Source organism: Rhizobium aouanii, assembly GCF_037002925.1.
Taxonomy (GTDB): domain Bacteria; phylum Pseudomonadota; class Alphaproteobacteria; order Rhizobiales; family Rhizobiaceae; genus Rhizobium; species Rhizobium aouanii.
The window spans coordinates 1-57,028 of sequence record NZ_JBAMYD010000029.1 but is presented as its reverse complement, the minus strand read 5'-3'; the positions used below and the strand labels follow the sequence as shown (position 1 = coordinate 57,028).

Annotated in this window: 53 protein-coding genes, 1 tRNA gene and 1 pseudogene (1 of these 55 cut by a window edge); 14 read left to right on the top strand and 41 right to left on the bottom strand. The window is 59.0% G+C overall.

Translation table 11 applies throughout. The features are described 5' to 3' along the window. Both V8P77_RS32965 and V8P77_RS32960 read left to right on the top strand, forming a co-directional pair. Window positions 1–443, top strand: the 3' portion of a protein-coding gene (locus V8P77_RS32965) for a L,D-transpeptidase (protein WP_017959135.1). 250 nt of this gene lie to the left of the window's left edge; the window shows 443 of its 693 coding nt (coding positions 251–693); its start codon lies beyond the left edge, outside the window; it ends in the stop codon at window positions 441–443. Between the two features lie 119 nt (window positions 444–562). Next, complete coding sequence (locus V8P77_RS32960) at window positions 563–1,237, top strand: outer membrane protein (protein WP_335916515.1); 675 nt, start codon at window positions 563–565, stop codon at window positions 1,235–1,237. 18 nt (window positions 1,238–1,255) lie between these two features. Here the strand turns inward: V8P77_RS32960 and V8P77_RS32955 are convergent, their stop codons facing one another. From V8P77_RS32955 to V8P77_RS32940, 4 genes are all read right to left on the bottom strand, one after another. Next, entirely contained in the window at window positions 1,256–1,696 is a 441-nt protein-coding gene (locus V8P77_RS32955; protein ID WP_335916514.1) for a hypothetical protein, read from the bottom strand. Window positions 1,697–1,760: 64 nt separating this feature from the next. Continuing rightward, window positions 1,761–3,071, bottom strand: coding sequence for a glycolate oxidase subunit GlcF (glcF, locus tag V8P77_RS32950; protein ID WP_335916513.1), 1,311 nt, complete (start codon window positions 3,069–3,071; stop codon window positions 1,761–1,763). Window positions 3,072–3,316: 245 nt separating this feature from the next. Beyond that, window positions 3,317–4,516, bottom strand: coding sequence for a glycolate oxidase subunit GlcE (gene glcE, locus V8P77_RS32945; protein ID WP_335916512.1), 1,200 nt, complete (start codon window positions 4,514–4,516; stop codon window positions 3,317–3,319). After that, complete coding sequence (locus V8P77_RS32940; RefSeq protein WP_335916511.1) at window positions 4,513–5,952, bottom strand: FAD-linked oxidase C-terminal domain-containing protein; 1,440 nt, start codon at window positions 5,950–5,952, stop codon at window positions 4,513–4,515. The genes glcE and V8P77_RS32940 overlap by 4 nt, the downstream gene beginning before the upstream one ends. Window positions 5,953–6,114: 162 nt before the next feature. Here V8P77_RS32940 and V8P77_RS32935 point away from each other — a divergent pair, with 162 nt between their 5' ends. Further along, window positions 6,115–7,011, top strand: coding sequence for a LysR family transcriptional regulator (locus V8P77_RS32935; protein ID WP_335916510.1), 897 nt, complete (start codon window positions 6,115–6,117; stop codon window positions 7,009–7,011). Window positions 7,012–7,075: 64 nt separating this feature from the next. Here the strand turns inward: V8P77_RS32935 and V8P77_RS32930 are convergent, their stop codons facing one another. Both V8P77_RS32930 and V8P77_RS32925 read right to left on the bottom strand, forming a co-directional pair. Beyond that, window positions 7,076–8,233, bottom strand: coding sequence for an adenosylhomocysteinase (locus V8P77_RS32930; RefSeq protein ID WP_335916509.1), 1,158 nt, complete (start codon window positions 8,231–8,233; stop codon window positions 7,076–7,078). 287 nt (window positions 8,234–8,520) lie between these two features. Next, window positions 8,521–9,396, bottom strand: coding sequence for a LysR substrate-binding domain-containing protein (locus V8P77_RS32925; protein WP_335916508.1), 876 nt, complete (start codon window positions 9,394–9,396; stop codon window positions 8,521–8,523). A gap of 266 nt (window positions 9,397–9,662) precedes the next feature. On the opposite strand from V8P77_RS32925, the gene V8P77_RS32920 reads away from it, so the two are divergent. The 4 genes from V8P77_RS32920 (at window position 9,663) to V8P77_RS32905 (ending at window position 14,013) form a co-directional block, all read left to right on the top strand. Further along, the gene (locus V8P77_RS32920) at window positions 9,663–10,175 is read left to right on the top strand and encodes an NUDIX hydrolase (RefSeq protein WP_335916507.1); all 513 of its coding nucleotides are present in this window, start codon (window positions 9,663–9,665) and stop codon (window positions 10,173–10,175) included. Window positions 10,176–10,237: 62 nt separating this feature from the next. Then, window positions 10,238–11,737 carry an inorganic phosphate transporter gene (locus V8P77_RS32915; protein WP_335916506.1) on the top strand — a complete coding sequence of 500 codons (1,500 nt, stop codon included), beginning with the start codon at window positions 10,238–10,240 and terminating at the stop codon, window positions 11,735–11,737. Between the two features lie 17 nt (window positions 11,738–11,754). Continuing rightward, window positions 11,755–12,492 carry a 16S rRNA (uracil(1498)-N(3))-methyltransferase gene (locus V8P77_RS32910; RefSeq protein WP_335916505.1) on the top strand — a complete coding sequence of 246 codons (738 nt, stop codon included), beginning with the start codon at window positions 11,755–11,757 and terminating at the stop codon, window positions 12,490–12,492. A 147-nt stretch (window positions 12,493–12,639) separates the two neighbouring features. Continuing rightward, window positions 12,640–14,013: a glutamate--cysteine ligase gene (locus V8P77_RS32905; protein ID WP_335916503.1), complete on the top strand. Its 1,374-nt coding sequence runs from the start codon at window positions 12,640–12,642 to the stop codon at window positions 14,011–14,013. A gap of 62 nt (window positions 14,014–14,075) precedes the next feature. Here the strand turns inward: V8P77_RS32905 and V8P77_RS32900 are convergent, their stop codons facing one another. Beyond that, a complete protein-coding gene (locus V8P77_RS32900; protein ID WP_335916502.1) occupies window positions 14,076–14,960 on the bottom strand; it encodes a hypothetical protein in 885 nt (294 codons plus the stop codon). 195 nt (window positions 14,961–15,155) lie between these two features. Here V8P77_RS32900 and V8P77_RS32895 point away from each other — a divergent pair, with 195 nt between their 5' ends. Beyond that, window positions 15,156–16,016: a DUF937 domain-containing protein gene (locus tag V8P77_RS32895; protein ID WP_335916501.1), complete on the top strand. Its 861-nt coding sequence runs from the start codon at window positions 15,156–15,158 to the stop codon at window positions 16,014–16,016. Window positions 16,017–16,220: 204 nt separating this feature from the next. Here the strand turns inward: V8P77_RS32895 and V8P77_RS32890 are convergent, their stop codons facing one another. Further along, a complete protein-coding gene (locus V8P77_RS32890; RefSeq protein WP_335916499.1) occupies window positions 16,221–16,520 on the bottom strand; it encodes a DUF1127 domain-containing protein in 300 nt (99 codons plus the stop codon). A gap of 213 nt (window positions 16,521–16,733) precedes the next feature. Between V8P77_RS32890 and V8P77_RS32885 the strand changes: the two genes are divergently transcribed. After that, the gene (locus V8P77_RS32885) at window positions 16,734–17,690 is read left to right on the top strand and encodes a LysR substrate-binding domain-containing protein (protein ID WP_038614725.1); all 957 of its coding nucleotides are present in this window, start codon (window positions 16,734–16,736) and stop codon (window positions 17,688–17,690) included. A 6-nt stretch (window positions 17,691–17,696) separates the two neighbouring features. Here the strand turns inward: V8P77_RS32885 and V8P77_RS32880 are convergent, their stop codons facing one another. The 6 genes from V8P77_RS32880 to V8P77_RS32855 form a co-directional block, all read right to left on the bottom strand. Beyond that, on the bottom strand, window positions 17,697–18,338 hold the full coding sequence (locus V8P77_RS32880) for a TetR family transcriptional regulator (RefSeq protein ID WP_335916494.1): 642 nt from the start codon (window positions 18,336–18,338) through the stop codon (window positions 17,697–17,699). Between the two features lie 213 nt (window positions 18,339–18,551). Further along, on the bottom strand, window positions 18,552–21,599 hold the full coding sequence (locus V8P77_RS32875; protein WP_335916493.1) for an autotransporter outer membrane beta-barrel domain-containing protein: 3,048 nt from the start codon (window positions 21,597–21,599) through the stop codon (window positions 18,552–18,554). 378 nt (window positions 21,600–21,977) lie between these two features. Then, entirely contained in the window at window positions 21,978–22,394 is a 417-nt protein-coding gene (locus tag V8P77_RS32870) for an MAPEG family protein (RefSeq protein WP_335916492.1), read from the bottom strand. A gap of 190 nt (window positions 22,395–22,584) precedes the next feature. Next, complete coding sequence (locus V8P77_RS32865; protein ID WP_335916491.1) at window positions 22,585–23,139, bottom strand: hypothetical protein; 555 nt, start codon at window positions 23,137–23,139, stop codon at window positions 22,585–22,587. Window positions 23,140–23,141: 2 nt separating this feature from the next. Then, on the bottom strand, window positions 23,142–24,626 hold the full coding sequence (gene guaB / locus V8P77_RS32860; protein WP_335916489.1) for an IMP dehydrogenase: 1,485 nt from the start codon (window positions 24,624–24,626) through the stop codon (window positions 23,142–23,144). A gap of 178 nt (window positions 24,627–24,804) precedes the next feature. Then, the gene (locus V8P77_RS32855; protein WP_335916488.1) at window positions 24,805–25,797 is read right to left on the bottom strand and encodes an MBL fold metallo-hydrolase; all 993 of its coding nucleotides are present in this window, start codon (window positions 25,795–25,797) and stop codon (window positions 24,805–24,807) included. A gap of 260 nt (window positions 25,798–26,057) precedes the next feature. Here V8P77_RS32855 and V8P77_RS32850 point away from each other — a divergent pair, with 260 nt between their 5' ends. Then, on the top strand, window positions 26,058–27,482 hold the full coding sequence (locus V8P77_RS32850) for a DHA2 family efflux MFS transporter permease subunit (RefSeq protein ID WP_335916487.1): 1,425 nt from the start codon (window positions 26,058–26,060) through the stop codon (window positions 27,480–27,482). A 110-nt stretch (window positions 27,483–27,592) separates the two neighbouring features. Here the strand turns inward: V8P77_RS32850 and V8P77_RS32845 are convergent, their stop codons facing one another. From V8P77_RS32845 to V8P77_RS32835, 3 genes are all read right to left on the bottom strand, one after another. After that, window positions 27,593–27,976 carry a VOC family protein gene (locus V8P77_RS32845; protein WP_335916486.1) on the bottom strand — a complete coding sequence of 128 codons (384 nt, stop codon included), beginning with the start codon at window positions 27,974–27,976 and terminating at the stop codon, window positions 27,593–27,595. A gap of 158 nt (window positions 27,977–28,134) precedes the next feature. After that, on the bottom strand, window positions 28,135–28,854 hold the full coding sequence (locus tag V8P77_RS32840; RefSeq protein WP_003545710.1) for an RlmE family RNA methyltransferase: 720 nt from the start codon (window positions 28,852–28,854) through the stop codon (window positions 28,135–28,137). A 14-nt stretch (window positions 28,855–28,868) separates the two neighbouring features. Continuing rightward, window positions 28,869–30,437 (bottom strand): Ppx/GppA phosphatase family protein, encoded by a 1,569-nt coding sequence (locus V8P77_RS32835; protein ID WP_335916485.1) that lies wholly within the window; start codon window positions 30,435–30,437, stop codon window positions 28,869–28,871. A gap of 243 nt (window positions 30,438–30,680) precedes the next feature. On the opposite strand from V8P77_RS32835, the gene V8P77_RS32830 reads away from it, so the two are divergent. Beyond that, window positions 30,681–30,754, top strand: a tRNA-Gln gene (locus V8P77_RS32830). Window positions 30,755–31,243: 489 nt separating this feature from the next. Continuing rightward, window positions 31,244–33,220: an acyltransferase family protein gene (locus V8P77_RS32825; protein WP_335916483.1), complete on the top strand. Its 1,977-nt coding sequence runs from the start codon at window positions 31,244–31,246 to the stop codon at window positions 33,218–33,220. A 163-nt stretch (window positions 33,221–33,383) separates the two neighbouring features. On the opposite strand, the gene fcl is transcribed toward V8P77_RS32825, so the two are convergent. After that, window positions 33,384–34,337: a GDP-L-fucose synthase gene (gene fcl / locus V8P77_RS32820; protein ID WP_335916482.1), complete on the bottom strand. Its 954-nt coding sequence runs from the start codon at window positions 34,335–34,337 to the stop codon at window positions 33,384–33,386. Beyond that, the gene (gene gmd / locus V8P77_RS32815; RefSeq protein WP_335916480.1) at window positions 34,338–35,399 is read right to left on the bottom strand and encodes a GDP-mannose 4,6-dehydratase; all 1,062 of its coding nucleotides are present in this window, start codon (window positions 35,397–35,399) and stop codon (window positions 34,338–34,340) included. Window positions 35,400–35,580: 181 nt separating this feature from the next. Between gmd and rfbB the strand changes: the two genes are divergently transcribed. After that, window positions 35,581–36,636, top strand: a complete 1,056-nt coding sequence (rfbB, locus tag V8P77_RS32810) for a dTDP-glucose 4,6-dehydratase (protein WP_335916478.1) — start codon at window positions 35,581–35,583, stop codon at window positions 36,634–36,636. A gap of 40 nt (window positions 36,637–36,676) precedes the next feature. Here rfbB and V8P77_RS32805 read toward each other — a convergent pair whose 3' ends face one another. From V8P77_RS32805 to rfbA, 21 genes are all read right to left on the bottom strand, one after another. After that, the gene (locus V8P77_RS32805; RefSeq protein WP_335916477.1) at window positions 36,677–37,648 is read right to left on the bottom strand and encodes a hypothetical protein; all 972 of its coding nucleotides are present in this window, start codon (window positions 37,646–37,648) and stop codon (window positions 36,677–36,679) included. Then, window positions 37,645–38,457 (bottom strand): class I SAM-dependent methyltransferase, encoded by an 813-nt coding sequence (locus V8P77_RS32800; RefSeq protein WP_335916475.1) that lies wholly within the window; start codon window positions 38,455–38,457, stop codon window positions 37,645–37,647. The genes V8P77_RS32805 and V8P77_RS32800 overlap by 4 nt, the downstream gene beginning before the upstream one ends. After that, on the bottom strand, window positions 38,457–39,590 hold the full coding sequence (locus V8P77_RS32795; protein ID WP_335916473.1) for a CgeB family protein: 1,134 nt from the start codon (window positions 39,588–39,590) through the stop codon (window positions 38,457–38,459). The genes V8P77_RS32800 and V8P77_RS32795 overlap by 1 nt, the downstream gene beginning before the upstream one ends. 11 nt (window positions 39,591–39,601) lie before the next feature. Continuing rightward, the gene (locus tag V8P77_RS32790; protein ID WP_335916472.1) at window positions 39,602–40,609 is read right to left on the bottom strand and encodes a class I SAM-dependent methyltransferase; all 1,008 of its coding nucleotides are present in this window, start codon (window positions 40,607–40,609) and stop codon (window positions 39,602–39,604) included. Next, entirely contained in the window at window positions 40,606–41,484 is an 879-nt protein-coding gene (locus V8P77_RS32785; RefSeq protein ID WP_335916471.1) for a glycosyltransferase family 2 protein, read from the bottom strand. The genes V8P77_RS32790 and V8P77_RS32785 overlap by 4 nt, the downstream gene beginning before the upstream one ends. A gap of 3 nt (window positions 41,485–41,487) precedes the next feature. Further along, complete coding sequence (locus V8P77_RS32780; protein ID WP_335916469.1) at window positions 41,488–42,402, bottom strand: TIGR04325 family methyltransferase; 915 nt, start codon at window positions 42,400–42,402, stop codon at window positions 41,488–41,490. Continuing rightward, window positions 42,399–43,268 carry a hypothetical protein gene (locus V8P77_RS32775; RefSeq protein ID WP_335916467.1) on the bottom strand — a complete coding sequence of 290 codons (870 nt, stop codon included), beginning with the start codon at window positions 43,266–43,268 and terminating at the stop codon, window positions 42,399–42,401. The genes V8P77_RS32780 and V8P77_RS32775 overlap by 4 nt, the downstream gene beginning before the upstream one ends. Next, entirely contained in the window at window positions 43,253–43,885 is a 633-nt protein-coding gene (locus tag V8P77_RS32770) for a PIG-L deacetylase family protein (RefSeq protein ID WP_025393236.1), read from the bottom strand. Before V8P77_RS32770 ends, V8P77_RS32775 begins: the two co-directional genes overlap by 16 nt. Then, window positions 43,882–44,583: a WbqC family protein gene (locus V8P77_RS32765; RefSeq protein WP_335916465.1), complete on the bottom strand. Its 702-nt coding sequence runs from the start codon at window positions 44,581–44,583 to the stop codon at window positions 43,882–43,884. The genes V8P77_RS32770 and V8P77_RS32765 overlap by 4 nt, the downstream gene beginning before the upstream one ends. Further along, entirely contained in the window at window positions 44,580–45,545 is a 966-nt protein-coding gene (locus V8P77_RS32760; RefSeq protein ID WP_335916463.1) for a PseG/SpsG family protein, read from the bottom strand. The genes V8P77_RS32765 and V8P77_RS32760 overlap by 4 nt, the downstream gene beginning before the upstream one ends. After that, a complete protein-coding gene (locus V8P77_RS32755) occupies window positions 45,527–46,204 on the bottom strand; it encodes a cytidylyltransferase domain-containing protein (protein ID WP_335916462.1) in 678 nt (225 codons plus the stop codon). Before V8P77_RS32755 ends, V8P77_RS32760 begins: the two co-directional genes overlap by 19 nt. Next, window positions 46,201–47,217, bottom strand: a complete 1,017-nt coding sequence (locus tag V8P77_RS32750) for an N-acetylneuraminate synthase family protein (RefSeq protein ID WP_335916461.1) — start codon at window positions 47,215–47,217, stop codon at window positions 46,201–46,203. Before V8P77_RS32750 ends, V8P77_RS32755 begins: the two co-directional genes overlap by 4 nt. Window positions 47,218–47,315: 98 nt before the next feature. Then, entirely contained in the window at window positions 47,316–48,386 is a 1,071-nt protein-coding gene (locus V8P77_RS32745) for a radical SAM/SPASM domain-containing protein (protein ID WP_335916460.1), read from the bottom strand. Between the two features lies 1 nt (window position 48,387). Further along, a complete protein-coding gene (locus V8P77_RS32740) occupies window positions 48,388–49,233 on the bottom strand; it encodes an NAD-dependent epimerase/dehydratase family protein (RefSeq protein ID WP_335916458.1) in 846 nt (281 codons plus the stop codon). Next, on the bottom strand, window positions 49,226–49,939 hold the full coding sequence (locus V8P77_RS32735; protein ID WP_335916456.1) for a nucleotidyltransferase family protein: 714 nt from the start codon (window positions 49,937–49,939) through the stop codon (window positions 49,226–49,228). Before V8P77_RS32735 ends, V8P77_RS32740 begins: the two co-directional genes overlap by 8 nt. Next, entirely contained in the window at window positions 49,932–50,912 is a 981-nt protein-coding gene (locus V8P77_RS32730) for an NAD-dependent 4,6-dehydratase LegB (protein WP_335916455.1), read from the bottom strand. Before V8P77_RS32730 ends, V8P77_RS32735 begins: the two co-directional genes overlap by 8 nt. Continuing rightward, window positions 50,909–52,228 carry an ABC transporter ATP-binding protein gene (locus tag V8P77_RS32725; RefSeq protein ID WP_335916454.1) on the bottom strand — a complete coding sequence of 440 codons (1,320 nt, stop codon included), beginning with the start codon at window positions 52,226–52,228 and terminating at the stop codon, window positions 50,909–50,911. The genes V8P77_RS32730 and V8P77_RS32725 overlap by 4 nt, the downstream gene beginning before the upstream one ends. Then, a complete protein-coding gene (locus V8P77_RS32720; RefSeq protein WP_335916453.1) occupies window positions 52,228–53,103 on the bottom strand; it encodes an ABC transporter permease in 876 nt (291 codons plus the stop codon). The genes V8P77_RS32725 and V8P77_RS32720 overlap by 1 nt, the downstream gene beginning before the upstream one ends. Next, window positions 53,100–54,206, bottom strand: a complete 1,107-nt coding sequence (locus V8P77_RS32715) for a DegT/DnrJ/EryC1/StrS family aminotransferase (protein ID WP_335916522.1) — start codon at window positions 54,204–54,206, stop codon at window positions 53,100–53,102. The genes V8P77_RS32720 and V8P77_RS32715 overlap by 4 nt, the downstream gene beginning before the upstream one ends. A gap of 1 nt (window position 54,207) precedes the next feature. Continuing rightward, complete coding sequence (locus V8P77_RS32710) at window positions 54,208–54,582, bottom strand: sugar 3,4-ketoisomerase (RefSeq protein WP_131619296.1); 375 nt, start codon at window positions 54,580–54,582, stop codon at window positions 54,208–54,210. A gap of 23 nt (window positions 54,583–54,605) precedes the next feature. Beyond that, complete coding sequence (gene rfbA / locus V8P77_RS32705) at window positions 54,606–55,517, bottom strand: glucose-1-phosphate thymidylyltransferase RfbA (protein ID WP_335916451.1); 912 nt, start codon at window positions 55,515–55,517, stop codon at window positions 54,606–54,608. Between the two features lie 248 nt (window positions 55,518–55,765). On the opposite strand from rfbA, the gene V8P77_RS32700 reads away from it, so the two are divergent. Continuing rightward, complete coding sequence (locus tag V8P77_RS32700) at window positions 55,766–56,572, top strand: glycosyltransferase family 2 protein (protein ID WP_335916450.1); 807 nt, start codon at window positions 55,766–55,768, stop codon at window positions 56,570–56,572. Window positions 56,573–56,698: 126 nt separating this feature from the next. Here the strand turns inward: V8P77_RS32700 and V8P77_RS32695 are convergent. After that, window positions 56,699–57,028, bottom strand: a pseudogene (locus V8P77_RS32695) (hypothetical protein); the annotation flags it as partial.

Sequence of the window (57,028 nt, the reverse complement as noted above, 5' to 3'; positions counted from 1 at the left end):
GCAACAATCGCGCCACCCGCTACGGCATCGGCGTCGGCCGCGACGGCTTCGGCTGGTCGGGGGTCGTCAAGATCGGCCGCAAGGCCGAATGGCCGAGCTGGACGCCGCCGGCCGAGATGCGCCGCCGCGAGGCCGCCAAGGGCCATATCATTCCTGCCTTCCAGGAAGGCGGTGAGGACAATCCGCTCGGCGCCCGCGCCATGTATCTCTACCAGGGCGGCCGCGACACGATCTTCCGCATCCACGGCACCAACCAGCCCTGGACGATCGGCCTCAACATGTCTTCCGGCTGCATCCGCATGATGAACGCCGACGTCATGCATCTTTACGATCGCGCCTCCGTCGGCACCAAGGTGATCGTCATCGGTCCCGGCAACAGGCAGGGCAAGGTGGCGTTCGAGGATAGGGGCATCGACGTGCTGCGCACGATGTTCGGCGGCTGAGCAACACTTGCCAAAAAACGAAAGGCGCAATTTGACGCGCCTTTTGTTTTGCTTAGACTTTGCGGCCGAAAGCTGGCAAATCTGCCTAAGAGTCGACATATTTATATCGGGGCTATTCAATGACATTTGCGCTGCGTTCCTCAGCTTCCTTGCTTGCGGGCATCGCTTTTTTGACCATCTGTTCGGCAGTTTCCGCCTCGGCGGAAGACCTGCAATTCTCCATCTACGGCGGCTACCAGACCGCGCCGCACAGCGGCGTCGATCTTTCCGACGGCACAAGTTTCACCGCCGGATGGGAAGGCAAATCCTTCGGCAGCCCGCCCTATTACGGTGCCCGCGTCACCTGGTGGCTCGAGGACTTCAACAAGCCGAACTGGGGTATCTCGCTCGATTTTACCCATGACAAGGTCTATGCCGACGACGATACGCTCGCCAAGGCCGGCTGGTCGCATTTCGAATTCACCGACGGCCTGAACCTGATCACGGTGAACGGTCTCTATCGCTTCCAGGATCCGACCCGCCGCTGGACGCCCTATCTCGGCGCCGGTATCGGCGTGAACATTCCGCATGTCGAAGTGATTCGCCCTGAGGGCAAGACCTGGGCCTATGAATTCGGCGGCGTGACGCTGCAGGCCCAGGCCGGCGTCGACTTCAAGGTGACCGAACGCTGGTCGACCTTCGTCGAGTACAAGGGAACCTATTCGCGCATCGATGTTCCGATCGACAGCGGCGTGGACCTGAAGACCAACATCTTCACGAATGCCGTCAACGTCGGCGTATCGTTCCACTGGTAACAAATTTCAGCTGCGGTGCTATTTGGTGCCGCAGCTGACCTTGCCCTCGACGGCATAGGGTTTTTCACCGCCTTCGATCGTCAGGGAATAGCTGCCGCTGAAATTTGCTGCCGGCTTGCCGCGTTCGCCGGCAACGACCACCAGATCCAGCGTTGCGCCGCCGGTGTCATCTTCGCCTCCGTCGAAGACTTCCATGAACAGTTCACCGTCACGCGACCAATGGTTGGTCAGGTGCTGCGATTCGAAAACACGCTTTCCGAACACCGCCTCCTGAGCCGGATCCTTGACGATCAGCGCGCCGCGGAAATGATTGAGCTTGTGGCCGGCAGCGCTTTCGAAACCGCTTTCCAGCGTGAAGCGTGCTTCCTTGTCATCGGCGGAACAGAAAAAACGACTGTCGGCATGGGCAGTACCTGCCGCACCGAGCAGTCCCGCAAATACGATCATTCCACGCCACATTGCCCAACCTCCCGAGACAGCGTCCTTTGCGGCTCTCGAAAGATGCGCGGCGCTCTAATAAGGCTCAGCCTAACGGCAAACCTGTTAATTTTTCCGGCACAGCGCCGCCATAGGCCCAATCGAGAAGCTCGACCGTATGCAGGATCGGCATGCCGGTGCCGGTGGCGATCTGGGTGATGCAGCCGATATTGCCGGTGGCGATGATATCGGCCTTGGTGGCCTCGATGTTCTTGACCTTGCGCGCCTTCAGCGCAGCCGAGATCTCCGGCTGCATGATGTTGTAGGTGCCGGCGGAGCCGCAGCAGAGATGGCCTTCCGCCGGATCGCGCACCGTAAAGCCCGCCGCTTTCAGCAATTGCTTCGGCGCGAGCGTGATGCGCTGGCCGTGCTGCATGGAACAGGCGGAATGATAGGCGACGGTGATGCCTTTCGGCATATGCGCCGGCAGGTCGAGGGTTGCCAGATATTCGGTGACGTCCTTGGCCAGCGCCGAGACCCTGGCCGCCTTTGCGGCATAGGCGGGATCGAGGCGCAGCATATGGCCGTAATCCTTGATCGTCGTGCCGCAGCCCGAAGCGGTGATGATGATCGCGTCGAGGCCCTGCCCGTCGATCTCGCGCGTCCAGATATCGACATTGGCACGCGCGCTTTCGAGCGCTTGTTCGGCGCGGCCCATGTGATGGACCAGCGAGCCGCAGCAGACCTCGCCTTCCGGCATCACCACCTCGACGCCAAACCGCGTCAGCAAGCGGATCGCCGCCGCGTTGATGCCGGGATCAAGCACCGGCTGGGCGCAGCCGGAAAGGATCGCCACCCGGCCGCGCCGTTCCGTCTCGGGCCGATACGTGCCGGGCTTTGCAAAATCCGAAGCGGCGGGGATGCGGCGCGGCGCAAGCGCCAGCATGGCGGCAAAGGGTTTCAGCGCGCGCCCCCGCATCAGGCCGGCGAAGGGCCGCCCGAGGCGGGCGAGATTGAGCGCCAGGCGGAAACGGCCGGGATAGGGCAGCACGGCGGCAAGGATGGCGCGCGTCAGCCTATTCATGAAGGGGCGTTTATAGGTCTTTTCGATATGGGCGCGGGCATGGTCGACCAGATGCATGTAATCGACGCCGGAGGGACAAGTGGTGACGCAGGCAAGGCAGGAGAGACAGCGGTCGATATGGGTGACCACTTCGGCATCGGCTGGCCGGCCGTTTTCCAGCATGTCCTTGATCAGGTAGATGCGGCCGCGCGGGCTGTCGAGCTCGTTGCCGAGCGTCACATAGGTGGGACAGGTGGCGGTGCAGAAGCCGCAATGGACACATTTGCGCAGGATCTGCTCGGATTCGGCGACGTCGGGGTCGAGGAGCTGGGTCGCGGTAAAATTGGTTTGCATCTAGCGGAGCCTCCGCTTTGGGAGGATGTCGGGGGTTGTGTCTGGAATACCCCCCTCTGTCCTGCCGGACATCTCCCCCACAAGGGGGGAGATCAACATGGACCATCGCTTCCTATCTGCTGTGTCGGAGTCGCACTGCCCGAATTGTTTGGCGAAGTCATAGCCCCCAGCCAATCTCCCCCCTTGTGGGGGAGATGTCCGGCAGGACAGAGGGGGGTATCTCAGACGCAGACCCATCTTGTTCCTCACCCCATCTTCCCCGGATTGAATATGCCGGCCGGATCGAATTTTTCCTTCACCCGCCGAGACAACATCGCCACCGCCTCGGGCTCCGGGTGGAAGGCTGATGTAACCGCCCTCGCCTCACCCGATGCACGGATCAGCGTCGCGTGGCCGCCGCCGAGCGCCTTGATGTAGCGGCGGACCAGTTCGGCTTCGGGGCCGGCCTCCATGCGCATCCAGACGAGGCCGCCCTGCCAGTCGTAGAAGGCGTCGATGCCGGCCTCGAGGCGAAGGGCTGCGACCAGCTGATGGCCGGTGCCGGGGGCGACCGAGACGCGCCAGACCGGTCGTGCGGTGTCATCGGCATAGGGCAGCACGTCGCGGATTTCCTGCCAGAGCCTGGAGCTTTCCGGCTGTTCCAGCCGCGTGACCGTGGCGAAGGCCGACATGGCCGCCACGAGCTTTTCGACGCGCACGTCGACCGAGCCGGCCAAGCCTTCGATGCGCAGAACCGTCGCCTCACCCTCGGGCAATGTGCCGGCGAGGAATTTCCACGTCACCGTCAGCGGCAGGTGGGCGGCGCCTGAGACTTCCACCGGCAGGGCCATCGCCGCCGCCATGGCGTTTGCCGCCTCGGCGTCGTTCAGACCTGATAGCACCACCGTCCGCTCCGTCTTCGGGCGCGGCGGCACACGGAAGGTGACTTCGGTGAGGAAACCCAACGTGCCGTGCGAGCCGGCAATCAGCTTGGCGAGGTCGAGGCCGGTGACATTCTTCATCACCCGACCACCGGCCTTGATGATCTCGCCCCTGCCATTGACGAAGCGCACGCCGAGCAGGCTGTCGCGGGCGGCACCTGCGATCAGCCGGCGCGGGCCGGAGACATTGGCGGCGAAGACGCCGCCGATGGTCGGCTCGCCCGACGTCCCCATCACAGGGCGATGATCCATCGGCTCGAAGGCGAGCATCTGGCCACTCTCCGATAGGGCGGCCTCGACCTCGGCAAGCGGCGTGCCGGATCGGACGGTCATGACCATTTCGCCGGGGTTGTAGGCGACGATGCCGGAGATTTCGTTCGAGCGCAGCCGGTCTTCGGCGGCAATTGCATTGCCGAAGCCCGAGCGGCTATCGCCGCCGCAGATTGCGAGTGGCCGGCCGGCTTCCGCATGGGCGCGGACGATCACTGATGCCTCTTCCTCGGTCTTCGGCATCAGATCGATCATGCGGCGGGACGCCCTTCGAGCGGGAAGACCTTCGACGGATTGAGGATCCAGCCGGGATCGAAGGCAGCACGCGCCCCCATTTGCTGGGCGAGATCCACCTCGGAATATTGGTGCCGCATCAGGTCGCGCTTCTCGATACCGACGCCATGTTCGCCGGTGAGGCAGCCGCCGGCATCGACACAGAGCCTCAGGATATCGTTGCCGGCCGCCTCGGCGCGGGCGGCATCCTCCGGATCATTGGCGTTGAAGAGAATCAGCGGATGCATATTGCCGTCGCCGGCATGGAAGACGTTGGCGACGCGCAGGCCGTAGTGATCGACGATCTCGGCGGTCCGCTTCAGCACGTAGGAGAGCTGGCTGAGCGGCACGGTGCCATCCATGCAGATATAGTCGGCGATGCGGCCGGTGGCGCCGAAGGCGGATTTTCGGCCCTTCCAGATCAATGCCGCCTCGGTCGCCGACTGGCATTCGCGCACGGTCTTGACAGCGTGCCGGCGGGCGATCTCGACGATGTCCTTCAGCGCGGCATCCATCTCCGCTTCCGATCCCTCGACCTCGACAATCAGCAGCGCACCAACATCGAGCGGATATCCGGCATGGGCGAAGGCCTCGCAGATCTCGATTGCCGGCTTGTCCATGAATTCGATCGCGACCGGGATGATGCCGGCAGCGATGACATCGGCAACGCAGGCGCCGGCCTCCTCCGAGCTTTCGAAGCCGAAGAGCACCGGGCGCGCGCCTTCCGGCTTGGCGATCAAGCGCACCGTCGCCTCGGTAACGATGCCGAGCTGGCCTTCATGGCCGCAGACGAGGCCGAGCAGGTCGTAGCCTGCCGCATCCAGCGCCTTGCCGCCAAGCTCAATCACCGTGCCGTCGACCAGCACCATCCTGACGCCGAGTAGATTATTGGTGGTGACGCCGTATTTCAGGCAATGGGCGCCGCCGGAATTCATGCCGATATTGCCGCCGATGGTGCAGGCGAGCTGGGAACTCGGATCGGGCGCATAAAAAAAGCCGTCCGCGGAGACGGATTCGGAAATATTGAGATTGGTGACGCCGGCCTGGACCACGGCGACGCGGTTCGGCAGATCGATTTCGAGGATGCTGCTCATCTTCGACAGGCCAAGCACGACGGCATCCTCCTGCGGAATGGCGCCGCCGGAGAGCGAGGTGCCGGCGCCGCGCGGCACGACGGGAATGCCGTAGCGATTGCAATAACGCATGACGGCGGAAACCTCGGCCGTGGTGCGCGGCAGGGCGACGGCGAGCGGCAGGCGGCGGTAGGACACGAAAGCGTCGGTCTCGAACGGCACCAGCTCGCGCGCCTCATGCACCAGGCATTCCGGCGGCAGAAGATCGGTCAGATCGGCGACGATCTGGGCGCGGCGCGCCAGCACGTCAGCGCGCGGCTCGATAAACGAAATGGCGTCGGACATGGCGTTCTCCCTGGCCCTGACGACGGGGAATGACAGCGGGAAGATGACAGCGGAAACCGGCTGCAAACCTCCCTCCCGCCGATAGATCGGCTTAGCACTTTCCCGAAAGTGGCGCAAATGCTAAGCACTTATGCCAAAAGGGGAAAAAGTCACGAAAACCTTATGACCAATTTGGGTGATCTCGAAATCTTTGCCAAGGTCGTTTCGACCGGAAGCATGTCGCTCGCCGGGCGGGCGCTCGGCTTTTCGCCGGCCGTGGTCTCCAAGCGGATCAAGCGGCTGGAGGACCGACTGGGCACCCGGCTTCTGCAGCGCACGACGCGGCAGATCTCGCTGACGGAAGTCGGACAGGGCTTCTACGACCGCGTTCTCGGCATTCTCGCCGGGCTGGAGGAGGCGGAATTCTATATTTCCGGCCGCTCGGCGCAGATGCACGGCACGCTGAAGATCTCGGCCCCGACCTCCTTCGGCCGCATGCATATCGCGCCGCACCTGAAGGATTTCATGGAGGCGCATCCGGAGCTTGCGATCAACCTGGTGCTGACCGACGAATTCAGCGACATTGTCGGCGGCGGCTTCGATCTGGCGATCCGCATCGCCGAACTCACCGATTCGAGCCTCGTTGCCCGAAGGCTGGCGCCGGTGCGCCGGCTGCTCTGCGCTTCGCCGGATTACCTTGCGGCGCATGGCGAGCCGAAGCACATCGACGAGCTGAAACACCATCGCTGCCTGCCGGCCCACAATAACGACACCTGGCGGCTGAAGGGGCCGGATGGGGCGCTGAGTCTCAGGCCGGAAGGCTTGCTCATCACCAATTCCAGCGAGGTGATCCGCGAGGCTGTCATCGCGGGTCTCGGAATCGCGCTGCGCTCCACCTGGGATATCGGCGAAGAGCTCAAGAGTGGCCGCCTGGTGCAGGTGCTGCCGGCCTATGAAGGCTCACACAATGTCGCGCTGTCGGCCGTCTATCCCAGCCGGCAGTTCCTGCCGGCCAAGGTGCGGTTGTTCATCGACTATCTGGCAGAGCTTTATGGACCTGTCCCCTACTGGGAGCGTTGACGCCACTTCAAAGTGTTACAGCTCCTTTGCGCGTCTGAAAGACCGCGGCGCTGTAATCGCCGCTTCAGCGCGCCAGATCGAGGTAAGCGTCCGCCACCATCGCATCGATATCGGAGGGCACAGGCACGATGCAGGATTGGGCGTCGGCTTCGCCCTTGGCGATGCGTTCCAAGCAGCGGGCCTGAAGGGTGAAGCCGAGATCCATCGATTCGACAGTATTGCCGAGCGGCCGCGGGCCGGCGAGATTGGCCATGTGGCCGCCGCCGAGCACATGGAAGGAGCGGCCGTTGCTGAGATGGAAGGTCTCGATGTTATCGGCCTCGTAGCGGTCGATGCCGGTGACATCGGGATGGCGGCGGAAGGCGTCGACATCGATCTCATGCGGGAAATGGCCGCCATTCATCAGGATCGCGCCATCCTTGACGAGCGGCAGGTCGGCCGCCGTCACGATAGTGGCAAGACCCGTGACGGTGACGATGATGTCGGCCGAGCGGATCGCCGCGTCGCGCAGCGGCGTGACGAAGCCGTCGAGATGAGCCTCGAGCGTCGTCACCGGATCGATATCGACGACGCTGACGGTGGAAAAGGCATTGCGGAAACAGGCAGCCGTGCCCTTGCCGCAGGCGCCGTAGCCGAAGACCGTCACGCGCTTGCCGTTGGTGGAGCGGTTGGTGAAGCGCAGGTAGCTTTCGAACAGGCTCTGGCCGACGGCATGCCTGTTTTCGGCGAACTGCTTGATCGGGCTGTCGTTGATGACGAGGATCGGCATGTTCAGGCGCTCGCGCAGCGGCAGCAGCCGGGTGCGGCCGGAGGTGGTTTCCTCGGTGCCGCCGCGGAGATTGGCGTAGGGTTTTTCCGCCGCGATGGCGAAAAGATCGCCGCCATTGTCGAGCAGTAGATCCGGCTTTTCGGCGATCACTGCTTCGAGGCTCTGATGATGAGCGGCAGGATCGGTCGTCTGCGTGGCAAAAACCGTGATGCTTTGGGAACGTAGGAACTCGACGGTCGAAGGCTGGGTGCTGTTGAGATTGCCGGTGCAGACGAGGCGCGCGCCGCCGGCGCGAAGCGTCATCAGCAGCGCCACCGTCTTCGGCTCCAGATGGATGCCGGTGCCGATCGACAGGCCCTCGAACGGACGCGTCCGCTCGAATTCGGCCGCCGTCGCCTTGAGCAGCCGACAGCCGTTGCCGATCCAGTCGATGCGGGTTGCGCTCTTTTCCATCATCTCTTTCCTATTTGCGTGTTGGTGCTGATTTAGCGGAACAACAGGGCTGCGAATATGGAAGTAATTCTGGCGAAGGGGCAGAAAATCTGCCCTTTCAGGCCGGTGTCCGGTGCCCCTCATCCGGCTGCCGCCACCTTCTCCCCGTAAACGGGGCGAAGGGACATGCCGCGCCCTCTCCGTTCCCCGCTCACCTCTCGCAGGGCACGTCCCCTCTCCCCGTTTTTTACGGGGAGAGGGTTAGGGTGAGGGGCAGCCTTCGGCGCGAACCGAACAGCCGTATTCTGTCAGGCCGGTGTCCCACAACGTAGCAACCAGCCGGACAGGGCCGCAAAGGCCGGCCGTTTCGCATCCGGCGTGCGGCAGCAGAGGCTGTAGCCCGATGGCCGGGAGATGAAGCCATAGGGCGCGACCAGATGCCCGCGCTGAAGATCGTCCTCGATCGAAGCGCGTGGCGCAAGCGCGATGCCTAGGCCGGAGCGGGCAGCACCCAGTGCCAGCAGCAGATCTTCGAATTCTTGGGCGCGGGAAAAGACGATCGGCGGCGTGCCGCTTTCGGCGAACCATTCGTCCCAGAGCTTCGGCACGCTGCGGCTGGCGAGCATCGTCAGCGTGCCCATCGCCGCCGGGTCGCGCGACAGTGTCGCGGCAAGCGAAGGCGTCGCGACCGGGCCGAATTCGTCCTCCATGAACCGCAGGGCGGCAATGCCCGCAGCTGGACGGTATTCGCCGCCCATGATCATAGCGTCCAATTCGGGGTGCATCTGCAGCGATTCGACCATGGTCATCGGTACGATGTCGATGGTATCGCCGAGGCTCGCTTGCATGTCTGCCACGCGCGGCATCAGCCACCAGATTGCAAAGGCGGAGGGCACCCCGACCCGAATGCGGCCCGGCACGACGCCTTCGAACTCCGAAGCGGCGCGCTGCAGAATGTCGAAAGCCGCGCTCGCGGCGGCGGCAAAAGCGCTTGCCTGCAAGGTCGGAACCAGCCGGCGGCCGTCACGCAGGAAGAGCTTGCGGCCGAAATGATTCTCCAGCGTGACGATCTGCTGGCGTACGGCGCCGCGCACCACATTCAGCTCTTCGGCAGCCTTCAGAATGCTGCCGTGTCGGCAGACGGCCTCGAAGGCGCGGACAGCGTTGAGCGGTGGAAGACGCATGGGGACGACATTCTCAAAATCAATAGTGGATCACTAGATCTCGCCATTGAACGAAAGGCAAGATCACGCCATATTGTACAGCTGTGCAATATGGCGCGTTCGAGACAGGCCGTGACGGATTTTCCGAACCTGTCCCAACTTGATTCCCCTATGAACGGCGATCAAATCGCGTTTCGAATCGTCCTGCGTCTTTTGGTTTGTGTAAGCTTTCCGTGATATACGTATATGAGTGATTCCTAACGACGACTGCGAAGGTGACCCGACCATTGACTCTTCTCGCCCGACTGGCTTCCGATGTGCAACTGATGTTCCGGCGTCCGCCGCGACAGCAATACGGCGCGCTCTGCTATCGGGTGAAGAAGAAGAGCGGCGAGGTCGAGGTGCTGTTGATGACGAGCCGCGACACCGGCCGCTGGGTCATTCCCAAGGGATGGCCGATGGCGCGCAAATGCGCCCATGAGGTCGCGATGCAGGAAGCCTTCGAGGAAGCGGGCGTCCGCGGCGTCGTCGAAACCGAGACGCTCGGCGCCTACACTTATCCGAAGGTGCTGCGCGACGGGGTGCAGGTGATCTGCAAGGTGCAGGTCTATGCGCTCGAAGTCACCGACATGGCGAAGAACTTCAAGGAAAAAGGCGAGCGCCGCATCGAATGGGTTTCGTTCGATGAGGCGGCGATGCGAGTGCGCGAACCGGAGCTCCGCCACCTTTTCCTCGCCTTCAAGCAAATAATGACCGACAGGCTTTCGGCCAAGGCAGCGAAGCAAATTCCAGCGGAATGAATCCTGCCATCTTGCGCTGCTAGGAAAGCAGCGTAGAAGCAGCTTTATCCGCAGGAAAAAGAATGCCGCCACGTCCCGTAGTTCTCACGAAACGCACGCTCGACAAAGACCTCGACAAGATCACCCATGTCGAGGACGCGGCGAAGCACGTGTTACGGCGGCTGGTGACGCCCGGTCTCGGATTGATCTTCGTCGGTCTGGCCATGCTCTTTGCCGGCGTCTATGTGTTCGACCAGCCGGGAGCGGTGCTCGTCATGGCGGCGGCAGCCCTTGCCGGCTACATGGCGATGAATATCGGCGCCAATGATGTGACCAACAATGTCGGGGCCGCCGTCGGCGCGCGCGCCATGACGATGGGGCAGGCGCTGGTCATCGCCGCGATTTTCGAGGTGCTTGGCGCCACGGTCGCCGGCGGCGACGTCGTCAAGACGATTTCCACAAACCTCGTCGATACGGTGCATGTGCCGCAGGCGATCATGGGCTGGATCATGATGGCGGCGCTGACGGCCGCCGCCCTCTGGATCAATCTCGCAACCTGGATGAAGGCGCCGGTTTCCACCACCCATGCGATCGTCGGGGCGGTGATCGGCGCCGGCATTTCAGCGGTCGGGCCGGAGCCGGTGAACTGGCGGGTGATGCTGGAGATCACCTCGAGCTGGATCACCTCGCCGCTGATCGGTGGGCTGATTGCGGCCGGGCTGCTTTATCTCGTCAAGACCCTGATCATCTATCGCGACGACAAGATCGCGGCCGCACGGCGCTGGGTGCCGGTGCTGGTCGCGGTGATGGCCGGCGGCTTCATGGCCTATATGGTGCTGCAGCTGTCGCCCACGGGCAAATTTCAGTCTTTCACCATTATCCTCATCGGGATCGGCATCGGGCTGGTGAGCTGGCTTGCCTCTCGACCGCTCGTTCTCGCCCAAGCGCGGGATCTCGAAAACCGCAACAGCTCGCTGCGGACGCTGTTCCGATTGCCGCTCATCGGCTCTGCGGCGCTGCTGTCCTTCGCGCATGGCGCCAACGACGTTTCAAACGCGGTCGGGCCGCTTTCGGCGATCGTCCATTCGGTCAGCATCGGCGGCGACGGCGGCGTCGGGCATCCGCCGCTCTGGGTGATGCTGATCGGCGCCTTCGGCATCTCCGTCGGCCTGCTGCTCTTCGGGCCGCGCCTCATCCGCCTGGTCGGCGAGGAGATCACCAAGCTCAATCCGATGCGGGCCTATTGCGTCGCGCTGTCGACCGCCTTTACCGTCATCGTCGCCTCCTGGCTCGGCCTGCCGGTCAGCACCACGCATATCGCCGTCGGCGCCGTTTTCGGCGTGGGGTTCTTCCGCGAATGGTACACGCGCCATTCGAAGGCCCGCATCGCCTATATAAGGCGCAAGGCCGAGAGCTTCGATATCGACGAGCCGGAAGAGCCGAATATCCACGAGAGGAGGCGGCGCTATCTCGTGCGTCGTTCGCATTTCATGACGATCGTCGCCGCCTGGATCGTTACCGTGCCGGTTTCGGCAGCGCTTGCGGCAATGATTTATTGGGTTATGTTCGCGCTCTTCGTCTGAGATCCCGAGTTTTTTAAATGCGCGCCAATTTCCGTATGCAACGGCTCTTCGTCGACGCGCCGCTTTCCAGCGGCGCCGTGGTGGAGGCCAATGCCGATCAGTTCAACTATCTCGGCAATGTGCTGAGGATGGAGGAAGGTGGCGAGATCCTGCTCTTCAACGGCCGCGACGGCGAGTGGAAGGCAACGCTTACCTTCCCCACGCGCAAACGCATCCTTTTGACGGCAACCGAAGAGACGCGGCCGCAGCCGCAACCTTGCGACCTGCACTATCTCTTTGCGCCGCTCAAGGTCGGCCGGATGGACTACCTCGTGCAGAAGGCGGTCGAAATGGGAGCCGGCCTGCTGCAGCCGGTCATGACCCAGCACGTCCAGGGCAAGATCACCAATCTCGACAAGCTGCGCGCCAACGTCGTCGAGGCGGCGGAGCAATGCGGCATCCTCGGCATTCCCAATGTGGCCGAGCCGGTGAGGCTTCTCGACCTGCTCGACCGCTGGCCGAGCGAGCGCCGCATCATCTATTGCGACGAGGGCGACGCCGGGCAAAACCCGCTGCCGGTGCTCTCGGCGATCAAGGAAAGACATCTCGCTCTGCTCGTCGGGCCGGAAGGCGGCTTTTCGGAAGAAGAACGGGCGCGGCTTCGAAGCCTCGATTTCGTCACCGCCATTCCGCTCGGGCCGCGCATCCTGCGGGCCGATACGGCAGCCGTTGCGGCCCTGGCGGTGGTGCAGGCGGCGATCGGCGACTGGAATTGACCTCGAAAACGGGTTGACATGGAAATCGGCGCTATTTTTTTGATGCGTCGTTGAAAGAATTTCACTTGCAACATAGGTGGCTTGGGTCCAAATCACCCTTCCAATTGCCCGGCCCCCTGGGCGCCTTTTTGAATACAGGTATCCCGCATGGCCCGCGACACTACCGACCAGACACCGCTCTCTTCGGTCCAAGATCTGACCGATTATATCGCCGCGGGCAACAAGCCGCGGGAGCGCTTCCGGATCGGCACCGAACACGAGAAATTCGCCTTCTTTCGCGCCGACAACAGCCCGGTTCCCTATTTCGGCGATTCCAGCATTTCGGCCCTCCTGACCGGCCTGCAGAAAAAAAGCGGCTGGGAGCCGATCACCGACGGCGGCAACATCATCGGCCTTGCCGAGCAGAACGGCATGGGCGCGATCTCGATCGAGCCCGGCGGCCAGTTCGAACTCTCCGGCGCACCGCTGGAGACGATCCATGAGACCTGTCGGGAATCGAACCAGCATCTGGCGACGCTGCGCGAAATCGCCGAACCGATGGGCATCCGCTTCCTCGGCATCGGCGGCAGCCCGAAATGGACCTATGCGGAAACCCCGCAAATGCCGAAATCACGCTATGAGATCATGACTCGCTACATGCCGAAGGTCGGCACCCAGGGTCTCGATATGATGTATCGCACCTGCACGATCCAGGTGAATCTCGACTTCTCCTCGGAAGCCGACATGCGCAAGAAGATGCGCGTCTCTATGAAACTGCAATCGCTGGCGACCGCTCTGTTTGCATCCTCGCCCTTCACCGAGGGCAAGCCGAACGGGCTGCTCTCCTGGCGCGGCGATATCTGGCGCGATGTCGACAACCGGCGCGCCGGCCTGCTCGATTTCACCTTCCGCGATGATTTCGGCTTCCGCGACTATGCCGAATGGGCGCTCGATGCGCCGATGTATTTCATCGTCCGCGACGGCCGCTATCACGACTGTACCCATGTCACCTTCCGCCAGTTCATAAACGGCGCACTGAAGGGCGAGGTCGCCGATCCGGCGCCGACCATGGGTGACTGGACGAACCATCTTTCGACACTCTTTCCCGACGTGCGGCTGAAGCGTTTCCTCGAAATGCGCGGCGCCGACGGCGGCCCGTGGCGGCGCATCTGTGCGCTTCCGGCCTTCTGGGTCGGCCTGCTCTACGACGATGCCGCACTCGAAGCCGCCGATGAGCTGACGAAGGATTGGGGCTTTGCCGAGGTCCAGGCACTGCGCAACGCCGTTCCCGCCGAAGGGTTGAAGGCGCAATTCCGCGGGCACCCGCTCTTCGACATGGCGCGCGAGGTGATCGGCATATCACGGGCCGGCCTCAAGGCGCGAGGCAGGCTCAACCGGGAAGGCCAGGACGAGAGCATCTTCTTGGCGCCGCTCGAAGAGGTGCTCGCCAAGAAGGCGACGCTCGCCGAGGATCTGCTGTCGCTCTACCACGGCCGCTGGCAGGGCTCGGTGGAACCGGTGTTCGAGGACTATCAGTACTGAGCCTGAGCCCCTGAATTCCTAAATCGGAATCGATTCAAGGAATATGCAGTAGCAAGCTGTGGTCACGGCGCCTTCGCGCGCTTCCTGGCTTCGCGCGATCTTGCCGTGCGGCGGGCGGGCCTTAGTTCCTCGATCGTCGGCAGCCACCACTCGGCATCCTGAACTGGCGGCGGCTTCGCAGGCCAGGTGCGGACGAGTTCTTCCAATGTGGGCACCCGCCAATATCCCCAGACATGATCCTCGGTCACGCCGGGATAGAAGTCCGTCACGACGTTCGGGTCGACCAGTTCACCGGAGATTTCGGTGAAGACGACGATTCCATAGGCGGTGACCACCGGACGGCCTATCGGCGGCAAGTCGTCGCTCTGAAGCGGGTAGCGATGACGCTTCCGTTCCGCAGAGCGGAGCTTGCTGCGCACATCCTGTTCTGTTCCCTTCCGCTCCTCGGCTCGACGTCGTCTTTCTTCCGGCTCGTTTCTGCGCGCCGCCGCCTCGATCTCCGGCCACCGGCGTCTGAGTTCCTCATAGGACCGGAAGGGAACCTGCCAAATCTTGAGATCGCCGTCCCATCGCGAGAATGGCACCTCGCGCAGCTCGTCGACGACGGTCTTCGAATACGGCGTGCGGATTCGAAAGCCTGCCTTGCCGAGTTCAAGGTAAGGACTGTCGATGGGATCGAAGGCGAAGGCGTCGCGGCCCTTCGCATCGGCATGGGCGTCGGCTTCAGCCTCCATCTCGGCAAGCCATTGCCCGATGCGGCGGGACGCCGTCCGCCCCGGAACGAACCAGGCCTTGCGGGCATCACTCCAGCGGGCACGGGGAAAGCGTCTTCGGAATCGTTCGACGGTCATCCTGTCATAGGGGAAGGAAATGTCGGCGCCCGGCTTCGCACCGTCTTCACTCGGCGGCGCCTCGTCGTGACCCGTGGAGGATTTGGTTTCGGCCATGGAAGAAGAACGCCGGCGCGCAGGGATCGGTTTCCGGTGAGGATAGCATATAGGCCGACGGAGGGTGACGGCCGCCGTAGTTATGGCCCTTTCGCGTCATCAGGCTAAGTTCTTATGGCAAAAAGCCGTTTGCGCATTGCCATTTCCGGTTATAGTGGCGTTACAACGCATCACGACCGGGGGAAAGGGACTTCCATGCTGCCACTCTTCGACATGATGATGCAGGCGCAGAACGGCGCGGCGATGGAGGCGATCGCCCGGCAATTCAACCTCGCGCAAGAACAGGCGACGAAGGCGATGGCGGCACTGATGCCGGCCTTTTCCGCCGGGCTGAAGCGCAGCACCAGCAATCCCTATGATTTCGTCGGGCTGATGCAGGCGGTCTCCTCCGGCAATTATGCGCGATATTTCGAGGATATGAACCGGGCCTTCACGCCGGAGGGTATTTCCGACGGCAACAACATCCTTGCCCAACTCTTCGGCTCGAAGGAGGTTTCGCGCGCGGTCGCCGCCCAGGCGGCGCAGATGACCGGGATCGGCCAGGACATTTACAAGCGGATGCTGCCGGTGCTGGCCGATACGCTGATGGGCGGGCTGTTCAAGCAGACGACCGGTCAGATGGCCGCGCCGGTCAACCCCTTCGTCAACACCGCGATGGGCGAGACCATCCAAAAATGGCTTGAGAGTACCGGCTTCGCGCCGAAGCCGACCCCGGAGCCCAGCGTCTTCGACAATCCTTTTACGCAGGCGATGCAGCAGATGTTTTCGGCGCCGAAGCCTGCGCCAACGCAGACGCCGAACCCCTTCCTCGACAATCCATTCGCCAAGGCCTTCCAGGAGATGATGGGCGGGCTCGGCCAGCAGCCGGCGGCCCCGACCAAGGCCAAGACGCCGGAGGGGCCGAAGGAAGAGGCGAAGGTCAATGCCGACAGCTATACCGAGATGCTGAACGCCATGTTCGACAGCGGACTGGAAGTGCAGAAAAACTACCAGCGGAACCTGGAAGCGATCTTCGAAACCTATCGGCCGAAACCCTCCTCGGAAAAGAGCGAATAGCGCTCTAAGGCGCGTCGCGATCTTTCAGATTCGCTTGCCGCTTTAGGTCCGTGGTTTCTCGCATGTCGTTATCGCAAAACCGCGGCACGCTTTTGCGCGACATGCTTTCGCGCATAAAAAAACCCGGAGATGGCTTGGGAAAGCCGATCACCGGGTCAAGCGGCAGGGCTATTGGCTATCACCCTGCGGGGAAACTCGACGCTCCTACTCTTCGTGGGAGCGGAAGAACGACAGGCGCCAGCGATTGCGCGCCGAACGTGTCAGCTGTTCCGACGGGTCCTCGAAGAAGGTCGACGCCAGGAACGCGGAGGTCAGGTCGGCCCGGGTAAGGCCGATATCCCTCAGCTGCGTGTCGTTCAGATCGTGCAGCGTGTTGATCTCCATGCGATTGCGGAACCCGCGAAAGAGGGAGGTCAACGGTGCGAGGCCTGCTGCCAGACGCTGGGGAAACGTCGGGGTGAGCTTGCCGCAGTCGAGTTCTATTGTCCGGTCTGTCATGCGCATGGGACTCTCCTTTCTTTCGATTTTTTTCAGGCGCGCAACAACCCACCCTCCCCGCGAGGTCGTGCGGGAAGGAGCAAGGCTGAATTGGCTCGGACAGGCAGGGCGTCTGTCCTTCACTTTGCTTGATTTGCATCCCGAAGATGCCAAAGACCTATTGATCAGTCCAACGAATGTTTCTAATGATTATCATCAGCTATCTTTATGGGTGACAACATGTCCGCGCCTCTTGATCTCGACCAATTGCAGACTTTCATCGCCATCGTCGATTCCGGCAGCTTCACCAAGGCCGCCGACAGGGTCTACAAGACCCAATCGGCCGTCTCCATGCAGATGCGCCGTCTCGAGGAGCGCATCGGCAAGCAGCTGTTCATCAAGGACGGCCGCGGCAACCGGCTGACGGTCGAGGGCGAAAAGCTGCTCAACTATGCCCGGCGCATCATCCGCCTCAACAATGAGGCGATCGCGGCCTTCGACGACAACAGACTGGAGGGGATGCTGCGCATCGGCACGCCGGACGACTATGCCGACCGCTACATGCCCGAAATCATCGGCCGCTTCGCCAAGACGCATCCGAATGTCGAGCTCTATATCGTCTGCGAGCCCTCGGTGGATCTTGCCGAACGCATGCATAAAGGCGAGCTCGACATCGCGCTCGTCACCCACAATCCGCGCGAGCGCATGTCCGATGTGGTGAGAACCGAGCCGCTCTGCTGGGTGGGTTCGGCCAACCATCCGATCCGCGACGACGCGCCGGTGCCGCTTGCCGTCGGCCGGCGCGACTGCCAGTGGCGCCAGCTCGCCTGCTCGGCGCTCGATGCTGTGGGACGCGAGCACCAGATCCTGTTCACCAGCTGGTCCTGCACCGTCGTTGCCGCTGCCGTGCTTGCCGGCATGGCGGTTTCGGTAATGCCGGAATCGGCGCTGCGGACGGGCATGAAGGTGCTGAGCCAGGCGGACGGCTTCCCGGCGCTGCCGCCGGTGCAGATCGGCATCATGAAGCGACCGGGGGTTTCGCTCTCGCTGATGAACGCGATCACCGCGCATATCACCGCCTGCCTCGACAATATCACGCCGACTGTCGTCGACGACAGCCTCGAGGCGGACGTCAAATCCGCCCAGGCGCGCCTTTATCCGCGGCTGAAGGCGGCCAATATGGTCCCAAGCTGGTAGTAGCTCTCAGGCGGCGCGCGGCAGGGTCCCGGCGAAAAGGGAGGCGCGGATGACGCGCTTCCACTCATCGAGCATACGCCGCGCCAAGGCCTCGTCGCTGACGGCCGCAAGCCGGATGACGGCGCCGATCAGGTGGCTGAACAGGTAAGTGCGCGCATACATTTCTTCGTCGCAAAGGTCGGGAGCCAACTGACGCACGGCGTCATGGAAGATGCCGGCGACGTGACCGCTGTGCTCGATATTCAGCTGCAATAGATCCTGATCGGTCTCCGTTCCCATCCAGACGCCGAGATAAACGGGATCGTCGTGGTAGGAATCGTAATACCAGTCGATGGTGGCGCAGACAACGTCCAGCGCCTGGTCGAGTGACTGTACGTCGGCAAACATTGCAGCCATCTTCGCCTGGATCGCCGAGGCGTGCTGATCGAATAGGGCTTTGACGATCGCCGCCTTCTCCGGGAAATACTGGTAGACCGAACCGATCGGCACCTTGGCGGCGATGGCGAGTTCCGTCATCCGCATGGCGCTGACGCCCTTTTCGGCGATGATCTTGGCGGCGGCGGCGAGAATGAGGTCCAGCCTCTGGATGCTGCGCTCCTGCTTCGGCTTCCTGCGCAAGCCGATCCGATCCATGCTTTCCGCGCCCATGTCGTTCCCATTCTTTTTGTTCGCGGCGGAAGGCATGACATGCAGGTCTTCATCGGCCGTAAATGGAAACACTCGCATTTTAACGACCGGCAAAAGCGTATGAAAAACGGGGCTCTACGGTATTATACTGCAACTCAAAGTGTTGCAATGTCCTTACGCGTCTGAAAAGACGCGGGAGCGCTGCAAAGCATCTCGTATTAAACCGGAACGTTTTTAAAATTTCATCGACAGCGTCGCTTTGGCCCCATGCTGCTGCGCGTTATCGGCAATCTGGCCGGAATAGGCGATGCCGAGGATGGCGCTTCCGGTAAGGTCGAAGTCGAGCCCGGCGTCGAGAACGAAGGCGTTCTCTGCCACCGGTACGCCGGCGACGGTGAACGCGTCGCCTCCGGCAAAAGCATGCGTCGACACCGGATCGATGTCGCCGGCGGCGTGCCGCCAGCCTGACATGCCGCGCAGGGTGGTGTTCGTCTCACCCAGACGGATCTCCATTTCGGCATGCAGGCCAAGCGTGGTGAGCGTGGTGTTGGTCGTGCGGCTGAAGCTGTCGAGCGCAGCAGCCCCACCCTCTTCGGTGAAATCCGCCGTTCGAATGCCCACATGAGCGAGATTGACGAAGGGCTCGAAAGAGGCCGCCGCCGTCTCAAACCGGTAGCCCAGCTCCGCAAACGCCTGCAGCGTGCCGGCCTCGTAGCTCGCCTCCAGCCTGTCCTCGAAGCTTCCGATGGCGACGCGGCGGCCGGTTTCGATCTCGTGCCACGTATGAGCGAGGCCGGAGCGGAAGGCGAGACCGCCCCATTGCGTACCGGCGTAAAGTCCGAGATGATAGTCGTCGCTCGATCCCGATGAGCTTCGATGCCGCGGATCAAATCGGGAATTGCTGTAACCGGCCATCAGTCCGAGCCTGACGTCATCGAACATGGCGTCGACGCCGGCGAGAAACCCGCCCGTCTGGTGGTTGAGGGTGGCGGCATTGCCGTCCGTGCGTGTCTCGCTTGCGCCGCCAAAGGCCATGCTCCAGAAAATCGGCGCGTCCGAAGGATCGGCAGCGATGAGTTCCGGACCGCCCGGCCAGAAAGCCTGAATCGGGATCATGCCGGAACCGGCATCGCCAAACGCCGAACGCAGGCGCTCGTTGGCGGCCTCGCGGACAAAGAGGCTTTGGGTGATCAGCGCGGTTTTGATCGAGGCATGGATTTCACCGGAAAGCGCGTCGTAGCTGGCCTGGATCAGCGGCTCGTTATCGGGCAATGTGACGATGGCGTCGTAGATATCGTTGGCAGTTCCGAGATTCTCTGCAGCCTCTGCCGTGGCAATCTGGTTGCGCGTCCGTGCCATGTCGCTGAAACGCACGTCGTTGCGTTCGATCTCCAGATAGACGTTGTTCAGATCATAGGAGAGATCCGCCGAGAGGAAGGCATAATCGGACGTTACGGCGCCGAATGTTCCGTTGATCCCGCCGGCGGCGGTAAGGATCGTATAGGTGGAGAAAGGCTGGTAGTCGCCATTCATCCCGACATGAGTAACGCTGGCGCCATTGAGGAACGCAATGCCCGCGACCGAGAGGAAATCGCTGGCAGTGCCGCCGGGATCGACCTCAACCTCATAGATGGAACTGGGATCGAAGGTGAGGTTGCCGCCAATGGTCAATGTTCCGATGGAGTTGCCCGGCGCGATGGTGACGCCCGCGCCGGCGGTCACCGTACCGATATGACCCGACCCGGCCAGCGTGCCTCCGGTCATCATCAGGATGCCGCCAAGGCTGCCATTGACGACCAGGCGTCCGTCCGAAACCGTGGTCGTGCCGGCAAAGCCCGAGCTATTGCCGGTCAGAAGCAAGATGCCGCTGCCCAGCATCGTGAAGTCGCCGCTGCCGGAGAGTATGCCGCCATAGGTGGTGTTGCTCGCCTGATCGAGCATGAGTTCGGCGCTACCGATGGCGATCTCGCCGCCGCTTCCCGAAAGCTGCGCCATCGTCAGGTCGAAGCCGCCGAGATCGAGTATGCCGCCATTGACCGCATAGGCGCCATTCTGCACGAAGGCACCGACGCTGCCCGCCTGCAACGTGCCGGCCTCGACCGTCGTCACACCGGTATAGCTGCTGGTGCCCGACAGCGTCAGCGTGCCGGTGCCCTGCTTGGTCAAGCCGCCGGCGCCCTGGAGATCCGTGGCAATGCCGACGGCAAAGCCGTTCGTGTCTATAAAGGCGCCGCCGGCATCAATCGTTACCTCGCCGGCGTTGAAACCGCGCAGGAAATTCGCCTCGTTGCCCGTTGCGCGGAGAATACCGCCATCGACAACGAGGTCCGCGTCACCATCGCCTCTCTCGATATAACCGGTCTCCAGGACGCCGCGCCCGTTTGCGGCACTTCCGGCAATCCGCACAGTTCCCGTGGCGCCCGAATCATCAGCGATGATGACCTCGGAAGCCGAAACCGTGCCGCCATTCTCGACGGTCATACTGCCTGAACCGAATTCACCGACAAACAATGCGCCGGAGTTGATCCAACTCGACCCCGTGCCCGTCACATTGACCACGCCGCTGGCGTTTGAACCAAAGCCGATATAGCCTTCCGTATCGGTGACCGAGCCACCATTCGAAATGGTCAGCGTTCCCGCTCCCGCCTCACCGACCGAGACATAGCTGGAATTGCTCCAGATCGAGTTCGCGCCTGTGACGATGACCTCGCCGATGGCTGTCGTGTCGTTGCTGATAAGCCCGGCAGCGCTGCTGACGGTGCCGCCATTCGAAATAGTCAGAGTGCCGTCGCCGCTGTCGCCGATGTAAAGGTCCTGGGAATTCGTCCAGGTCGAACCACTGCCTGTGACCGTCACCGCGCCGCTGGCGCCTGCGAAATAGCCGATACGCCCGAATATATTGTCGACCGCAGCTCCGTCCTCGATGGTGAGTGTGCCGGTGCCTTGATGGCCGATATAAAGGTCGTCGGAATTGGTCCAGGTCGAGCCTGCCCCCGTGACAGTCACCGTGCCGCTGGCGCCCGGATCGACGCCGAGCACGCCGATGTCATTGCTGACGGCGCCGCCATTGCGGATGATAAGGTCTGCATCGTCGCCATTCTGATCGCCCACGATGAGGTCGGTATTGATTGTCCATGGGCTCGGTTGCGTCCCCGCGCCGGTACCGCCCGGGTCGTTGCCATCGACGATCTCCGTGTCGTTGCCGGTGATGACCTGCGCCCGTCCCGGCCCTGCAGCCAGCACCAGCGCCGCAGTGATTGCCAATCCCGCAAGTCGCAGCATGACCGTCCCATGGATTGCCGCTCCACATACCCTTTCGCCCATGCTCGCTCGCAAATCGTCCCCATTGCTCGCGCAGAAATAGATCAATCAATTTAAATATTAGTAACCATGTCATTGAAATATTCAGCGGCCGCGGGAACAACAGCCATACATCGCACGCCCTGGATGCATGTTTTGACTGATGCTCCAGCCTGCTGAAAACAGTATCGTTGGGAATGACTCAACGTCCGGCGGCCACATTGCCGCCGATGCCGTCATCTGCATCGTCGGCCTGCAAGACTTTGAACTGCCTGCATGATCTTATCCTTAGATTGATCCCGACCTCAGGAATTATGCAGCAGGTGACGGGCCAATGATGGGGCGACGGCGCCTGCCGCCTCAGCTCATCAGCATCCATGCGGCAAGCCAGACCCACATAGCGGCAAGCACCAGGTAACCCGCAGCGAAGATCGGGCTGCGATAACGCAGGTCGTTGCTGGTGACGTGGATGGCGGCGTGGGCGTAGCGCAGGGCGACGAAGGCCCAGGCAAGCCCGACGGTGACGATATTGTCGGCGTCCGTGATATAAAGAAGAATGCAGCAGACATGGAAGAGCACAGGCAGTTCGAACTGGTTGGCGAGGCAGTTCTTGACGGCAAGGCTCTCGGCCGGCTCGCCGCGGTTTTCGCGATAATCCGATTTCGCGATGCTCCCGGCGCGGACCATCTTGGCGCGACGCATGCTCAGAAGCGCATAAAGACCATAGACCAGAGCCACATGGGCAAGCAGTGGCCAGAAGATTTGATAGCCGGTCATATGGCTCGTTCCTTTTGCGCTTCTGCATTCGTTGCGTGCATGACAGCGCCGCGCGTCTTTCCAGACGCGAAAAGACGCTGTAGCACTTTGAATTGCTGCATAATTCCTTAAATCGATTCCGATTTTTAGGGAATTATGCCGTAGCCGAAAGGAGAACCGGACACCAGCGCCGGACAGGCTAAAAGCGGCCTCAGTTCTGGCGCGGCGAGAGCCAGCGCATGACGGTGAGCCGGGCGATGACGATGAAGCAGATGGCGAGGCTTGCGAATTTCAATCGCGTCATCCAGGGCAACAGGTGCGTTGCAAGGCCTGCATACGCGCCGTTGCCGAAGGCGATGAGGCTCGAGATGTTCTCGCCGTAGTCGGCGATGCCGTAGATGAACGGCAGCAGGTAGACCGCCTTGCCAATGACCGGATGCACCGATTGGCCGAACCACGAACCGACGGGACCGAGCCTGAGGAAGGCGAGGAACAGCAGCGCCGTCAGCAATGCCGGAAAGATCAGCTCCGGCCCGAAATACATGGCGCGCAGCAGCCTGCTCGCCGTCGCGTTCTCATCGAGCAGCTTCTGCATGTGGAAGACCGCAGACTCGTCATAACCGGCGAAATAGGTATCGAGCACCGCCTGGCCGGTCTCGTGCTTGAAAGGGACCACGAAGCCCAAGGTCGTCCAGGCGAGCACGGCAAGGCAGAGGGCTGCGAGCAGCGCGACCATCCAGAGAGGAATCCCGCTGGCCGCCTTCATGATCAGAGGCCGGCGCCCGGATAGTTCGGGCTCTCGCGGGTGATCGTCACGTCATGGGCGTGGCTTTCGCGAAGACCGGCACCGGAGATGCGCACGAAAGTGGCTCGCTCCTGGAAATCCTTAAGGTCCTTGCCGCCGACATAGCCCATCGCCGCCTTCAGGCCGCCGGCGAGCTGGTGGATGACGCCCGAGACCGGCCCCTTGTAGGGCACCTGACCTTCGATGCCCTCAGGCACGAGCTTCAGCGTGTCGCGCACCTCGGCCTGGAAGTAACGGTCGGCCGAGCCGCGGGCCATGGCGCCGACGGAGCCCATGCCGCGATAGGCCTTGAAGGAACGGCCCTGGTAGAGATAGACCTCGCCCGGGCTCTCATCGGTGCCGGCTAGCAGCGAGCCGATCATGACCGCGGAAGCGCCGGCGGCGATCGCTTTGGCAAGATCGCCGGAGAACTTGATGCCGCCATCGGCGATGACGGGCACGTCCTGGTCAGTCGCGGCCTGAACCGCCGACATGATCGCGGCAAGCTGCGGCACGCCGACACCGGCGACGATGCGCGTCGTGCAGATCGAACCCGGACCGATACCGACCTTGACGGCGTCCGCGCCGGCATCGATCAGCGCCCTGGTGCCGTCATAGGTGGCGACGTTGCCGGCCATGATGCGCACCGAGTTGGAAAGCTTCTTGACACGGGCGACGGCATCGAGGACGCGCTGCGAATGACCGTGGGCGGTATCGACGACCAGAAGGTCGACGCCGGCCTCGATCAGCCGCTCGGCACGCTCGAAACCGTCATCGCCGACACTGATGGCGGCAGCAGCGCGAAGCCTGCCCTGTGCATCCTTGGAAGCGTTCGGATTCAGCTGCGACTTCTCGATATCCTTGACGGTGATCAGGCCGACACAGCGGCCTTCGGTGTCGACGACCAGCAGCTTCTCGATGCGATGCGAATGCAGCAGGCGCTTGGCCTCCTGCTGATCGACGTTTTCCTTGACGGTGACCAGATTGTCCCTGGTCATCAATTCGTGGATCTTCTGTTCCGGATCGGAAGCAAAGCGGACGTCGCGGTTGGTCAGGATGCCGACGAGGCGGCCGGACTTCTCCACGACAGGGATGCCGGAGATGCTGTAGGACTTCATGAGCCCAAGCGCATCGGCAAGCGTCGCATCGGGGCCGATCGTCACCGGATTGACGACCATGCCGCTTTCAAACTTCTTCACTTGCCGGACCTGCTCGGCCTGCTCGATCGGCGTCAGGTTGCGATGAATGACGCCGAGGCCGCCGGCCTGGGCCATGGCGATCGCCAGGCGGCTCTCGGTGACGGTATCCATGGCGGATGAGATGATCGGGATGTTGAGTTCAAAATCCCGGGCAATGCGGGTAGAGATATTCGTCTGGCCCGGCATGACCTCGGAATGTCCCGGCTGCAGCAGCACGTCGTCGAAGGTAAGCGCGTCTGCGCCGGTTGCCGTTTCAATGATGCGTGCCATGGCCAAATTCCCTCATTTAATAAAAATGCGACCCTGCCCGGAAACGAATCGTCCGCCCCGGCGGTCTGCATGGGTTGCTTGGAAGTTGGCGAGGGCTGGTAACACGTCTATGACAGGAAGGAAATAGCAAAAAGCCCGGCATGTGCGCCGGGCTCGTCATGGCAGCCATGTATCTCGCTCAGATGTCGAATTGATAGGTCTTCGGCACGAAGCGATAGCCGCCATCCTGCTTCTCAGCGAAGCCGACAGCTGGGAACGGCATATGATAGCCGAGGAAGGCGATCTTGTCGGTCGCGATCATGTCGAAAACCCTGCGGCGGCTGGCCGCCGCCTGCGCCTTATCCATATCGAAGCGCACTTCCCAATCCGGGCGCAGCAGCGAGAGGATATAGTGGTTGGCCGTGTCGCCAGCAAGCACCAGGCGCTTACCCTCAGATTCGACGTGGAACACCATATGCCCCGGGCTGTGGCCCGCTGCCAGCACCGCCGTCATGCCGGGCGCGACGCTGTCACCGTCTTTGATGAAGGTGGCTTTTTCGACAAGCGGCGTCACGTTGGCGAGTACGGCCTTATGGCCGCCTTCGGCGGGCGTGCCTTCACGGGCCTTGTTCGACCAGAAATCATACTCTGCCTGGCCGATGACATAGCGGGCATTCTTGAAGGCCGCCGCGCCATTTTCCATCAGGCCGCCGATATGATCTCCGTGCAGGTGGGTGAGCGCCACGATGGTGACATCCTCGGCCGAATACCCCGCCGCCTTCAGACCTTCGGCAAGTTGGCCGGCGCCGCGTGCTCGGCCGGCCGCACCGAAGCCGGTATCGATGAGGATGACATCAGAACCGGTATCGATGAGAGCCGGCGTATAGCCGTTCAGGAACTTGTCAGCCGGTAGGAAGTTTGCGGTGAGCAACGCCTTGACCGTTTCGGGATCCTGATTGGTGCCGAAGGTTTCATACGGCTTTTCGGAGATGTTGATGCCGTCGCGGACGACGGTGAACTGATAGGAACCGAGCTTGAATTGATCGATTTCGGGCAAAGGCGTTCCATCCATATTTTTGGCTTCTCCAGTCGCAGCCGCTTCGGCCTTGTCTCTAAAAATTGCCGGAGCCGCTGCCAAGCCAAGGCCTGCGGCAAAAAGCGTGCGCCGCTTCATTCGCGTCGAAATTGCCATATATCCATTCTCCCATGACGTGCGGTGTGTCGCCGCTCGGCCCCGATGACGTTTCCGGCCGGATTTCTTTCCCCGGCCGGGTAAACATATGTCAATGTTGATAGGCGACGTTGTCGGGCAAGCCGTCTCACGCAGACGTGAAGCAAACGTGTCATCGACCCGAATTGGGACCCGGGTTGGGGGATTGGCAGAACGGGGAAGTGGGACTAAACAGCACGGGCCTTCCCAGCTCCCATCCGCGCCCCTCAAGGCTCCCGCCTATGAATCGCATCGTCCCGCTGATCCTTGCCGTCGCCCTTTTCATGGAACAGATGGATTCGACCGTCATTGCGACGGCGCTGCCGGCGATCGCTAGGGATCTCAATGTCGGGCCGATTACGCTGAAGCTGGCGCTGACTTCCTACATGGTGGCGCTTGCGGTGTTCATCCCGGTTAGCGGCTGGATGGCCGACAGGTTCGGCGCCAAGAAGATCTTTCGCCTTGCCATCTCGGTCTTCGTCATCGGCTCGATTTTCTGCGCGATTTCGTCCAACCTCCTGGAATTCATATTTGCCCGCTTCCTGCAGGGCATGGGCGGCGCGATGATGACGCCGGTCGGCCGCCTCGTGCTGGTGCGCACGACGCAGCGCAGCGACCTGGTCTCGGCCATGGCGCTGCTCACCATCCCCGCGCTTGTCGGCCCGCTCACCGGCCCGCCGCTCGGCGGCTTCATCACCACCTATTTCAGCTGGCACTGGATCTTTCTGATCAACGTGCCGGTCGGCATCATCGGCATCTGGCTTGCGACGATCTTTCTGCCGGAGGTGGAAGCGACGGCGCCGCCGCGGCTCGATGTCACCGGCTTCGTGCTGACCTCGCTTTCGGCCGCGGGCGTCGTCTTCGGCCTGTCGGTGGTCAGTCTGCCGGCCCTGCCGCCGATCATCGGCGTCACCGCCACCTTGATCGGCCTCATCTGCGGTTTCCTCTACGTGCGCCATGCGAAGCGGCATCCGGCGCCGATCCTCAACCTCAATCTGTTCAAGAACCCGACCTTCCGGGCCTCCACCTTGGGCGGCATGCTCTTTCGCATTTGCGTCGGCGCCATGCCCTTCCTGACGCCGCTGATGCTTCAACTCGGCTTCGGGCTGACGCCGTTCCAATCCGGCCTCATCACCTTTGCCGGCGCCATCGGGGCAATCACCACCAAGTTCATGGCGAAACGCGTCTTCGCAGCCGCCGGCTTCCGCACGACGCTTCTCGGCGCCGCCATGGTGACGACACTGGTGACTGTCGCCACCGGCCTGTTCACGCCGTCAACGCCGCATCTCGTCATCATCGGCGTGCTGCTGCTCGGCGGTTTCTCCCGCTCCTTCATGTTCACCGGCGTCAATGCGCTTGCCTTCGCCGACATCGATGATGCCGAAGCCAGCCAGGCGACATCGATGAGTTCGGTAATGCAGCAGGTCAGCCTGGCGCTCGGTGTTGCGGTCGCTGCCGCGATCCTGGAGAGCTCGATCTATTTCCGCGGCGAAGCGCTGCAGGTTGCCGATTTCCACCTCGCCTTCTACATCATTGCCGGACTCACAGTGATTGCGACCATTCCCTTCATCCGGATGGACCGCAATGCCGGCGCGCTCGTTTCCGGCCACCGCTCGAAGGCGATGACGGCGGCAACGGTTGAAGCCGAACAGCAGGCGGTGAAATAAAGCATGTCGCGCAAAAGTGTGCAGCGGTTTTGCGACAACGGCATGCGTAAAAACAAAGACCAAAGCGCGAGGAGCAAATCTGAAAGATTGCGACGCGCTTTTGGCAGCCGCTAGTCCAGGCTTTCGCAGACGGCAGAGAGCTTGTTGCCGTCGAGATCACGGATATAGGCGGCATAGAAATGGGCGTGGTAGGAGCGCAGGCCGGGCCCACCCTCATCCACGGCGCCTGCCGCGATCGCCGCCGCATGGAAGGCATCGACATCGGCCCGCGTTTCGGCCGCAAGCGCGACCATGGCGCCATTGCCTGAGGTCGCCCGGCGGTGATTGAACGGCGTCACCACCCAGAAGCGGCAGCGCGTATCGCCCTCGGCGGAATAGCCGATTTCCTCTTCGGAAGAGCGTTGGCGGCGATAGCCGAGGGGAGACAGCACGGCATCGTAAAAATGCCCTGCGCGGTAAAGGTCGTTGGTTCCGAGCGTGACGTAAAGAAGCATGGGATCGGCGGTTCAAATCCTCACAGCGCCGCGCGTCCTTTCGGACGCACAAAGGACGCGGCAACGCATTCCATTGCTGCCTATCTTATCCTTAAATCGATCCCGATTTAAGGAATTATGCGGCCGATCGCCATCATCCGTCAGGACCGGCCCGAAGATCAAGCTTCTTCTGCTTCGCCTTCGGCCTTGCGCCCCTTGAACCCCTTGGCCAGCAGGAACATCTCGACCGATTCGGCGCGCGACGAGTTCGGCTTGACATGGACCACCTGGCGGAAGTTCTGCTTGAGCATGGCGAGTAGCTCACGCTCGGTACCGCCCTGAAAAGTCTTGGTGAGGAAGTGTCCGCCTTCCCCCAGCACTTCGACGGCGAAATGCGCTGCGACTTCGCAGAGATGCATGGTGCGCAAGTGGTCGGTGCGGTGGTGGCCGGTGGTGGGCGCCGCCATGTCCGATATGACAAGATCCGGTGTACCGCCGACGGCCTCCAACAGCTTTTCCGGCGCACTGGGATCGAGGAAATCGAGCTGCAGGATCTTGACCCCTGGCAGCTGGGTCATTTCAAGGAAATCGATCGCAGCCACCCGAATATCATCATCTGTCGAGCCGGTAACCTTGGCGGCGATCTGCGACCAGCTGCCGGGGGCAGCGCCGAGATCGATGATGCGCCTGGCGCCGCGCAGGATGTGATGTTTCTCGTCGATCTCCAGCAGCTTGAAGGCGGCCCGGGCGCGATAACCTTCGAGCTGGGCGCGCTGCACATAGGGATCGTTGATGTGGCGCTCCAGCCATTGGCGGGAGGAGGCCTTCATCTTCTTATTCTTGACGCGCTGGCCGAGCTTGCGGCCGGTGCGGTTTCCCGCGATCGGTGCCTTGGTCATGCCTATTCCTTATTTCACGATCTCACGCGCTGGCCGCGGCGGTTGCGGTTGCGCCGCCACACGCCGTCATCGGCCATCATGTCGGTGAGCAAGCCTTCCCTCAAGCCGCGATCGGCAACCCGCATGCGCGGGCTCGGCCAGCGGCGGCGGATCGCCTCGAGAATGGCGCAGCCGGCCAGCACCAGATCGGCCCGGTCAGGCCCGATGCAGGGATTGGCGGCACGGCTTGTGAAATCCCAGGAGAGAAGCTTTGCCTGCATGGCGGAGACCTCATCGTCGGACAGCCAGATGCCGTCGACCTTGCGCCGGTCATAACGCGGCAGGTCGAGATGCACGCCGGCAAGCGTCGTCACCGTGCCCGATGTGCCGATCAGGTGAAAGTCGCCGGTCTGGGCGACCTCGATCTCCGGGCAATCGAAGCTTCCAAGCATGCCTTCGACTTCACGCACCATGCCTTCGAAGGCCTCCGGCGTGACGTCGTGCCCGCCATGGCGCTCCGACAGCGTCACGACACCGACAGGAAGCGAGGTCCAGTGGGTGATGTGATTGGCAAGGCGGCTGAAGCGATTGTCGCCGATGCGGATGACGGCAATCTCCGACGAGCCGCCGCCGATATCGAAGAGCACGACGGAGCGCGTTTCGCGACCGACCAGCGAGGAGCAGCCGGAGACGGCAAGCCGCGCCTCTGTCTCCCGATCGATGATCTCGAGCTCGAGGCCGGTTTCGGCAACGACCCGGCTGAGGAAGTCCTCGCCATTGACAGCCTGGCGGCAGGCTTCGGTGGCGATCAGCCGCATGCGGCGGATCTGCCGGTTCCTGAGCTTGGAGGCGCAGATCCTCAACGCCTCGATCGCCCTCTCCATCGCCTCGTCGGACAGACGGCCGCTGGCCGCAAGGCCTTCGCCGAGGCGCACGATGCGGGAAAAAGCATCGACGACGCGGAATTGACCCGGACGCGTCGGCTGGGCAATCAGGAGACGGCAGTTGTTGGTGCCGAGATCGAGGGCAGCGTAGAGCTCCTCCGGCCACGCATGTTCGCCGGCCGGACGATCCCCCTGATGCCCGGGATGGGACTGGTTTTCCGGGCGGGTCCTGCGGTTGGCGCTTGCGCCATTCAGTGTTTCACGCAGTTCGGCACCGAGCACCGCTTCTTCTGCGCGGCGTTCCTGCTGCGGGGCACCTGATGGCTTTGCCGGTGTCAGCGGCCGGCCCTGCAGACCGCGCTTGCCGCGGTGTTTGCGGCGGTTGCGACGGCTCGGCGCTGAATCGCTATCAGAGCGGACAGCATTGCCTGCCGCTGCCGTCTGTTCCATTGCCTGGGGGAGAGGTGAACCGTCCTGCACGGCGCCATGGCCGCCACGACGGCGACGCTTGCGCTTGCGGGCCGGATTCCCGGCTGCATCTTCCATCGGGCGCGCAGGCTGTCCGGCACCGCCGGAAGGCTCATGCGAAGCGGGATGGGCCGCGTTGCGGGATTGCCCGCCACGCTTGCCCTTGCGGCGCCTGGACTTCTTGCCGTCCTTGCGCCCTGCCGCCGACGCCCCGTCAAATTGCGGCTTTGCGCCGCCTTCGGGGTCTTCCACGTTATTTTTCCACCGCGCCGCGCAAGTCCTGGGATATGCAGCAGGCGCTCATTCGATTTTTGCGTTGCGGCAAGAATATCAGCGCCTGCCGAAATCGCCAAATTCTTTTTTGGACAGGGGGATTTGCAGCGGTTTCACCTTTCCGCGGCAGCACCGATTTTTTTCAAAACAGCTATTTGCAATTCCCCGGCTTTTGGTTATAAGCGCCGCACACCAGCCGACCGCCAGCCGGTTCGCTTATGCTGGGGAATAGTTCAATGGTAGAACGACGGACTCTGACTCCGTTAATCTTGGTTCGAATCCAGGTTCCCCAGCCAATATTTCACTGAGCGATTGATTTTACGGCAAAAACGGTTTGCTTTTATCTGCCCTCCCGTCCCTTCCGATGCCTGCTTCCTTTTCGCTGTCCCTGATCACCTAGATCGACGGGCGCAGGATGTCAGCGAAATTCGACATCGTGTCTTGGGTGAGCATCTTGCAGCATCTACGCATTACACGCGCCATTTCGATTTTTGCGGGCGCGCCGTGGTGGGCAGCGATAATAGGCGCTATTGGCGTCGGCCTGACGTCTTCTGACTTCTGGAGCGGCCGATAGACAAAATTTGTCAGCGACTGGGAAAACAAATGAGGGTTCCGGAATGCTGATTTACAACAGCACTGAAAATAAAGACTGAAATCGGCCGCGTCCGCAAATCTTTTATCAAGCCACACTGTTCTCCTCCAAGATCTCTGTGTTAGGCAGCCCACAAGCGCCAACCTTGCGCGCGACAACGTTACGCTCTCGATATCGAAGGCAGGCGCTAGCATTGAAGGTTTACAGACCAGAGATCGATGGCTTAAGGGCCATATCGGTGATCGCGGTTATTCTGTATCACGCCGAGTTCACGGTTGCCGGCCACACGTTGCTGCGGGGCGGATACATTGGCGTCGATGTGTTTTTTGTGATCAGCGGCTTTCTGATTTCCCAAATCTTGTTGACAGAAATCGAAGCAACCGGGCGTATTGATTTCCTTAAGTTCTACGCTCGGCGTGCGCGAAGAATTCTTCCTGCGTTGTTCGCAGTCATTTTCGCGACAATTCCTTTCGCATATTACCTTTTATTACCATCGGAACTGCTGGATTACGCGAATTCCATAGGTTCGACGCTCCTATTTGGATCGAATATCTATTTTTATTTTACTGCGGCTCAGTACGGGGAGCCCAATACCCTTCTCAAGCCTTTTCTTCACACCTGGTCGTTGAGCGTCGAAGAGCAGTTCTATATTGGGTTTCCGCTCTTATTGCTGATCACACGCCGATACCTGAAATCAAGGTTTTTGCCGTGCGTGTTGCTCGTGGCGTCCCTCAGCTTTGTATTGTGTGTGGTGACGGTACGGTATGATCAGCAGCAGGCCTTCTACTCGCCACTCACCCGGACCTGGGAACTGTTGGCCGGGACACTTCTCGCCTATTACGAGGTGAGGCGTGGACGAACTCGCCCTCGGCCGTTACTCGCGGCGGCCGGGCTTGTCCTCGTTCTTGGTTCGCTCATCTTGTTCAGGAAGGACACGGTTCATCCTGGCGTGTTGACTGTGATCCCAGTCATCGGGACCTGTCTGGTGCTCGCATTTGCCGGTCATCAGGACGCAGTCGGGCGCCTGTTGGCTTCTCGACCGGCGGCGCTCACCGGACTGGTATCCTACTCTTTATATTTGTGGCATTACCCGGTCTTCGCCTTCTTGCGGCTGACAAGCTTGAATCTCAACAACGGCGATAAGCTCCTCGCCATCGCAGCGACGGTCTTGGTCGCGGTCGTGAGCTTTGTCGTTATCGAAAAGCCCCTTCGCCACACCAGGAGAAGCCGCGCTCTCTGGATCACCCTGAGCTCATCAGTTGCAACCATCACGGCTGCAGTTGTGACAGCAATCTCTATGGCCGGTTTTCCTCACAGGTTGGATCAAATTTATCCACCTCTCGCGCAGGCGAACGAAGCACGGCTCGAAAGCACTTTTCTAAGCTTGAACAACAACATTCAAGCTGCGAAGCCCATTATCTTCATAATTGGGGACTCGCACGCCAGAAACTGGTCGATCGCGCTGAAAAATTACATCGACACCGACCGATATCAAGTCGTGGCAGTCAGCTACTTAAACTGCATGGTAGAGATCAAGAACGATATTGTCAGGGCCCCCTCTCGCGCCAGCGTTTACGATAAATACTGCATTCCCTTTGAAAAATTTATCAACGACAAGTCATTGCTCAGCCGAACGAAAGCGATCTTCCTCACGAGCCTTCGGCCTTTTGAGTACACCGTCAACCCCTTCAGGTTTGAGCTTCTTTCCTGGATGAAAAGCCACTCGGATGACGCGCGAATTTTCGTTTTCGGAAATTATTTCCAGCTCGACGAATTACACTCGTGCCTTGGGCTCATGTTTCAGAGAAAATCCGATGCCTCTATATGCCTGCGGGAAGCGACCTATCCGCCGGCCAACCAGCCTTTAGAGCAACTGCCATTTTTCCCATCCAATCTAGCGTTCACCTACGTCGATATCGTCAAGCTTCACTGCGATTACGACAAGGAGAAATGCCTCGCGAGCAGCAGGGGTGTTCCGTTCATCACAGACTGGAACCATCTGACAGCAGAATTTCTGACGACCCTGATTGGTGACATTCTGGAAAAGAGAACCGCCGACCTACGGGGCGACGGTCTCCTCGATTTCCTGGTACCGCCGCACGCCAGGCAATCCGAACGAACTGCAAGTTCTCAGCCGAACGCTGGTCGAACGTCTTCCGCTTCTCCATGAGATTGAGCGGACAGACGCCGGGAACGACGGTGAACTTGGTGTTCAAGTCCGGACTTTCGGCATACCCCATCGTCTCGATCAAGGGTAGCAGCCACGTCGGCTACAGCTGACGGCTCACACGTCACGCCAATCGCCGCCCTTTGGAGTTCTGGATGCCCGACAGCTATTGTCGCGCCACAGCGGCGTTTCCTTCGAACTGCAGAAACCAATCATACACTGCGTGGATACCTTCCTCCAGCGAGATGCGTGGCTTCCAGCCCATGTTCTTCAGCTTGTCGGTGCTCATGAGCTTACGCGGCGTCCCGTCAGGCTTGGAAAGGTCGTGGGCAATTTTTCCTTCGTAACCGACAACACGGCAAACCAACCGCGCGAGCTCGATGATTTCAATGTCCTCTCCCGAACCGACATTGACGTGCTGCGCGTCCGAATAGTTCTTCAACAGGAAAACCAGCGCATCCGCGCAATCGTCAACGTGGAGGAATTCCCGTCGTGGCTTTCCGGTTCCCCAGATGGCAATTTCGGATGCCCCCGTCACCTTTGCGAGGTGCGCTTTGCGAATCAGCGCCGGCAGAACGTGACTGGATTGCAGATCGAAATTATCGCCCGGACCATAGAGGTTGGTGGGCATGGCAGAAATATAATCGCGTCCGTGCTGCTTACGGTAGGCGTCGGCTAGCTTGATCCCGGCAATCTTGGCGACAGCATACCACTCGTTGGTCGGCTCAAGCGGTCCGGTCAGAAGCGCATCTTCAGAAATCGGCTGCGGCGCGAATTTAGGATAAATGCAGCTTGAGCCCAGAAACAGAAGCCTGTCGACGCCGTTACGATGCGCGGCTTCGAAAATATTGGCCTCAATGATCAGGTTATCGTAGAGGAAATCGGCCGGAAAGGTATCGTTCGCAAGAATACCGCCAACCTTCGCAGCAGCGAGGATGATCGCATCCGGTCTGTTCGTCTGGACGAATCTCTCGACCTCGTCCTGCCGTTTGAGATCAAGCTCCTGTCGCGTTGCCGTGATGACAGTACAGTTTTCTGAGTGAAGCCTGCGCACAAGCGCGCTGCCGACCATGCCGCGATGACCGGCGACCCAGATTTTCTTGTCGGACAGGGCGGACACTCAGATCTCTCTCCGGCTGTTTTGAGACTTCCAGTGCTTGACATCCTCCCGCACCATTTCGGCGGCGAGTTCGCGAACCGGGGTCTTGTGGTGCCAGCCCAATTTCTGACGTGCCTTGGTCGGGTCGCCAAGCAAAAGGTCGACTTCCGTCGGACGGAAATACCGCGGGTCGATTTCCACAAGGCAGGCACCGGACGCGGCGTCATAACCCTTTTCGTCGACGCCGGACCCCTTCCATTCCAAAGCAATGCCTACGTCGGCAAAAGCCCACTCCACAAACTGGCGGACACTCGTCGTCTCACCGGTCGCCAAGACGTAGTCATCCGGCTTGTCCTGCTGCAGCATGCGCCACATGCCCTCGACATATTCACGCGCGTGGCCCCAGTCACGCTTGGCGTCGAGATTGCCGAGGAAAAGCTTATCCTGCCGCCCCAGATGGATGGCAGCCACCGCCATCGTGATCTTGCGCGTGACGAAGGTTTCGCCGCGAAGCGGGCTTTCGTGATTGAAGAGAATGCCGTTCGACGCATGCATGCCGTAGGCCTCGCGATAATTCACGACGATCCAGTAGGCATAGAGCTTGGCTGCGGCATAGGGAGAACGCGGGTAAAAGGGCGTCTTCTCGTTCTGCGGCACTTCCTGCACAAGACCGTAGAGTTCCGAGGTCGATGCCTGGTAGAATCGGGTCTTTTCCTCAAGGCGCAGGATACGGATCGCTTCGAGCAATCTCAGCGTCCCGACACCATCGGCGTCCGCTGTATATTCAGGCGTTTCGAAACTGACGCCGACATGGCTTTGTGCGGCGAGATTGTAAATTTCATCCGGCTGCGTCTGCTGCACGATCCGAAGGAGATTGGTCGAGTCGATCATATCTCCATAATGCAGAATGAAGCGCGGATGCGCCTCATGCGGATCCTGATAGATATGTTCGATGCGGCCGGTATTAAAAGACGAGGACCGCCGCTTGATACCATGCACGGTATAGCCTTTGCTCAGAAGCAATTCGGCCAGATAGGCACCATCCTGACCAGTCACCCCAGTGATAAGCGCGGTTTTCGTCATTTTCTACGTCGTCTTTCGATGCAATCTTCGGGACGTGTTTATGGAAACGGCTGAACTAGCGCAACCCCCATGTAACCGAGCCAGACAAGCGAAATGGGCGTTGCGGATCTCTGCGGTTGACGTGGGACTGGCACAATGAGACTAGAGTTTTCCAAATTATCAGATCTCCAAGGGGGATAATATGATCCTGGTGACCGGGGGAGCCGGTTTCATTGGTGCGAATTTCGTACTCGATTGGCTTGCGCTTCATGATGAACCGATCGTCAACCTCGATGTGCTGACCTATGCCGGCAACCTGGAGAACCTCGCCTCCGTCCGGGAGGACCCGCGCCACCTCTTCGTCAAAGGCAGCATCGCGGACTATGATCTTATTGAAGAATTGCTCCGCTCTCATCAGCCTCGCGCGATCCTGAATTTCGCTGCCGAAAGTCACGTCGATCGATCGATCCACGGGCCTGAGGAATTTATCCAGACGAATATCGTCGGTACTTTTCGCCTGTTGGAGGCTATCCGCGGATTTCTTGCCTCACAAGATGAAGCCTTCCGAGAGAGCTTCCGTTTTCTTCACGTGTCGACGGACGAAGTCTACGGTTCGCTTGCCCCGGCGGAGGCGGCTTTCAGCGAGCATCGCAAATACGAACCCAACAGCCCTTATTCCGCAAGCAAGGCAGCGAGCGATCATTTGGTTCGCGCCTATCATCACACCTACGGGTTACCTGTTCTGACGACGAACTGTTCGAACAATTATGGTCCCTATCATTTTCCCGAGAAGCTTATTCCCCTGGTCATTCATAATGCCCTCTCGGGAAAGCAGATCCCAATCTACGGCGACGGGATGCAGGTGCGCGACTGGCTATTCGTCAAGGACCATTGCAGCGCGATCCGGTGCGTTATGGAGAATGGAAAGGTTGGGGAGACCTATAATGTCGGCGGCAGAAACGAGCTGACCAATCTATCGGTGGTCAATACGCTCTGCGAGAGCCTCGATGAATTGAGGCCCCTGCCACACGGGGCGAGCTACAAGGCCCAGATCTCCTTAGTGCGCGATCGGCCTGGTCATGATCGCCGTTACGCCATCGATGCGACCAAGATCGAGCGGGAGCTGGATTGGCGCCCGGTTGAAACATTCGAGACAGGCATTCGTAAGACCGTCGAATGGTATCTCGCCAACCAAGCATGGGTCGAAAACGTCACAAGCGGCGGCTACCGCCAATGGATCGACCGCCAGTATCAATAGCGGGTCGGAGGAGGCAGGGCTTCTCCTCGCGAGCGCGACGTCAATACCTGATGAAATTGTGCAGGAAGCGTTTGACCGACAGGGGCACATGACGTTGCACCCATCTGCGCGCCATGACCTTGAAAAAGGGGCGAAGGCCGCCGGAAAAGCCTGGGGAAATCGTCCTGATCACCTTCAGGGCTCGCATCAGAGCGCGCTCGTAAGTCTCGTAGACAGCCACCGGCTCTTCGCAAACGGCGGTGTAGAAAGTCGACAACCGATCGAACATGCCATTGGTCAGCAACTGAAACTGGTGAAAGTGATAAAAAATCAGAGGCGAACCATCGACCTCGATCTTGCCTGATGCATCCTGCGTAAAATGCAGCTTTTCGTAATTCCAGGGAGCAACCCCAGCTCCCGGATGCTCGATGATATGGCAATTCGGATAGAGATCCGGCCATTCGTCCAGATATTTCTGGTCACCCATCTTGCCGTCTTCCAGGCGATAGTAGCACCATTCGATGCACTGCTCGCGCCAGCGCGCAAGGCAGCGCATTCCCTCTTCATCGCGTCGGAAACTCACCCATTCCACACAGAAGCGGCCGTTTACTTCCCTGTTCTGCAGCCGCGGGGCAAAGCGGTGTTCGATAATGGCGATGGAACTATTACCGATCTCATCAAAAATTGGACGGAGCGGTGAATAGAACAACAGATCGGAGTCGAGATAGGTGATGAAATCGATTTCCGGATGCTGCTCCAGCACGAAACTCGGCAGACACGGCGACAAGGTCCAGCAATATTCAGCGACGCCGCGCGATTTCTTCGCTTCCAGAAGTTCCGGCGTCTCGAGATCGGCAAGTGCAATGCAGGTAATGTAGGACCTCTTGGAGGCGGTCAGAATCTCCTGCGTCTGCTGGTCCATGCAAAGCACAAAAACATGCGCGTCTGGGCACCACTGGACGAGGCTCTCCATCATGGCCAACCCCTTGATGAGATAGCCGCTGTCGAAAAGGGTACAAAAGTAGTTCGTCATGACTGGGATTGTTTCCTGCACAAATAAGTGCGGCTTGCATTGCCTTTGCTACTATCACTTGGGTCGACGTTCTCATTCAGCGTGAAGGTCGCCTGGACCTGCAGGCCGTGAACTCGGAAGATATCCAATAGCTGCGGCTCGGAAAAATGGATTTCTATGGTCTCGACGCCATAAGCTTGCTTGCGGAAATACTTCGTCGGCTCGCCATAAACAACAGGCGTACGGTGAAAAATCACGTAGTCTCTGGCAACCCGGACGGTCTCGGCGATCGCCGCTTCATATTCGGGAATATGCAGCAGGCAACATCCCGAGACCACGACATCGAAAGCTTCATCCTGGTAGCTGAGCCGCGTCGCATCCTCCACGTCGAATGACAGTCCCGGGTAGATGCTACGTGCCATATCGATGAAAGCGTCGGAGTAATCACAGCCCCGATAGCGCAGAGGCAAGCCATTCACCTCAAGCACTTCGGAGTAATATCCGCTGGAACAGCCGATTTCGAGCAGCGAGCCATTCGCCGGCAGGATTTCGATTCTGCGTAAGGCGGCGGTAAAAACATCGAATACATCGATGGAAGCGCCGCTGCGATATTCCCTCAGCTGGCGCTCGACGAGGGTCCTCTGACGTGCTGGCAGATCACTCGCTTTCCAAGATGCAGCAAGCCGCGAACTTTCACTGTCTCTACGATCCGCGTCTATCTCCACATAGCGTGATGATACGGATGTCGCAGGCAATAGATGTTCACGCAATCGCTTCAATTGGCTCTTCACTCCCGGAAAGCGATTGAGAGTCGCGCGCAGAAAGGACATCAGCCCTGTCCCCCCAGATATCGCTCAAGGATCGGCACCAGTTCTTCCATTCTTGACTTATAGGTGTGGTCCCTCAGCGTTCTTGCCTGACCAGCCTTTGCTATCGCGTCGGCCTCGTCGGGGTGGTCTATATAGTGGCGGACAAGTTCAGCCGCTTCCTCGGGGCTGGAATAGGCAACCACCTCCTTGCCGACCTCGAAGATCTCACCGAGATTATCCTTCCTGTCGGTTATGAGCAGCGATCCGACCCCGGTCGCCTCATAGAGCCGCATGTTGTTGGCATTGTTCTCGGCAACGTTGATATGCCGGTTCACGGTAATCCGGCTGCGCGCCAGAGCACGATACATATCCGGACCCCAGACTTCGCCATTGTGGCGTTTTCGAATCGGAGAGGAGCGCGGAAGCGTCCTGGCACCGTAGCCGAAAAATTGTATCGGCGTGGTGTTGGCAAGATGTTCGAGCAAGGGGATCGCCTTGCCATGATGGCGGCTTATACCGCCGACAAAGCTCACCTGCACATCGCGCGCGATATCGCCAAGGATATCGAGCACCCGCGTATCGAAGCCAATCCTGAAATATTCGGACTTTATCCCCATCTCGCGAAAACGCGGCACGAAATGAGGGAAGGATGTCAGAATGAGGTCATAGGGCCGCAGAAAGCCGTCGGGCGGCAATGGACAAGCGATCTGCCCCACGATCAATGGTACAGTCTTTTTCAGCTCTGTCAGCGCATGAGGCGGAAAGAAGCTGAGATCCTGGCAATAGAGTACATCCGGCTTGAATGCGCGGACCCGCGCCATCGCGACCTCGAGCAAGCCAGGGAGGGCCGCAAGGCGCGCGCCGATATAAGGCAGCCTGAAAAACCGATGCGGCAACTTCATCGCCCAAGGGCTGAATGGTTCGCTGTTCTCCCGCGCCCAAGCCGATTGAAGCGGAACACAATTGCCGACGATATCGATGACGTCGCACCCCAGTTCCTTCAGGTGGCGCGAATAGAAATCGGACGTGCCGAACGCTGCCTCAAGCAGAGCGTCCGTCTGCCTTTGGGAAGAGGCCGACCTCAGATCACGATTGCGACGATAATGCATCGTCAGAAATCGGGAATAGTAGGTATCGAATACGGCAATCCGCATGACGCTAAATCCTAGTTCTTTGTCGCGGAGAGTCGGAGTTCCACCAGAAGACTATCGCCCTGCCCCATGGCGTCCAGAGTTCGGTTTCCAAAGCCCATCATCACACCGGCAAGGCGTGCGCCCCGCGAGACTGCGACGTTGCGGACCTTTTGAATGAAGCTCGGCGGCTTCTGAGAGTCGCCGCTTTCCGACCAGGTATTGGACGCCTTGCCCTCCTGTCGCTGCTCCCGAGACATTCTAAGCTGAAGCACCGTCCAAAGATTGGGCGTAATCGTCCTGATACGCTCGACATCATAACCGGATTTTCGAGCAAGTAGAGCAAAGGACGTTCGATTGAAATGGTTCTGGTGGTATGGAATGTGCCAGTTTATCCAACGTTCTTTCCAGAGCTTGCGATGAAAGGAACCGGTATTCGGGAAAGCCAGTACGACGCGCCCGCCTCTATTGAGACGATCCTTGAGTGCCGCCAGCATTGCAAGCGGATCGGGCACATGTTCGATGACCTGGTTCAGCACGATGAGGTCGAATTTCTGATCGGTGAACGGCACGTCATAGATGTTGCCGATATGAACGCGTAGAGCATATTTCTCCGCGATCGTACGAACGTTCGGATCAGCCTCGACACCCCAACATTCCACGCCGAGCCTGCGCATCTCCAGAAGGGAGAGGCACGACCCGCAGCCGATATCCAGTACCTTCTGTCCCGGCTTGGCCAGATAGTGTCCCTGGTTGTCGGTACCAGCAATCCATCGGCGGAACCCGGCGAGAGGTTTCTCGACGAGAGCAGCCTCTCTTTCCAGCGCATTAAAATCGATCTCCCGACGGGGATAATAATTGCTGTAGAGCGCAGGCAGATCCTCTTCCGTCAGCCGTGGTGTCGTCGACATGTGGCCACAGGAAACGCATCGGTCTATCGCATAGACGCCTGGGCAACCGTATCGGTCATCGCTGATACGCTCGATAAAAGTTTGCATCTTCGATCCGCATGCGATGCACTGCTGATGCTGGCCGCCACTCATATTGTTCCTTCCCTTCGTTTCGCCAATGACCTCCACGTCGAAAACGCGCGGCTGCACGAGAAATACGCCATTCGGATCGGTGCTGTAACGCGTTGCACCGGTGAGCCGACAAGCGAATAGAAAATGAGGCGCTGAAACACGTTGTGAGGCGAACGCCTGCCAAATAACTGCTTCCGCCACGAAAGTCTGGATGTGTCATTTCCATATATCGGAGGCGAATAAACGATTGCGTTGCTGCTGACAACCAGGGGCACACCCGCGCGCGCGAAGCGCATGGCGACTTCGTAGTCAGCCATATAGTGCGGCAGAAGGGACGGCCGCATGCCCCCATGTTTCCTGAACAGGGGCGCAGGATAGAGCGTTCCCCGACCACTCAGCGCATCGACGCGGTACTGGCTTTTGGGCGATCGCTTTTCCGTTTCGCTCAATTCCGAAAGCAGATCCCACACCGCAAGTCGGTTGACGTTGACTTTCGCCCCAATACTGACAAGGGGCGGATCCCGGCCCTCTTCGTGGATGACGCTTCCGACCGCGGCCCCGCCATTTTCCCTGGATGTCTGCACCAAGGTCTCAACATAATGCTCGTCGAACCAGGTATCGTTATTGAGAAATAGGACATAGTCGTCCGCTTGGCAGGACGGAAGTACGTGTTTCAGTCCTTCCTCGATGGCACCCCCCCACCAAAGATTGCCGTCGCTTCGGATTTCAACCACATCACTCTGCGACTGCAGGTATTCCGCCGTTCCGTCTGTCGAACCGTCGTTGACAACGACGATTGTCAACGCAGGGAAGAGCGTCTGTCTCCTGAGGGCTTCCAACACCTTTCGAGTGTGCTCCAGACGATTGAAGACAGGGATAATGACGTTCACGCGCATTCGCTAGATTTCCAACTTCTCGAGAAACCAGCCAACATACGGCCATTCGTGCTGCTGAGACGCTGGTGTAACGCCAATGCCCCAACGCTTCAATTCTTGCAAGGGCGGCGGCGTCACGAAGCCAAATGTTCCGGCTGGCTGGAAACGATCCACAACCTCATAATCATGCTTGGCAAAACTGGCCTGCATTTCATCCGCGTTCAAGAACCATACCGGATAGCTCGCGCTGTAGATCCACGCCGGCACATGCTGCACGAAGGGTGCGGCTGCGACGTCGAATTGCGCTGCTGTCCTGTCGATAAGTATGAACTTGACGCCTCTCGACAGAAGCTCCTCGAGATATTTATCAGGATGTTCAAGATATTGAAGAACGCCGGAGAGCAGAACGACGTTAGGCCTCACACGATCGATCGCCTCATCCACGCTGTCGGAAAAGCTCAATTCTCCGTCTTCGAATTCGGCTCTGCCCGCGCTCATAAAATGAGGCTGCTCGACAACGCACCAATTCAGTTCCGCAAGATGCGCCAAGGCCAAACGGTGTTGGAAATAAGAACTTCCCAACGCGCCCCCGAAGTCGACCACCCTCAAACGAAGATCGGAACGGGACGCGACATAGAGAAGCCAGGCGAGCAGAGGATGCGAGTAGCTTCTTTCCTTGAAAACGACGGTGTCTCGCTCGTAGGAGGCACGTCCCTGAACAACTGCGCGTGTCGCGTCAAGAGCCTTGGCAAGAATAGCCGGCGCATCATATCCGTCTGAGGCAGCCATGGCCGAGCGCCAATCATCGTAAGGCCCGTCGAAAAAGACGTTATGACGCCGAAACTCGCTCCAGATGTGCTGTTCACGGGCCAGCGGCGAATCCCGCGACACCTCAAGCAAACAGTGAAGGCCCGGGAGCGAAAAACCAATGTGCCTCATTTCTCGAACCAGGCTTCGAACGGCCGTCGCTCAAATTCGTCCAGCGCCCCACCGGGTGTGGAATTGAGGATGCGGATATCATTCGCTCTCGCGATATTCGCGATGGCTCGATATTGTCGCCACAGTCGCGCCAGCTGCTGAAACTCGTCGTGACGGGTCCTTGTCAGGGTGCCATCCGCATTTACGGTGAAATCTTTTCCCTTTTGCACCTTGAGGTCGAAGGCGTATCCATAGCTCGATGTCAGGAAACGATCGTGGTCGACGCCGAGCAGGATGATCTCTTTGAAACCAAGGTACATCGCTATCATCAAGGCCATCACCGGCACCGACTCGACACGAGGGACCGGTCGAGAGATATCGACGACTTCCTCTGACGTTCTTTCGTCGAAGCTTTCACCGAGCACAAGATACCGAACCGTTCGCCCTGAAAACAGATTGTGTTCTCGAACGAGCTCCGCTTCAGTGGAACTGAGAAAAAGTTCTGCGGCGCCGCCCAGGTGCGAATGCATCTCGTCAAACCAGCGGATCACGTCTTCCGATGTCATCAATCCGTAGGTAATCTGCGGGACACAATGATAACGTGACTGGAACTTGCCAAAATCGGAGTGCAAATAGCCGTTGGAAACGGTTATAACGGTTTCGCCTTGAAGGCGCGACAGATCCAAGCCCTTGACGCTCGGGCCGTTTCCTAAAATAAAACAGCGGCCGCCCTCGTGCTGACCAGCAAGCTGTCTATTTTCTGCCAGTGACCTCGCGACATCAGCAGAGAATTTGTGGCGAGTACTTAGCCTGCGCCTCAACTCATGCACACCATAGGGGAGCAGCATGGAGCCAAAGGTCAAAATCTTTCTCAAAGCTGCAGCCACTTTACGACCTCAAAAACCTCCGCGTATTTTACACCGATGCGCTGGCCGGCGTTCTCCGCTTCATTGCGGAAGAAGCTCACCCATTTCCGCCCGGTGCGCTCCATCTCGGATTCATGGGCAAGGATCGCCTTTTCCTTCTGGTCCCAATGAGATGTGATGTCGACGTAGAAATTCCCCCTGAAATCGACCGTCGAATGATACCAGTTGCTGCGGTACATCAAGAGGCGGGGCACGTGGCGGCAGCTATGCAGGGATGCGCGCGACAAGGCCAGATGGTCATGGTGGATGTCTCCGACCCAATGCGTATAGACCATGTCGATCTTCAGATCCTGTACGAGCTTGAGGATCTCGATATTCAGCGGATCGACGAATTCGATCTGTAGCGTTTTGAAATCGCCGCAAAACATCTTGTGAACGCCGAGAATTTCCATCGCGGCATCCGCTTCCGCTCTGGCGACCTGGCTGCTGCGGACGGACTGGTCATATTGGTTGGAAAAGCCGGATACGGTTGCGACATAGACGTAAACGGTGTCGCCGTTTGCCGCATGGCGCGCCAACGCACCGCCACAGCCCAGTTCGACGTCGTCAAAATGGGCACCGATCGCGAGAATATTCATTTGCAACTCCAGAGCAGGTCACGCGTGCCTGCAATACCACAATTCAGCAGTGTGTCGAGGATGCTGAGATAGGGAACGAATTCGCCGAACGGCTGTGGATAAACCGGATGAACGAAATGCTGCCACTCGATTTCGATCCCGGCTGCCTCGAATAGTTCGGGCTGCATATAGCCGCGCGCGCCGAGACCCGAGAGATATCGCGTCGCTCCGACTTTGCGCAGCAATTCGACAAGCAACTCGTTCTTATGCCCTTCCGGGCTTAATGTGCTCGACCGCACCGTCGGCATGGTGACTTCAAGCATATCCAGAATGCCTTCGAGGAAATGCATGTTAAAATCAGCCAACAAGTCGAACCTCTTGCCGTAGAGGGCCTCGATGCGCGGAAACACTTCTCCCCAACCCGGGGACTTACGATAGTTTTCGCGAAGCAGGGAAAGGTTTTGGTCTATCCAGACGGTGCCGGGCGCCAGTTCCACCTCGTTGACCGGGGTGCCGAAGCTTGGCTTTTTGATTCCGACAGTAAGCCAGCGATCCCCCTGCGCCGTCTTTATTTTATCACGGTGCGTCCAGCTCTTGCTCGTGCCATGGACGAACTGAACGTGATCCAGAACGATGTAGAGGTCGGCGTTCAGAAAACGTTGAAAAAAGCCGAGATAGGATGCAAAGTCCGGCTGATGAATAACCGCTGTGATGGTCATGCAGCCAGTCTTTCCAGCAAATCGGCAACGCGGTCGACCCCACCAAGATCAACCTTGGTCATGGCAGTCTGGCTCATGGTCCTGATGGGAATCGGCGTTTCCAGGATGCCGAGATCGAACGCCGAGTGATGCCCGGCAAAGAACGCTGCGCCCAGATCTTCGAGCGCACGCCCGACCGGGATTTCAAAAGGTTCGTTGGCGATCACCACACACGGCAAACCGGCTGCACAGGCTTCGAACGGGGTAACACCGCCGCCGGTAATCGCCAGATCGTGTCCATGCATCTCTGCCGCCAGCGACGGCACCTGGTTGAGCAGCTTGAACCGATCCGGTGCTGCGGTCGAGACCACTTCTTCAAGCTCCGCCATATGTTGAAAGCTCGGGCCTGTGACGATGGTGACAGGAAAGGGCCTGCTGCTGAGCCATTTGGCGACGCGGACGGTCACGCCGTAAGTATCGGCGCCGCCGAGCGTGACTAGGACCGATGCAAGGCTTTGCCGAAGTCTGCGAAACGCTGCGATTTCGGGATTGAGTATCATGTACTCCAACCCCAGCCGAACATCCTTACCCTTGAGACCCTCAGTCTTTTCGAACAGGAGAGCGCAGATATTCATGTCGGCAAGTTCCGCGCCATCACCACGATCATCAAAGGTAACAAGCTTGGCGCCCAATCGTTTGATCGTCTCGCTGTGGGACAGCTGCGTATTCAGGCGGTCGTTAATCCAGATTGAGGACGGAGCGGCAGCTTCGAGGAAATCCTTCTCCCATCCCGTCACGGCAGCCAGATCATAAAGCGCCACGTCAAAGCCGCGATCCCGTATGATTCTCAACGAATTCGGATGATCGTTCGCCAAAAATCGAACCGGCTGACCGCGTGAACGCAGTTCGGAGGCGAGCGTCAGCGACCGAAACAGATGCCCCATGCCGCGTGCATGCGAGCTTTCTATGCAGAAGACGAACATAGTCTGATCGCTTCTTCTGTCCCGAGCCAGTTCCCGCCCCCGCGCGCCGCAAGAGTACAAGCACGTCTCCAGTCTTCTTCTGTATCTACCGTCAGGCGCAGTTCGGGGGATATTTTGGCCGGCGGCACCTCAAGCTTGCCGATCTTGAACAGTTCCGGCCGATCGGTGAAATATTCATTCACATGTTCGCGATGGTGCGGCAGCATCCCCTCGCGATGACTGCGCGACAGGGCTTCGAACGTAAATATCTCGGCGCCGACACCGATGGGCAACTGTCCGAACGCGTGCGTATAGTCGAATCCCTGCTTTTGATGCAGGTCGATCAGCCTCTCCAGTTCCTCGATATCAGTGAACGGATTGTCCGCGGTCAATCGCACGATATCCGACATCCCAAGCGATCTCGCACATTCGAAATAGCGATCGAGAACATCGGCTTCGTTGCCACGAAAGCAGCTTACGCCGTGCTCAAGACACCAGGCTTCGATCATATCGTTCTCGCCGGCCGATGATGTTGCAACGACAATCCTAGCAGGCCGCTTCAGCATTTGAAGCCTACCCAGGACATGTCCGAGAAGCGGCTTACCGGAAATGTCGCGAAGCACCTTTCCCGGTAACCGGGTTGATCCCATCCGCGCCTGGATAATGATTCCAAGCCTCACGCCAGATCGCTCCACTGGAGAACGGCGTCCGCATCAAGGTCGTTTAAAACCCGCCGTCCCGCGAGCGCTTCGAAATGCTTGGGCTCGACTCCCGTCCCAGGTCGTTTGACCGAGATATCGCCGGCAGAGATGACATGGCCGGCTTTGAGCGGTCGATTGACGACAATGCTCTTGCGGTTGTTCAATCTTGTCGTCGCCTCGCTGGCTGCCGGTTCCTTGCGACCACTGCCTTTCATGACCTCGAACGCACGTATCGCATCCACAAGCCATTTCATTTCTGCTGGATCGGCCGAGAGCATGTGGTCGGGACCGTCGGCGGCTTTATCGTAGGTGAAATGCCGCTCTATAACCCGTGCACCCATCGCGGCAGCACAAAGGCTTGCGACCGGGGTCAACGTATGGTCGGAATAGCCGACGTCGAGATCGGGAAACGCCTCCATCATCGTTTGCATTGCACGCAGGTTCACATTTTCCGGATGCGTCGGATAGCTTGTGATGGCGTGCAGCAGAATGAGCTTCTGATTGCCCGCCTCCTTGATTGCCGCAACGGATTCCCGAACTTCGTCGAGCGTCGACATCCCCGTCGACAGGATTATCGGCTTGCCCGTTTTTGCCAGGTAGCGGAGAAAGGGAATGTTGACCGCATCGTCCGAGCCCACCTTGTGGGCACCAACCCCACACTTCTCCAACAGATCGACATCCGTTTCGTGTGAGGGCGACGAAAACCAGTCCAGCCCATGCTCTTCGGCATAGCGGAAAACCGCTTCGTGAAGCTCGTGCCCGATTTCATACCTGCGGAAAAGCTCGAATTGCGAGGTAACGCCGGTATTTTCCATATCGAACATGGCGTTGCGGCTCGACAGGGTCTCTGCGCGATAAGTCTGGAGCTTGACAGCATCCACGCCGGACGCCTTCGCCTCGTCGATCAGCCGTCTTGCCGGGTCAAAAGTCGTAAAATTCCCGCCGATTTCGGCGATAATATAACACCGGTCAGGTCGGTAGTTCCGGAACATCTGCTACTCCCGCAATTCACTATACAGCCGGTGTTCCAATAGCGGTAACACTGCGATGTCATCCCGCACACGACCGGTTTGCAACTCCGGCTGCTTTCCTATTTTCCGATTTCCTGAGCCCGATCCACGTAATTTCGGACAATTACTTTCCGGCCGCAGATTTCCGTCGGCTCATCATCCGTCAGGCGAGGTAGATAGCATCGGCGGCATACTTCGCTTTTCAAGAAGCCCTGCGGTTCCTTGTGCAAGGCGCGGACTGCATTCATTTTTTCGCCGTGCCAAATCTGGTGTACCGTCTCCTTGGTCGCGTCACCAATGACTTCGCGATTTTCCTCGTCGTTCGAGCACTTCATCACAAGCCCATCGGCGCCGATAACGAGGCGCTGGTATTGCTGCGGGCAGGTGAAGTTATCCAGATATTGAACGTCAGAATCGTTTCCGAGATAGTCGATCAGCGGATTGAAGGCGACTAGATCCACGTGTGGTGCAAACGTCTCATAGTAAAGATCCGGATTTTCCCGGATCGCCGGCCAGATGCCTTGCACCTTGACGACCGGACGATGGAGACCACGCTCGTCTTTGTACTTCTTGATGTCCTTGATCTTGTCGAGCAGGGCCTCGAACTTGATTGGCTTGCGGATTTTCTCGTAGGTCTCACCGGTGCCATCGATCGAAACGGTGATCCAGTCGATGCCGGCATCGACGAGCTGAGCGAAATAGTCTCTGTTGAGCTTGAAGCCGTGCGTGAGGGTCGAGACTTCCTTGATCCCATGGTCCTTGGCATAGCGCACACAGTCGGCGAAGCGCTTGTGCAGCGTGGCCTCGCCCCGCAGCGACAGACGGATCGCAGGAACCTTGCCGCCGATCTCATCGATGATACGGCAGTAGAGATCCCAGTCCATCCGCGTCGTGTTCACACTTTTCTTGAACTCGTCGCTGATCGTATAACACATCGGGCAGCGCAGATTGCAGATCGATGCCAGCTCGAGATCGACGAGCAGCGGATAGTCCGAAACCTGCTGGTTCAGGGCATACTCTGACCATTTGCGACGGTAATCCGCGTATTCTGCTTCCCAGCCTTCACCCCGGAACTTGTCGAACGCGGCTTCGCGCTCGACCGTGTCCATCGAGTAGTTGCCCTTATTGATCGGAACGTAACGCTCGTTCAATTTACGACTCCTTCATCATCGCGCGCATCCCGGCCGGCAGATCCCATTCCGGCCGCCATCCGAGAACGGTGCGAGCCCGCGTGATATCAGCCCGCACGTCAGGTATTTCATTCCGCCGAACTGTGCAAGATGACACTACAGGTAGATCGGTGCCGGCAGCTTCTTGCAAGATGTCGATTATTTCCTGCACCGAATACGACATTCCGGAGCCGATATTGATGCAATGGTAGCCTTCCGCGACGTCCATGGCCTTGGCAAAGGCGCTCAGGACATCGTCAACGAAGATATAGTCACGCCGGGGACTGAGATCCAGGACCTGTATTTCCTGCTTCGCCCGTATCCGGTTCAGAAGCGTCGGTATCAGAAATTCGGGTCGCTGCCCTGCGCCATATATATTGAAAAGACGCAATACCACCACCGGTATCTGCTCGTGCGTGGCGGCGAACTCACAAAGCTGTTCGGCAAGATGTTTGGAAAGAGCGTAAGGGTTGTTCGGCCTGACCGGATCGCTTTCATGGATCGGCAGCCGGTCAGGCGCTCCGTAAACATAGGCGCTTGCGAACACGAGTTTGGCCTTGTGTCGCTTGCACCAGTTCAAAGCGTGTTGCGTTCCGAGGACGTTGGCGGCCGTGAAACTCGGTCCTTGGCTCCAGCTATCTGGAACGAATGTCCTGCCGGCAAGGTGAAACAGCGTGCGTGCGGCGGGAAGCTCCTGCCAAACCTTTTCTTCGCTTATATCACCATGCGTTCGGTCAAGCGCGAGCACGTCAAAACCAGCCTGCTCGAGCCGTCTGACCAGACGCCTCCCAAGAAAACCGCCAGCACCAGTAACGATGGCATCAACCATTCAAGAACCTGGACCGCATGGATTCGAACTGCTCGATCGCCAAGGCATAATCGTCAGGCCGTCCTATATCGAGCCAATAGCCCGCAAAATCTCGAACCGTGGCCGGCTTGCCGGCCGCGAGAAGATCAAGCATCAACTGATCAAAGCCGTAGGCGCCACCTTGTGGTATGTGCTCGACGGCCGTCGAAGACACCATGTAGACACCCATGCTGACCTTGTATTCGGCTGTCGGTTTCTCACGAAAACCGGTCAGCAGCCCGGCCTCGCCGGTGTCAAGAACGCCATAGTCTATGCGATGCTGACGCGTCTTGGACGAGATCGTGAATATATTCCCGTCGCGGACGTGAGCATCATGAAAATCGGCATAGTTCAGATCTGTCAGAATGTCGCCGTTCATTACCAGGAAATTCTCCGGCAGATCCTTTATCAGCCGCAGCGGTCCCATAGTGCCGAGAGGTTCGTCCTCGAGCGAATAGTCGATGCGTACGCCCCATTTGTCACCATCCTGGAAAAAAGCCCTGATCAGCTCGGCCTGGTGATTGACGGCAAGTGTTATATGCTGAAATCCGCCTGATATCAGCTGACGAATGATCACCTCAAGGATCGGATAGTCGCCGATGGGCATCAGAGGCTTTGGAAGCACGACAGTATAGGGCCGCAACCGCGTTCCCATTCCACCCGCCAAAATGACTGCGCGCCTAGACATTGAAGATATCCGCTTTGTATCTCGCCAGGTTGTGCAGCTGACGCAGCCAGTCGACCGTCGCTCTCAGACCATCTTCCAAGCTGTAACGCGGCGAAAACCCCGTCAGAGACCTGATCAGGCTGTTGTCGCAGCACAAACGTTCCACTTCGCTGTTTGCGGGGCGCAAACGCTGTTCGTCGCATTCGATCTCCACGCTGACGCCGATGATGTCGGCTATCAGCCGAACGGTATCGCCGATCGAGATCTCGCTGCCGGAGCCGATATTGACCGTCTGGCCGATGGCTTCGTCGCAGGCGGCGAGCGCCAGAAAGCCGTCGCATGTATCCTGGACGAAATTGAAATCCCGCGTGGGTGACAGCGCGCCAAGCTTCAGTGTCGTCCGTCCGCTCAGAAGCTGCGAAATCACTGTCGGAATAACCGCCCTTGCAGATTGTCGCGGGCCGAAAGTGTTGAAAGGCCGTGCGATCGTCACCGGCAGGTCGAAGCTCGAATGATAGCTGTAGGCGATCGCATCGGCACCGATTTTGGACGCCGAATAGGGCGACTGCGCCTGCAGGGGATGGCTTTCGCTGATCGGCACAAAACGCGCCGTGCCGTAGACTTCGCTTGTCGAGGTCTGGATGACACGGCCGACGCCGGCATCGAGAGCGCCCTGAAGCACGTTCAACGTGCCATGCACATTGGTATCAACGTAACTTGACGGCGCCTGATAGGAGTAGGGAATGGCGATAAGCGCGGCCAGGTGAAATATCGTATCCACGTCTTTGGCAACGGTGCGCATCTGAGCTGGATCGCGGACGTCGCCGAGGACTACCTCAAATTTGCCGCGGTATTCAGACTGGTCAAGCCAGCCCCAGCTGGAAAACGAATTGTACTGGCAGAGGGCGCGAACTTCGATGCCCGACCTGACCAGCGTCTCGACAAGATGAGAGCCGATAAACCCATCCGCCCCGGTGACAAGCGCTTTCTTCATTTCAAAATACCCTCAGAATCGCGCAGGAAGAGCTTCTCCACTTCCCAAGGCAATTGGATCGCCGAAATCGATGGCTTCCGCTGCTGACCAAGCATCTGGATAATCCCGACATTATCTTCTACGTCAAACCGGATGCCCTCAGCGACCGAATAGATCGAGAACCGGCTCGATATGCCGAGCCGCAGATAGAAGGTGCCCGTGTTGAGGAGATAGCCCGGAAATTTGACGCGAGCTCTATAGTAACCGGCTGGCCGGGTATCCAAGCGACCAACGTCGAGTTCGGGATCGGATAGGCTGACGAGCGTGGTGTAGCCGTCTTCCATCTTGATCTGCATCCCGACCGATAGGCCGGAAAGAGGCTCCCTCAATTCGTATTCGACCTCGACCGAGAATCCCTTCGAAAGTTCCAGTGTTCCAGAAACTTCATCCCTGTCGTTCAGTACCGCGACACGGCAGATAATCGCCTTTCCGTCGACGTCCTCGGGATTGACCGAGTAGCTTGCTGTACCACCGAATTCCGGGCGATCGAGATAGGCCTTTATCACATCTCCGGTATCGCCCATCGCGGCGACCTTGCCATCAGCCATTAGAATCGATTTCGGGCAGATGCTGCTTATGGCGGTCATATTGTGGCTGACGAAGAGAATCGTTCGACCGGCCTTCGTGACTTCCTGCATGCGCCCCATGCATTTGTTCTGGAAGTTGACGTCTCCGACGGCCAGCACCTCGTCAACCAGAAGAATCTCCGGCTCAAGATGCGCTGCGACGGAGAAAGCCAGACGCACATACATTCCAGATGAATATCGCTTCACAGGCGTGTCGATAAATTCGCCGATTTCGGCAAATTCGACGATCTCATCGAATTTAGATCTGACCTCGGCGCGGTTCATGCCAAGGATGGCGCCGTTGAGATAGACGTTCTCTCGACCGGTGAGCTCTGGATGAAATCCGGTGCCGACCTCAAGTAAGCTGGCAATTCTGCCCCGTATACCGATGAAACCCGAATTGGGCATGGTGATGCGTGACATTACTTTCAGCAGCGTAGATTTTCCGGCGCCGTTCCTGCCGATAATTCCGACGATCTCGCCGTGCCCGACCTCGAAGGAGACATCATCAAGCGCATGAAAGATGTCGCCCTTCAATCGCGACTGCTTTCTCTTGTCGGAGGCATAGTCGGATACAGATATATTCGGGTCCGGTAGATTTCGCCACTTCGCCCACCAGCTTTGCAGGTCGCGATAAAGGGTGCCATGATTGATCACGCCAAGACGATACAGCTTGCTGACGTGCTCTGCTCGAATAACAACATCGCTCATCAGACGGTATCCATCGCGTTAGCTTCCGCCCGCGAGAAAAGTGCCAGCCCGCATACCGTGATCGCAACGGTCACCGCTAGATTGGCAAGACAGAGAGTGACGGGCAAAACTGAAGCGTCAAAGAGCGCCCAACGGAAAATCTGAACGGGTGTCGTCATTGGATTGATGTAGTAGAACCAATGATACCGTTCCGGGATCTGACTGAATGGATACACGATCGGCGTAGCGTACATCCAGAGTTGCGTCATAAATCCGACGGCATAGACGAGATCGCGAAAACGGACCGTCAGAGCGGAAACGACCAGTCCAGCACCAATACCCAGCACTGCAATGTAGAGCAGCACCAATGGCGTCAAAAACAGGAAATGATAACTCAATGCCAGATCGGGGTTCGCAATCTTGATCCCAAAGGCAACTATCAGCAAGAGCAGGAATTGGATGGCAAAGGCGACAACACCACTCATCGCGACGGACAGTGGCACCACAAGCCTGGGGAAATAGACTTTTCCGAATAGATTGGCGTTCTTTGAAAAGACTTCGGAGTTATTGGTTAGACACGCAGCAAAATAGCTCCAGACGATCGTACCCGACATGTAAAATAGGAAGGGCGGAAGACCATCCGTGGAAAGATTGGCTATCTTTCCGAACACGACATAATAGGTCATCGCCGTCAGCGACGGTTGGATGATATACCAGACAGGCCCCAAAATGGTTTGTTTGTAGAATGTCGTGAAATCTCGCTTGAAGAACATCCAGATGAGATTGCGATATCGCCAGACAAGGCCAAGATCCGGCGCACTGCCCTTCGAGGGTCTGATAACGATATCCCAATCTTCCTCGCGTGCGGAGGCGGATTCCTTCAGATGCTCTGTCATGCGGTCAACTTCAACTTTTCGGGGAGCGCGGCAAACAGGCTGCAGACTCGCTCGATCTCAACACTGCTATGCCCCGCCGAAATAGGCAGGCTCAGTTCGGTGGCGTGCAGTTCATCGGCGATGGGATAATTGCCGGATAAAATTCCTTGCATTGCCTTCTGCCGATGCGGCGCGATTGGGTAATGGATCTCGGTTTTCACCCCGTTATCGAGCAGCCACTGGCGCAATTCGTCACGGGCTGGGTGACGTATTCCGAAGATATGAAATACATCATACTCGGAAGAACGGCGAAGCGGTTGCGTCAGCCATTCAGGCAGATTGGCGAAATAGAGGTTCGCCAGCGCGCGCTTATGTTCAGTGACTTGATCGAGGTGACGCAGTTTAACCCGCAGGAATGCCGCCTGCATCTCATCAAGCCTGGAATTCACGCCAATATAAACGTTTTCATATTTTTTCTTCGAGCCGTAATTGCGCATATGCCTGAGGCGATCCGCAAACTCATCATCGTCCGTGACGATCGCACCGGCATCTCCCAGCGCACCCAGATTCTTGGTCGGATAAAAGCTGAAGCAACCGCCGATTCCAAAGGTGCCAGTCAGCCTACCGTCATAGCGCGCACCGTGAGACTGCGCGCAATCCTCTATCACCTGCAGCCCATGCTCGCTCGCAAACGCAGTGATCTCAGTCATCCGGCAGGCTTTTCCGAACAAGTGCGTCACACATATAGCTCGCGTGTCCGGTGTGAGCGCTGCACGAAGACGCTCCGGATCTATATTGAACGTTTCCCGCTCGGGCTCCACCAGAACAGGTTTATGGCCAGCACGCAGGATTGCCAGGATAGTTGCTATGTAAGTATTGGAAGCAACCATGACCTCGCTGCCTTTGGGCAGGTCGAGCGCTTCGATCGACAGGATCAACGCATCCAAACCGTTGGCTACGCTGATGCAATGTTTGCTTTCGGCAAAGGTGGCAAATTCGGCTTCGAATGAGGAAACTTCATTGCCAAGTATGTACCACCCGGAACGAATCACGCGGGAAGCGGCCGCCTCCAGATCTTCCATTAGCGGGCGATTGGCCTGCGCAAGACTTTCATACTCAATCATCTCAGAGCCGTTCATAGGGGGTGTCGATGTAGTCGTCCTTATCATATCCGTGAGAGGCAAAAACGAGCAGAATCGAACCCGGACCGAAGGTCATTTCGTGCCAGTCCCTTGGCTCTACCAGCAGGCACTGGTCCGGCGACGACAAGGTGATCTCTTCCTGGGCTTTTCCATCGTCCATCGAAACCACCACGCTTCCCGAAAGCGCCACCAACGCCTGCCGAGTCCGGTGATGACGATGGCCGCCGCGTTTATATCCGTCGGCACCATAGATCCAGAAGCTCCGGACGACCGGAAATGGCAGTATTCCGTCCATGACGGTCAACGCGCCTCGTGCGTCGGACATCGTCTTTAACGTAAGCAGGGTAAATGCAGACAAGATCGGTTTCCAGTTTTGCCGGTTCAGCCGGTTGGGAAATGCGGAGCTGGTTCCCTCACCAAGCTGATGAGGTATCGACCGTAAGAGCTCTTTTCAAGTGGAGCTGCCAGCCTTAGCAACTGCTCGGCATCTATGTATTCCAAATGAAAGGCGATTTCTTCGGGGCAGGCAATCTTCAGCCCCTGACGCCGCTCGATGGTGGCAATGAACTGACTGGCTTCAAGGAGTGAATCGTGCGTGCCTGTGTCGAGCCAGGCATGCCCTCTGCCAAGGACAGCGACGTTCAACTTGCCCGCCGATAAATAATGCCGATTGATATCGGTAATTTCGGTCTCCCCGCGAGGGGAGGGTTTCAAGCCGGCCGCAATATCAACCACATCGTTATCGTAGAAATACAGGCCGGTCACCGCGTAAGTGGAGCGGGGCGAGGACGGCTTTTCCTCCAGGCTGAGCACCTTACCTTGACTGTCGAATTCCACCACCCCATACCGCTCGGGGTCATGAACCTTATACGCGAAGATGGTTGCTTCGTCTGATCTTTCCGATGCCGCGGACAAATCATGCGTTAAGAGATTGCCGTAAAAGATATTGTCTCCGAGCACCAGCGCGGTTGCCTCTCGGCCGATGAAGTCCCTGCCGATCGAGAATGCCTGGGGAATTCCTTCCGGCGCGGCCTGCACGGCGTATTGAAGATTCAATCCCCATTGGGCGCCGTCACCCAGTAGCTGTTCAAAACGTGGGGTGTCCTGCGGCGTAGAGATAATCAGGATATCCCGGATACCTGCTAGCATCAGCGTTGACAGGGGATAGTAGATCATCGGTTTGTCAAAAACCGGAAGAAGTTGCTTCGAAATGGCGAGGGTCGCGGGATGGAGCCGAGTGCCTGAGCCCCCCGCGAGCAATATGCCCTTGCGCAGTTTTTTCTTCGAAGACAAGAGACCTCCTGCAACCGGTAAATCCGCGCGCAATCACGAGCTCATCGTGATGGCGATGCTATTCGACAGTGCTCACTACAGATAGATCGATCCGCATGCAATGCACTTAGCAAGAAGAGGAGCCGCCACTGCTCATCAATCAGGCGTTGATCCAGGATAACTTGCAGTACTCGATTGCGGTACTGCCTCTCCGTCTGATACGGGTTGGCTTGCTATCGCCTTTTGAAATATGAGCAAGATACCGTTAGATGGCTGCAGATACTGCCAATCCAAGCTCCCCTCGCATAAGCCTCATCACCGTTTGCTGGAACGCCGAGCGGACTATCGCCGATACGTTGCGGTCCATCGACACGCAAACTTACCACGATTTCGAGCACATCATCATCGACGGTGGCTCAAGCGATTCTACGCTCGCCATCATCGCTTCGGCGCCCGCCGAGAACCGCCGTGTGCTTTCGGGACCGGATGGAGGCATCTATGAGGCGATGAACAAAGGGATTGGTCTAGCGACCGGCGATATTATCGGATTCCTGAATGCGGACGATATTTTCGAGAGCAGCGACTCCCTCGGAACTGTGGCGGCCGCGCTGGAAGATGAAGCATATGACGGCTGCTACGGCGATCTCGTCTATGTTTCCAACAGGCATACCGATCGCAAGATCCGCTACTGGAAATCGCGTGCGTTCAGATCCGGTTCTTTCGCCCGTGGCTGGTGTCCACCACATCCGACATTTTATGTTCGACGTAGCATTTATGAACAGTTCGGGCGGTTTGATCTGCGTTATCGGCTTGCAGCCGACGTCGAGCTCATGATGCGTTTTTTGGAAGTCGCGCGGATCAGAACAATCTACATCCCGCGAGTCCTGGTCAGGATGCGCTTAGGGGGCGCCACGAACAAGAACGTTCAAAATATATCGCGTCAGAACAAGGAGGTACTGTCCGCCCTTGCCGACAACGGCCTGAAGGTCTCAACATCGATGTTCTGGGCCTTTAAGATCGTGAACCGGTTAGGCCAGTTCCTGATGCGCAATCGATCGCAGGATTTATCAGCGTAAATCCACGCCACCGCCGATAGCCGGTTTCACACCGCCACCCTCCCCTGCAACCCGTCCGCAATCGCCGTCATCCTCTCCGCCGCAGCATGCCCGAACCCCCGGGGTTCACAGGAGGTCCGATTGGGTTCACGCAAAAAGGAAATCCCCCGAGTCTAAGCTCGTCAAGGCTACGTTCCTCAACACTATGGTGTTGTCGATATCGGCTGTAACGATTGTATCGTTGCCATACTGACTGGATGCAGCAAAAAGCGATTCCCAGTCGGCGAAAATGTTGTGATCGATTCTGATCGTGTCGTGCGCCGGGCCGGTTGCCATGAAGTCTATGATCGTGTCGTGGCCCCAGTTCAACAAATAAACAAACAAGTCTGCCGCGTCGCCACCAACGAGGATGTCGTTGCCGGCGCCACCGGCAAGGGTGTCGGTCCCGCTACCGCCGACGATTAGGTTGTCCAGCGA

What these genes read in the sequence shown, in the direction of transcription:
- V8P77_RS32960 (WP_335916515.1), top strand. Translation starts at nt 563, where the DNA reads ATGACATTTGCGCTGCGTTCCTCAGCTTCCTTGCTTGCGGGCATCGCT.
- V8P77_RS32955 (WP_335916514.1), bottom strand. Translation starts at nt 1,696, where the DNA reads ATGTGGCGTGGAATGATCGTATTTGCGGGACTGCTCGGTGCGGCAGGT.
- glcF (WP_335916513.1), bottom strand. Translation starts at nt 3,071, where the DNA reads ATGCAAACCAATTTTACCGCGACCCAGCTCCTCGACCCCGACGTCGCC.
- glcE (WP_335916512.1), bottom strand. Translation starts at nt 4,516, where the DNA reads ATGATCGATCTGATGCCGAAGACCGAGGAAGAGGCATCAGTGATCGTC.
- V8P77_RS32940 (WP_335916511.1), bottom strand. Translation starts at nt 5,952, where the DNA reads ATGTCCGACGCCATTTCGTTTATCGAGCCGCGCGCTGACGTGCTGGCG.
- V8P77_RS32935 (WP_335916510.1), top strand. Translation starts at nt 6,115, where the DNA reads ATGACCAATTTGGGTGATCTCGAAATCTTTGCCAAGGTCGTTTCGACC.
- V8P77_RS32930 (WP_335916509.1), bottom strand. Translation starts at nt 8,233, where the DNA reads ATGGAAAAGAGCGCAACCCGCATCGACTGGATCGGCAACGGCTGTCGG.
- V8P77_RS32925 (WP_335916508.1), bottom strand. Translation starts at nt 9,396, where the DNA reads ATGCGTCTTCCACCGCTCAACGCTGTCCGCGCCTTCGAGGCCGTCTGC.
- V8P77_RS32915 (WP_335916506.1), top strand. Translation starts at nt 10,238, where the DNA reads ATGCCGCCACGTCCCGTAGTTCTCACGAAACGCACGCTCGACAAAGAC.
- V8P77_RS32910 (WP_335916505.1), top strand. Translation starts at nt 11,755, where the DNA reads ATGCGCGCCAATTTCCGTATGCAACGGCTCTTCGTCGACGCGCCGCTT.
- V8P77_RS32905 (WP_335916503.1), top strand. Translation starts at nt 12,640, where the DNA reads ATGGCCCGCGACACTACCGACCAGACACCGCTCTCTTCGGTCCAAGAT.
- V8P77_RS32900 (WP_335916502.1), bottom strand. Translation starts at nt 14,960, where the DNA reads ATGGCCGAAACCAAATCCTCCACGGGTCACGACGAGGCGCCGCCGAGT.
- V8P77_RS32895 (WP_335916501.1), top strand. Translation starts at nt 15,156, where the DNA reads ATGCTGCCACTCTTCGACATGATGATGCAGGCGCAGAACGGCGCGGCG.
- V8P77_RS32890 (WP_335916499.1), bottom strand. Translation starts at nt 16,520, where the DNA reads ATGCGCATGACAGACCGGACAATAGAACTCGACTGCGGCAAGCTCACC.
- V8P77_RS32885 (WP_038614725.1), top strand. Translation starts at nt 16,734, where the DNA reads ATGTCCGCGCCTCTTGATCTCGACCAATTGCAGACTTTCATCGCCATC.
- V8P77_RS32880 (WP_335916494.1), bottom strand. Translation starts at nt 18,338, where the DNA reads ATGGGCGCGGAAAGCATGGATCGGATCGGCTTGCGCAGGAAGCCGAAG.
- V8P77_RS32875 (WP_335916493.1), bottom strand. Translation starts at nt 21,599, where the DNA reads ATGCTGCGACTTGCGGGATTGGCAATCACTGCGGCGCTGGTGCTGGCT.
- V8P77_RS32870 (WP_335916492.1), bottom strand. Translation starts at nt 22,394, where the DNA reads ATGACCGGCTATCAAATCTTCTGGCCACTGCTTGCCCATGTGGCTCTG.
- V8P77_RS32865 (WP_335916491.1), bottom strand. Translation starts at nt 23,139, where the DNA reads ATGAAGGCGGCCAGCGGGATTCCTCTCTGGATGGTCGCGCTGCTCGCA.
- guaB (WP_335916489.1), bottom strand. Translation starts at nt 24,626, where the DNA reads ATGGCACGCATCATTGAAACGGCAACCGGCGCAGACGCGCTTACCTTC.
- V8P77_RS32855 (WP_335916488.1), bottom strand. Translation starts at nt 25,797, where the DNA reads ATGGCAATTTCGACGCGAATGAAGCGGCGCACGCTTTTTGCCGCAGGC.
- V8P77_RS32850 (WP_335916487.1), top strand. Translation starts at nt 26,058, where the DNA reads ATGAATCGCATCGTCCCGCTGATCCTTGCCGTCGCCCTTTTCATGGAA.
- V8P77_RS32845 (WP_335916486.1), bottom strand. Translation starts at nt 27,976, where the DNA reads ATGCTTCTTTACGTCACGCTCGGAACCAACGACCTTTACCGCGCAGGG.
- V8P77_RS32840 (WP_003545710.1), bottom strand. Translation starts at nt 28,854, where the DNA reads ATGACCAAGGCACCGATCGCGGGAAACCGCACCGGCCGCAAGCTCGGC.
- gmd (WP_335916480.1), bottom strand. Translation starts at nt 35,399, where the DNA reads ATGACGAAAACCGCGCTTATCACTGGGGTGACTGGTCAGGATGGTGCC.
- rfbB (WP_335916478.1), top strand. Translation starts at nt 35,581, where the DNA reads ATGATCCTGGTGACCGGGGGAGCCGGTTTCATTGGTGCGAATTTCGTA.
- V8P77_RS32805 (WP_335916477.1), bottom strand. Translation starts at nt 37,648, where the DNA reads ATGACGAACTACTTTTGTACCCTTTTCGACAGCGGCTATCTCATCAAG.
- V8P77_RS32800 (WP_335916475.1), bottom strand. Translation starts at nt 38,457, where the DNA reads ATGTCCTTTCTGCGCGCGACTCTCAATCGCTTTCCGGGAGTGAAGAGC.
- V8P77_RS32795 (WP_335916473.1), bottom strand. Translation starts at nt 39,590, where the DNA reads ATGCGGATTGCCGTATTCGATACCTACTATTCCCGATTTCTGACGATG.
- V8P77_RS32790 (WP_335916472.1), bottom strand. Translation starts at nt 40,609, where the DNA reads ATGAGTGGCGGCCAGCATCAGCAGTGCATCGCATGCGGATCGAAGATG.
- V8P77_RS32785 (WP_335916471.1), bottom strand. Translation starts at nt 41,484, where the DNA reads ATGCGCGTGAACGTCATTATCCCTGTCTTCAATCGTCTGGAGCACACT.
- V8P77_RS32780 (WP_335916469.1), bottom strand. Translation starts at nt 42,402, where the DNA reads ATGAGGCACATTGGTTTTTCGCTCCCGGGCCTTCACTGTTTGCTTGAG.
- V8P77_RS32770 (WP_025393236.1), bottom strand. Translation starts at nt 43,885, where the DNA reads ATGAATATTCTCGCGATCGGTGCCCATTTTGACGACGTCGAACTGGGC.
- V8P77_RS32765 (WP_335916465.1), bottom strand. Translation starts at nt 44,583, where the DNA reads ATGACCATCACAGCGGTTATTCATCAGCCGGACTTTGCATCCTATCTC.
- V8P77_RS32760 (WP_335916463.1), bottom strand. Translation starts at nt 45,545, where the DNA reads ATGTTCGTCTTCTGCATAGAAAGCTCGCATGCACGCGGCATGGGGCAT.
- V8P77_RS32750 (WP_335916461.1), bottom strand. Translation starts at nt 47,217, where the DNA reads ATGTTCCGGAACTACCGACCTGACCGGTGTTATATTATCGCCGAAATC.
- V8P77_RS32740 (WP_335916458.1), bottom strand. Translation starts at nt 49,233, where the DNA reads ATGGTTGATGCCATCGTTACTGGTGCTGGCGGTTTTCTTGGGAGGCGT.
- V8P77_RS32735 (WP_335916456.1), bottom strand. Translation starts at nt 49,939, where the DNA reads ATGTCTAGGCGCGCAGTCATTTTGGCGGGTGGAATGGGAACGCGGTTG.
- V8P77_RS32730 (WP_335916455.1), bottom strand. Translation starts at nt 50,912, where the DNA reads ATGAAGAAAGCGCTTGTCACCGGGGCGGATGGGTTTATCGGCTCTCAT.
- V8P77_RS32725 (WP_335916454.1), bottom strand. Translation starts at nt 52,228, where the DNA reads ATGAGCGATGTTGTTATTCGAGCAGAGCACGTCAGCAAGCTGTATCGT.
- V8P77_RS32720 (WP_335916453.1), bottom strand. Translation starts at nt 53,103, where the DNA reads ATGACAGAGCATCTGAAGGAATCCGCCTCCGCACGCGAGGAAGATTGG.
- V8P77_RS32715 (WP_335916522.1), bottom strand. Translation starts at nt 54,206, where the DNA reads ATGATTGAGTATGAAAGTCTTGCGCAGGCCAATCGCCCGCTAATGGAA.
- V8P77_RS32700 (WP_335916450.1), top strand. Translation starts at nt 55,766, where the DNA reads ATGGCTGCAGATACTGCCAATCCAAGCTCCCCTCGCATAAGCCTCATC.